Here is a 57,671-nt window from a genome sequence, read left to right as displayed (position 1 = left end):
GAGCGCGAATCTCCGTCTGTAATCAGTATAATAAACTACAGCGTTAACAAATACTATTTCGGAACAGTACTGAAGATATTCTCAATAAGCTTCCCTTTCTGTTCAGCCCTTATTCATCTGATCAATTCGGTGGTAAATTATTAGGGTCAATGCCCAGAGAGCGTAAATATTGAATTAGCTGTTCGTTCTTTTGACGCTCTTGGTCAGCACGCAAAGTTTCTTGCTCTCTCATTCGACGCTCTTCATTAGCGCGCAAAGTTTCTTGCTCCCTCATTCGACGTTCTTCGTCAGCACGTCGTTCTTCTCGATCCACGCGTTGTTTTTCTCGGTCAGCACGTTGACGTTCAATTATTGTAGTTTCGTCTCCTGTTAAATAACGTTCTCCTTGCTCGTCATACCAAAATAAAAACTCTTCTGAAATACCATTTACCGTCATTTGGTGTCTTCCAACACCTAACCCTACTTCTGGCATCCAATAAGGTTCGCCACTTTGTAATTTATATGATTTATTTACTAATTTATAAACCTCAAAGGGTTGATGTTTGTCGCGTTTCCAGTACTCTGGATTATAAATTAAGTAGTAAAGTACACCCAATTTCGCGTAAATCTTAAGTTTTTTATCGTATTCACTACCTGGTTGATGCGATACCATCTCAAGTACAAAAATAGGCGCCACTCCATTTTCTTCCCAAGTGGCATAACTTCTACGTGATTTCCCACCTTTTTTACGTTCCACCCCCAGCGATAAAAAACCATCTGGTACAACAGGTATATCTGAGTTAGTTCCTGTTGTATGGTATACTGCCATGTTTACACCAAAGAACCAATCTTCTCGTTCTTTCCAGATAGATTTCAGCAAAAATAACAAAACGTTAGGCAAATAATTTTGGTCTTCGTTGTCCACAGGTGTATCGTCGGAGCAAGGTAGATCTTCTGTGCTGGGTAACGCAAAGGCTTTGAGATGGTCTGACAACATAAGTCTTTATCTCGATTGGCGTTTAGTTATCTGATTATATACTACTCAATTACACCACTAGTACCTTTGTTGTTAAAACATCATACATGTAGAGACGCGATTAATCGCGTCTCTACAGTATCGCGTCTTTACATTTATTGCATGTCATATTCATTGGCGCCCATTACGCTATAAATTCAAAAATAGCTTGTTGTAATCTAATTTACTATTTGGGCATCATGACACAAACGCTTTCTATCAAAACGAGTCAAAAATTAAACCTTAGTCCTTTATCAATGCCCAACCGCTTGCTGTTGGGTCCTGGTCCTTCTAACTCTCATCCAGATGTGCTTAAGGCGATGAATACTTCACCTGTTGGGCACCTTGACCCTACGTTTTTACACTTAATGGATGAGATACAATCGCTACTTCGGTATGTATGGCAAACTGATAACGCCATGACTATTGCAGTTAGTGGTACCGGAACTGCGGCAATGGAAGCTACTATTGCAAACTCTGTAGAACCAGGTGATGTAGTTTTAATTGGTGTAATGGGTTACTTCGGTAATCGTCTTGTTGATATGGCAGGACGTTACGGCGCCGATGTTCGCAGTATAACAAAACCTTGGGGACAAGTTTTTAGTTTAGATGAAATTAAAGCAGCGATGGAAACCCATCGTCCGCGTATTTTAGCATTAGTTCATGCTGAAACTTCTACTGGCGCCCGTCAACCAATGGAAGGAGTCTCAGAACTGTGTGAAAAATATGGCACTTTGCTATTAATCGATACAGTTACAAGTTTGGGTGGAACTCCAATATATTTAGATGAGTGGGGTGTTGACTTAGCTTATAGCTGTAGCCAAAAAGGTCTAGGTTGCCCTCCTGGCGCCTCTCCTTTTACAATGAGCCGGAAGGCAATGGAGAAATTACTTAACCGTTCTACCAAGGTAAAAAACTGGTATCTCGATATGAACCTACTAGGTAAATATTGGGGAAGTGAGCGCGTTTACCATCATACGGCGCCTATTAATATGTATTATGCTCTGCGGGAAGCACTAAGATTAATAGCAGAAGAAGGTATTGAAAACTGCTGGCAGCGTCACCAAAAGAACGTCGAATACTTGTGGGAAAGCTTAGAAAGCATAGGTTTGAAGATGCACGTCGAAAAGCAATATCGTCTTCCTACACTTACAACAGTATGTATACCCGAAGGAGTTGACGGAAAAGCAGTCGCGCGTAAACTACTTGATGAGCATAACGTCGAAGTTGGTGGGGGACTAGGTGAACTTGCTGGTAAAGTTTGGCGAGTAGGTTTAATGGGTTACAATAGTCGTCCCGAAAGCGTTGACAGACTAGTTAGCGTACTCAAAGAAGTCTTGAAATAAACCTCTTTCTTGTGGAACAGGCATCCCTGCCTGTCCTACAAGATAACTTATTTTTACCACGGAGACACAGAGTACACAGAGAATAAAGATTAAGTTGCTAACATATATCAGACACCTTTCCCTTTCCGCTATGAGTCTTTGTATAAACCCTACCTGTCCAAAACCTAATCACCCAGAAAATGACGAGAACCGCTTTTGTCAAAGTTGTGGTTCCCAGTTAGAGTTACTTGGACGCTTTCGAGTAATGCGTCTACTTAGTGATAAAACAGGTTTCGGGAAAGTATACGATGCTTACGAGCGGGATAAACCTATAATTATCAAGGTATTAAAAGAAGACCTTAATTATGATGCCAAAGCTGTAGAACTCTTCAAACAAGAAGCATCAGTACTAGGAGAACTACACCATCCAGGTATTCCCGGAGTAGAAGGTTATTTTCTCTATCAAACTAGGGAAGGTTTAGGGTTGCACTGCTTAGGGATGGAGAAAATTGACGGGCCAAACTTAGAGCAATGGTTACAGCAACAGCAAAACCGTCCAATCTCTGAAGAACAAGCAGTTGCTTGGTTAAAACAATTAGCCAGTATTTTAGTATTAGTACACGGCAAGCAGTATTTACACCGTGACATTAAACCATCTAATATAATGATTCGCCCAAATGGGCAACTAGTATTAATAGACTTTGGCACAGCAAGAGCATTAACAAACAGTTATATCGCAAAAGTTAGTAGTGGTTCAGGTAGTCAAACATCTATCTCCTCTGGTGGTTACAGCGCACCCGAACAAATGTATGGAAAAGCTGTAACACAGTCTGACTTTTACGCATTAGGACGCACCTTTGTGTTCTTACTCACAGGTAAGCATCCTGACACTATGTACGATGCCTATAATAACGAATTACAATGGCGCCCACATACCAAGAATATCTCACCAGCATTACTCAATCTTATCGACTGGCTAATGGCACACGAAATCAACAACCGTGCTAAAACTGCTGAAGAAATTTTACAACGCTTAGGTCAATTCGACCAATACCCTAATGCTAGCAGTGCAGCAACCGTTAACGTTGTAGGCGCCGTAATTAATCCAAAAACAGAAATTTTATCATCACCTCATACTACCACCCTACCACCACAACCTGTATGCCCACCCGAAGAAGAAAAGCGTGTAACCGTCCCATTACTAGCATTAATTAGTGCATTGCTAGTTGTGTTAGGATTATTAGGATTTGTCGCACTAGCAACTCGTTCGGATAGATATGCTACTGGTGGCAGCTATGGACAGGCGCCGGAGCGTAAAAAAGGTGATAAAGTCACAGTAGACTACTTCCCCTATCAACCAGGTAAAGATAGTCAAGGAAGAGTAGCCGAATTTAACATTGCAGTTTTATCAGTAGAATATAAATGGTTATTAGGTAGTAGTTTTCAAATCAAACATAACGACCAAACTATAAATCTTGACACCTTAAAATCAAACCTTCAAGAAGAAGGAATACAACGCATCATGGAAAACCCCAGCGAAATAATCTCAGTGGGAACAGCATCATGCGAAGGTAATATAGCAACCGAAGAAGCACGAGCATTAGAAAGAGCCAAACAAATTCAATTATTATCTAAAAAACTCTTCAGTAATAACCGCAACCTACAAGGATATCGATTATTAAACCTAGGACAATTCAACCGCACCGACTGCAAAAGCAACCAAGACGCAACAGCTTATCAACGTAGCATCATAATTATCGGAGTACGCAAAAAATCAGATGGTGTAATTTTGGATGAAGCATTACGAAATCGTTTAGAAGAAAAGCCTTTTGCCGATTTTAAACTAGAAGACTACTCATTAGGACCCAAAGAAAAATTCAAAACTATACCAAGTAACCTAAACTAATCTGGCAACGGATGATAAACGGATGTAACGGATGAACTGTAGGTTGGGTGAAGGCTTTGCGTAACCCAACAAAAACAACTTATAATTAATTTACTCTGATAGCAGATAATTAATATATCTGTTATTGTGTGAGTGAATGATCCCTGAATTTGATGAAATTGGTAATTTACCAGCAGCAGGATGTAGAGTAATTTCAATACTGCTCGGTTAAGATTTTCTACCATAATCGATCCCCCCTAACCCCCCTTATTAAGGGGGGAAAAAGAGGATTTAAAGCCCCCTTATCAAGGGGGGTTGGGGGGATTAAATCCTTAACCGAGCAGTATTGAGAGTAATTTACATAAACGGCAGTTTTACGACAGCAAAATCAGACCCTGGTGACTTTGATGCTTGTTATGATAATGAAACAGCAGATGCTGATTATCTTAGAATAAATGCCCCCAGGCTATTTAACCATCATGACCGTGCCGCACTCAAAGCGAGATACAAAGGTGAAGTTTATCCATCTAACCAACCTGTTGGTAACTATGGAGAAAATTCATTTGAGTTTTTTCAGACAGATAGAGATAAAAACAAAAAAGGCATTATAGCTATAGATTTAATGAGGTGGGAACCATGATTAAAAATGAAAATCAATATCAATATAGTCAAGAATGGGTAACAAAGTTCCAAAAATCTATTGCTGCAATGGACAGCGATGAAGCAGCTATTCAGAAGGACTACACACGGTACTCGCAAAACCGGAGTGCTTTACAATGTCACATAGACAAGTTAGAAGCTGAAATAGCCGAATATGAAACACTAATAAATTGTACAAAAAATGAACCAATTAAAATTAAGGTAGAATCTTTTTGTAAATTACCAGACGCATTAATCAAAGCTCGAATTGCCGCAAAAATCAGCATTGAAGAACTTGCCACAATGTTAGGCATTGAAAGCGCGCGAGTCGTAGAATACGAAAGAACTGATTATCAATGTGCCAGCTTTGTAGAAATCCTCGAAGTCATCACAGTATTAGGTATCGAATTTGAAAATGCCACAGTACGTGTAGACTTTGAAGAAATAGAACACGTTAAAAAAGTTATTGAAGAATGGGATAAAAAGGATAAAAAGAAGGTAAGTGCAACAATTTAACGAAGCTGTAGGTTGGGTTCCGGCTTTGCGTAACCCAACATACAATCAAGTTAAAGATATAATATCCAAATGTCATCATTGACTTTTCCTAAAATGGTTAGCTAAAAAATTGTAACTGTTAAGACTGGTGCCCATTAAAACTACTTTCAGTAAAACCTAATTTTAGCGAACTTCCTTCAAGCTTTCAATTTGCTTTGTAAATAACTCTGTAAACATACTAATTACACTCCTTTCTTCGCGCACCTTAATGTTAGCAGTGACAGACATTCCTGATTGCAAGGATATTTTTCTACCTTTAACATTAAGTGATTGTTGATTTAATTTTATTTTTATAGGGAAACGATAATACCGATGAGTTTCATCTGGTGCTAATGCATCTGAAGCTATCCAAGTAATTTCTCCTTTAATATCGCCAAATTCGTTAAAAGGAAAGGAATCTATTCTGACATCTACTTTCATTCCTTCTCTCACAAAACCAATATCTTTATTGGTTATATATGCTTCAGCAATAAATTGGTCGTCGGGTACAATTGACAGGAGTTTTTCGCTTGGCCTAGTCACAAAACCACTACTGCCAGATTGTAAATCAAAAATCGTTCCAGCTATAGGCGCACGGAGTTTTTCATATTTTGCATTTAATTGTACTTGAGAAATTTTACTATTTATCTCAGCTAGTTTCTTTTCGTTATCTAACAAAATTTTGGTAAATTGGCTCTCTATTTCGGCAATTCTATTTTTATTATTAGTAATTTTTTCTAAAACATTTTTATGAGAAATAGTTACCGTATTTTTTACCTCTTGTTGCCCTTGTTGAATATCAAGTTGCAGACGCTGTTGTTCTTCTAATAATTGCGCTACTTGTGCCTTTAGATTTTGTACTTTTTTGTCTTGCTGTAGATATTGCAGTTGTGCGATTGCTCCTTCTTTTGCCAAAGGCGCCAATTTAGTAGTAATTTCTGTTTCAATAGCTAAACTAGCTTGAGTATCTGTAATTTTAATTGAATTTTGTGCCAATAATCTTCTGATTTGTTCGACCTCTAAACGCGATGCATTAGAGCGACCATCTAATTCTCTTCTAGCTGTTTGTAAGCGAAATTGTTCGTCACTGCCGAATTTAGAAATATTATCTGAGTTCGTCAGTTCTTTTCGCAATAGCTCGTTTTCTGTAAGCAAAGCAGTACGATTTTTAAGTAGAGAATTAGCCTCTGGAGATAAAGAAATACCTAAACCTTTCCCAGATACACTCACTGTCGAATTAGTTTGTATTAATTGTCGATAAATTTGATTCTCCTGCATCAAACCATTACGAATTTTTTGCATCGAATTTAATTCTGCATTCGTAGCAGTAGAATCAAAGACTAACAATAAATCTCCTGGTTTTACCTTCTGTCCATCTTTCACATAAACTTCTTTGACAACTCCACCCACTGGTGCTTGAACTTCTTTGACACTTCCTTCCGGTTTTAATTGACCAACTGCTGGAACAGCTTGCTCAATTTTAGCTATACATGCCCAAGCAATTCCAATACATGCAGTACCTACTAAAGTCCCCATAATTACGCGCGACCAAACTGGAGATTGACGTAGAACGACAGATTGCTCAAAGCTGCGTGTATCGGTTTGCTCTACAAGTTTTTTTGCAGGAGGTTTAGGAGCTTTGGGTTCAGTTATTGATTTATTTGATTCTAGTAGCTTAATACTATTTTTATGCTTTTTGTTAGCATTTCTACCATTAAGTTGGTAATTATCTAGCTTAGTCATAGCAATTTTAGATTTTATTTAGTACATGAATAGATTTTGGATTCCTGACTTATTTAAGAAGTCGGGAATCTTGTTGTTCAGACTGAATCGGTTAATTAAAAATTCACTTCCTGCTGATTATAGAGATAAAAATAATGACCTTCCATTGCCATTAATTCATGATGAGTTCCTTGCTCAACGACTCTACCGCCATCCATCACAACAATTGTATTTGCATGTTTGACGGTGTTCAAACGGTGAGTGATAAAAAAGACTGTACTATCCTGAAACGCTTGAGCTAAATTCAAACAAACTTGTCTTTCTGTAATATAATCTAAGGCGCTAGTTGCCTCATCCAACACTAATAACTTTGGACTTTGTAAAACAGACCGCGCGATAGCTATTCTTTGTCTTTGTCCTCCTGATAGTGATGCACCACGTTCGCCTACCTTGGTGTTGTAACCGTTGGGTAAGTCCATAATAAAATCGTGTGCTGCGGCAATTTTTGCTGCTTCAATGATTTCCTCTGTAGTCGCATCGGGATTAGTTAAAGCAATATTTTCTTGAATTGTTCCTTCAAACAATAGGGAATCTTGAGGGACAAACCCTACTTGGCGCCGCAGTGAATATAATTCAACTTTAGAAATATCGTAACCATCTATTAATATTCTACCTGATTCTGGTTCATACAGTCGAATTAATAATTTAGTTAAAGTACTTTTTCCGGCGCCGCTTCCCCCAACAATTCCGATAAATTGACCCGGAGCAAAATTAAGATTAATGTTGCAAAGTTGTAGCGGTCCATCTGTTCTAAATCTAAAGTAAAGATTCTCGTATTTGACGGCGCCAGTAACTGCTGGTAATGGAATGTTATTACGGTCGTTTTCAGCTTCTTGGGGAGTATCAATAATATCGCTTAAACGCTCTAAAGATAAAGCTGTTTCTTGAAAACTTTGCCACAGTTGGGCTAAACGTAATAAAGGGCTAGTAACGTAACTAGAAATAATTCTAAAAGCAATTAATTCACCTAACGTTAATTCTCCCTGAACTACTAAATAAGCTCCCATCCATAAAACAAGTAAACTGCTGAGTTTATTGAGAAAACTACTTGCAGAACCAGCAATTGTAGAAGTGACAACAGTTTTGAAACCGGAGGCAATATAATCGGCATAACGCTCTTGCCAAGAAAAGCGTGAGCGCAATTCGATATTTTGGGCTTTGACCGTCTGAATTCCAGATATGACTTCTACTAAATAAGATTGGGTGACAGCATTACGTTCGGCTTTTGCTCGTAGCTGTTTCCTCACTAAGGGAGAAAATATTAATGTCAGCAAAATGAATATCGGAATTGTCGCTAAACCGACTAAAGTTAATTGCCAACTGTAAAACAGCATGACAATAATGTAAATTACTGAAAATAGGGCATCTAAGCCCACAGTCAAAGCTGTACCTGTGAGAAATTGACGAATATTTTCTAACTCATTAATGCGGGTCGCTAGCTCTCCTACTGGTCGGCGTTGGTAATAGTTAAGAGGGAGACGAAATAAGTGGTCAATAATTTGTGACCCCAAACCCATATCAATTCGGTTAGTAGTATCAACAAATAAATAGGTTCTTAATGTTGTCAATAGTGATTCAAACAATGCAACAACTACTAGTAACCCTCCAAAAAGATGTAGAGTTTTGATGCTATTCTGAACAATTACTTGGTCGATTATTATTTGAACAACTAGGGGGTTTACTAATGCCGCTAACTGTATAAAGAAAGAAGCTATGAACACTTCTATTAGCACTCGTTTGTAACGCCATAAGTAGGGAACAAACCATTGTAAACCAAAGCGTTGTTTCGGTGTAGCTTTCGTCGCAGAAAGCAGCAATACCCGCAACTTTGGTGGAGAAACGCTTTCTGAGCTTTCCAAGTCATTCACCAACTCATTCACCAATTGTGCGGGTTGAAAGTACTGAATTCCTTGGGAAGGTACACCCAAAACCACGACTCTTTCACCCGTTTCATACAACACCGCAAAACTATCTTCATAGCGAATTAACGCTGGTGTCGGAATCCGTTCGATTTGGGAAACAGGTACATCTAGCAGTTGTGACTTTAATCCCACCAACTCTGCTAGATAAGCACACAGTTGGAATGACACCGTACCAGAACGCTTGCTATTTTCAGTTAATATACGATTCACAATCTCCCGACGAAACGGCATTTGCAAATGTTTGGATACCATTTGAAAACAGGCAATTGCCGAATTTAGTTGTCCTTTTCCCTGAATAAATGGATATTTTCTTTTATCTTTTTTAGATACGCTGCTAGCAACTGTCACCTTTTCATTTTCTGCGTAGGGAATATCGATTTCATCTAAATCATCGACTCCACTAACTTCTATAGAATCATGCTGCTGCTGATTTATGTCTAGTAGTAATAAATCTAACGCACGCAAACCAATCAAACGTGCTGGTTTTTTGCCAATAATCTCTAATTTACCTGTACTATTACCCAACTCCAAACTTGAACCCGGAGAAAAGCTCTTTACCCTTCCCCCACCACTGACAAACCAGATTCTTTCTGGGTCTAATTCTTTCTCTAACTCACGAATGTGGGTTGTTCTCGGTGAAAGATAATGTACTTGGGCTGATAATAAAGCATTTTGAGCCAATTCTTTAAGATTAATCGCTGCATTCGCTTGGATTTGCTTTTGCATCCCTAAGACATCAAATATTTCCAACAAGTGACAGCGATTTTTACGCACCTGAGCAAAAGCTGGATATTTGGAAAGTAAATGCAAGTACTCCCCAGCATCTAATGTTAAACATGTTACTTCGCTCGATGCGATTGCAATTTCACATCCAGACTCTCGCAAAATACCAATTTCACCTAAAACATCTCCAGGTTCGAGAAATTTTAAGGTAGTTGGTACTTGTGTACAAGGGTCATATGTTAATAAGCGCACTCTGCCTTTATGAATAATTACGATGCGCTCGGGTATTTTGTCTTTCCCTAAAATATTCTGTCCCACACGATAACGAGTAGGACGAATTTTTTCTAATAAATTAGCCAAGGCATCGCTTGGCAGCTTATCAAACCCTTCAAGCTTGACAATAAATTTAGCAATAGAATCCGTAGCAACAGACATACCAGTTTCCAAGTGGGATTTATCGAACTTAATTTTAAGTTTGGGGTCTGTATGCTCGAAGAGATTAATTTATCGAATTTGTATTTTGCTTAACTAAAATTACATTCAAGCATATTTATGACTTCATTGACCTATCTAAAGTATGATTTTTTTTAAACTTTTTATTATTGTTATCATCAATCATACTATATGATGCAATTATTTTTACACTTTGTTAAGTAATAATACTTAAGCATCAATTAAGTAGGTAGTAGAGTTTAGAGGTAGAATTCGATATTGGTAACTCGCAACTAACTTAAAATCATTGGTATAAAAAACAATATGTAATTGATTAAATCTTTTTAATTATGAGAATTTTCTCATGATTACAGCATTGACAAAGCTGAATCTGGCAACTATATTACTAATTGTGTCGAGCAATTTAAATCGTATTAAATGTTACTAAAGTCTTTTATGGCTTTTCTAGTACTGTATACGAATGAGCTATTTGTTTGCCTTGAAACTGGGATAAAATGCGTTAGCTCGAAAAATAAGTCTGTGCCCTATTTTTGTTTAGAGTTTTAATACAAGTTTCAAACAATAAATTAAGCAGATACATTAAAAGTATCATTTAATGCTATTATTTAAGAGATTCTGTCCTTTTAGTTATTTTTAACAAGAACATATGTTCGTTGATTTTAGTTTGTCAAGTTTTGCTTAACTTCTAACTTGCACATTCAAAAATCCCATATATACCAATGGTTTCAGAAAATGTGCTAGTTTGATATTTTACTGGTGCGCGAAGGACGCCAGTCAGACGCTTACATCTGAATCAACTACTGTTTCTAAGTTAGAAGTAAGAGCTTTTGCTCTTCTTTTGCCTTGAATCTAGTCTACCAGAACTTCTGCCAAAATGGCAACTATTTTTTTTACAGTGTGTTATGCGGAGTCTCAGATGACTAGTTCTCACGTAAACCTCAGCGACGGCGCCTTTTAAATATCATAACATGCTTTTTCCGTATCGAGGGGTTATAACCCTTATTGAGGATTTTGCTTCATTGCAGTAACTGTTTGAGTCTTTTACAAATTTAGTTCTTCCAGCAAACGATTAATAAAATGAACAGCATAATCAAAACTTTTGTTACTACTGGTTTTACCAACAGCATGTCACCTCTTCTCGCTATGTCTTTGACACCCCTCTCTCAAATTTGAGAGAGGGGAGGAGATAGTGAGAGTTCAAACAAACTTTGTAGTGTGCATCTGCACAATAACAAAATACTTTTCTAAAATACATAGGAGTTTTTGACTTATGGCAGTAAGAAATGGAACACCTGAGCCAGATTTCTTGATCGGAACTGATCCAGGCCCAAACAGAACTGGAGCCGACACAATTCGCGGCTTTGGTAAGGAAGACACGCTTAATGGCTTAGGCGGTAACGATACCATCTTCGGTGGAGACGACAAAGACTTAATTTACGGTGGTGATGGAGTTGATAGTCTCTTGGGCGAAGCCGGTGAGGATGAAATCTATGGGGAAGGTGGTAACGACATTCTCCGTGGTGGACTCGACAAAGACAACCTGCACGGTGGTGATGGAGCAGATCGCCTCTTTGGTCAGGAAGGGGAAGACTCTTTGTTTGGCGATGCCGGTAATGACACTATGTTTGGCGGTGCCAATGCCACTGATGCTCTTGATGGCATTGACTACCTTGATGGTGGTTTTGGAAATGACTGGGTTTATGCTGGTGAAGGCGATGTAGCGCTGGGCGGAAGTGGCAACGACAATCTTGTCGGCAGCTTTACTAATGATGTGCTATATGGTGATGACCAACTAGGCACAATTGCTCAAGGAGCAGACACCCTGAATGGTGGCGATGGTAATGACACCATGTATGGTGGTGGCGGTAATGATGTCTTTACAGATACTGTTGGTGCTAACTACTTCTATGGTGGTGCTGGTAATGAAAGCATCACAGCCGGAGCTGATGCTGACTTCATTGATGGTGGCGAAGGCGTTGATAACCTCTTAGGTGGCGGTGGTGATGACGTCATTTACGGGGATTTCGGTGTAGCAGATTCTTTGTCTGGTAATGATGTCCTTAATGGTCAAGCCGGAAATGACAGCCTTAATGGAGGCTTCGGTGCTGATCGCGTTATTGGTGGTGCAGGCTTTGATATTCTCTCTGGTGGCGAAACAGGAACAATTGAAACTGCTGCCGACACACTAACTGGCGGTGCAGATGCGGACTTATTCCAAATAGCAAGCAGTGGCTTTGTGCTAGATCCTAGCGAATTTCCACCTCTACCACAACCAGTCGGCGACATAATCACTGATTTCCAAGATGGTACCGACCGGATCGAATTTGATGGCGCCTTTACTGACCTGATCATCACTGGTAATGGTACTTCTAGCGTTACTCTCAGGGTTGTGAATCCAGGTGAACCAGCCAACGGAATCCCAGATTACTCAGAACTAGTGGCTACTATTAATGGTGCAAATGCATCTGTTATCACGATCGACGCGAACGACTTCATAGTCTAAAAAATGAACCAGGTGGTTTACTTAGCAAGTAGCCAAGTACTACCGACCTGACCCAACAAAATCATTTGTACCTCAATTCTAACCATGCTGTCCTGAGAGTGGGAATAAAAAATCAGCCCGAGTTGTGAATATTCAGACCTCCGACTTCTTAAAGAAGTTGGAGATCTATACAAAAACCCAGTTTCTTTGTAAGTCCGCGTCAGTAAAGCTATGTAAAAATTAGTACTAGTGATTGACGCTCTCTACAACTTCAGTTAGCATTACGTACCTTTCAAACTTCAACCAATTAATCCTTTTTAAGGTGTAACTATGACAGCTTTTAACTTTGAAGGACAAAACTTAGTCGGAAATAGCTTCCGGGGTCAAAATCTCAACGGTTCCAATTTTTTCAAAGCCAGACTGGAAAGCGTCCGCTTCGATCCCAACAATGCAGGTACTGCCACACAATTAAGAGGCACTAACTTTAGTGAATCCACCTGGATTAATGTTAATGCCCGTAATGCGATTTTTGCCCCCAATGCCAACTTTGGACCAGCTAATTTGTCTCTCGCAACATTAGAGAATGTCAATCTCAGTGGCGCCAACTTGAGACAGGCAAATCTAACGTTAGTTAATACATCAAATATTAACCTATCAAATGCTAACCTCACGGATGCCATTCTCCAGGGAGCTAATCTGAGTGGTGAACAATCTGAACGTCCCAACTTGACTGGTGCTAATTTTACCCGTGCGGACTTGACGGGTGCCAATTTGAAAGCTGCTGACTTTACAGGCGCCAATCTCACAGATGCCGACCTTCAAGGAGCGACTCTAGAAGCGACTCTTTTAGTCAACGTCAATGCCACAGGTGCAGACTTCCAGCAAACAAATTTCACAGATGTCACCCTGCAAAACTCTATTTTTGACCTCGCTAATTTGAGCGGTGTTTCTTTGAGTGATGCTCCCCTCGAACCGGGTCAAACTGCTAACCTGAGTTTTCGTGGTGCAAATTTAAGTGGTGCGCTGATCGATGATGCTGTTTTGACTGGTTCTGATTTTAGCGCCTCTGGTAGTACAGTTACCAACCTGACTGGAACCAGATTTGATCAGACTGATGTAAGTGGAGCAAACTTTACCCAAGCCAATGCAGAAGATGTCTTCATTAACGGTTCTGCAGTTGGTGCCAATTTTACCAATGCCAATTTGATTAGCGCTGACTTTACCACAGCTGACTTGACAAATGCGAACTTCACGGGAGCTAACCTGAGTGGAGTACTCACCACTGATGCAATCGCCACTGGTGCAAATTTCACAAATGCCAATTTAAGCAACGCTGACCTTTCCAAAGGTAATTTTACCAATGCGAACTTTTTCGGTGCTAACCTCACCGATGCGACCGCAGTTGATGCGATCGGTTTAATTGTTGGAGATGCTTCAGACAATACCCTCAACGGTACAACCGCAAACGATAACATCTTCGGTAATGCTGGTAATGACACCCTGACTGGTGATACTGGTAATGATTATCTCGATGGTGGTGTCGGTAATGATAACCTCAATGGTGGTGCTGGTGCTGACACCCTACTTGGTGGTTTTGGTAATGACACCCTGCTTGGTGCAGGTGGTAATGATACCTTGATTGGTGGCGCAGGTAACGATATCATGAACGGTGGCGCCGGAAACGATACCTTTATCTTTGCATCTGGTTTTGGAGTTGATCGTATCAACGCTTTCGGTGATGCGGCAGACAAAATAAACTTAACAGCATTTGCAACCAGTTTCGGAGCTTTAACAGTTACTCAAAATGGCACAAACACCCTGATTTCCAGTGGAGTGTTCGGTACAGATACCATTACCCTAGGAAACTTCACTGCCACTAATGTTGATGCTAGCGACTTTATCTTTTAACAAAAGCAGGTATTCATTTAGGAAAAAGGCTAGAGTTTAAAATTCCTACCTAATCCCCCCTAACCCCCCTTATTAAGGGGAAAAAGAGCATTTAAAGCCCCCCTTATTAAGGGGGGTTGGGGGGATTAAACTCTTAACCAACTTATGCAATTGAGAAATATTTAATTACAAAACTGTCATGCGAATATTATTTCTCCACCCCAATTTTCCCGCCCAATTTCGCCATATCGCCGCAGCTTTAGCCAAAGACAGTAGTAACCAGGTTTTTTTCGGTACTGCTCGTCATGAAGGAAGCATACCTGGTGTTAACAAAGTTCTTTATCAGGTGAAACGGGAAGCTCGACCGGAAACCCACCACTATGTTAAAACTCTGGAAAATGCTGTTCTTCAGGGTCAGGCTGTTTTTCGCATGGCAGAACAGCTAAAGGCTAAAGGATTTGTGCCTGATGTCGTTTACGGTCATTCTGGTTGGGGACCAACATTATTTATTAAAGATATTTTTCCTCAAGCTAAATTATTATGTTATTTTGAGTGGTTTTATCACGCTCATGGTTCCGATTGTGATTTTGACCCCAATGAACCACTAACCGTGGACGATGAAGCTCGGATTCGTATCAAAAATGCGCCGATTTTGCAGGATTTATATAGTTGTGATCGCGGTCTGTCTCCAACCTATTGGCAACGTCAACAGTTTCCATCCGAATATCAAAGTAAAATTAATGTTCTTCATGATGGCGTTGATACTGACTTTTTCCGCCCTAAACCAGGGGCAAAGTTAGTTCTACCAAGCAAAAACCTTGACCTTTCCCATGTTGATGAAATTGTCACTTATGCAACTAGAGGTATGGAACCTTACCGAGGTTTCCCGCAATTTATGGAAGCAGTTTCCTTACTCCAGCAACGGCGCCCGAATTGTCACATAGTAGTCGTGGGAGAAAACCGGGTAGCCTATGGTAAAAAGTTACCTAATGGTCAAACCTATAAAGATTTGACGCTGAATAAATTCCCTATTGACCAAAGTCGAATCCATTTTACAGGTTGGCTGCCTTACGAAGAATATTTGCAAGTTCTCCAAGCATCTTCGGCTCATGTTTATTTAACCCGTCCCTTTGTTTTATCCTGGTCGTTACTCGAATCTCTTAGTACAGGTTGTTTAGTCGTGGCTTCTCAAACTGCCCCTGTAATGGAAGTCATTCAAGATGGAGTTAATGGCTTATTAGCTGACTTTTTCTCACCCCAGGAAATTTGCGACCGCATCGAGGAAGCACTTAACCACCCCGATAAAATGGCACAAATTCGCGCCAAAGCTAGGGAAACAGTCAAAAAATACTATAATTTGTCAGTGTTATTACCTAAACACCTGCAATGGATACAGCAGCAGGAAGATAATACGAAATTGGTATTTCCAAGTAGCGAAATCAAAAATAATTCAAAAGTATTATTAATTACAGACAAGAAAGCAAACACTAAGTACCAAGAGCCAGAAAAACTTATACCTGCATCGCTTGAACTCTTACAGGTAAATAATCGCAAGGTGACAGCCCAAGAAATAGTGCCCTTGTTGAGTCAATATCAAATGTTACCAAAACTCAAACAAGAACTAGTAATTGAGTCGGCAATTGCACCCTTTTGCTGTACACTTGAAGAAGAAGCTAAGTGCCACCAACAATTTTGCCAACAACATCAATTAACATCAGAACTTGAACGTCAAGATTGGTTGCAACAACAGGGATTAACAGAAGCACAATTACTAGAATTAGCAACTCGAAAACTCAGAATAGAGAAGTTTCAACAAGCGACTTGGGGTAATCGTTTAGAATCTTACTTCCTGGGACGCAAACAACAACTTGACCAGGTTATCTACTCCCTTATTCGCGTTCGAGATGCAGATTTAGCGCGCGAACTTTACTTTCGCCTTTTAGAAGATGAACAACCTTTTGCAGAATTAGCAAGACAATATTCTGAAGGTACAGAAACTTCTACAGGCGGTTTAATCGGTCCAGTCCCTCTTTCATCACCCCATCCAACCTTAGCCCAAATCCTTACCATTAATCAACCAGGTCAGTTATCACCCCCAACGCGCGTTGGTGAATGGTGGATAATTGTCCGCTTAGAAAAACTATTACCAGCTAAATTAGACGAGCCAATGAAACAAAAATTATTGAATGAACTATTTAACACCTGGTTACAAGAGCAACTCCAACCTCCAGTTGCGAAACAACCAGTAGAAATCAAACAATCTGCCTAAATCGCGGGTAGCTTACCGGAATGCACCATTGTCAACAAGCTCAAAGAAACCGGGCTTCTGTACAAAAAATCAACGTTTTATAGCAAAGTCTTTGTCAAGAAGCCCGGTTTCTAGACAGGCGTGCAAGATGTGAGTTACCGGAATGCACCATTGTCAACAAGCTCAAAGAAACCGGGCTTCTGTACAAAAAATCAACGTTTTATAGCAAAGTCTTTGTCAAGAAGCCCGGTTTCTGGGCAGACGTGCAAGATGTGAGTTACCGGAATGCACCATTGTCAACAAGCTCAAAGAAACCGGGCTTCTGTACGAAAAATCAACGTTTTATAGCAAAGTCTTTGTCAAGAAGCCCGGTTTCTGGACCTGCTGCAAGATGTGGGGTAGCAACGTAGTTTGATTTCATTTCAACAAGAAGCTTCCCAATAGCAACCTATGGAAGTAAAAAGTAGCTTCAATTATTAATCTTTAAACCAATTTAGATTTTCTGAGGATATATACGATGGCAGCTCAAGACTTTAGCAATCAAATCTTGGTTGGAAACAACTTCAACGGTCAAAACCTGAACGGCTCAACTTTTTTCAAAGCCTCTCTCACAGATGTTCAATTCGTTGGTACAGGACTAAGAAGTACTAATTTTGAAGAATCTAAGTGGTTTAATGTTAATGCATCTAATGCAATTTTTGCTCCTAACAGTAACTTTCCATCACCAGCTAATTTATTCAAGGCAACATTAGAGAATGTTAATCTCAGTGGGGCAAACCTCAGACAAGCTAATCTATCATTAATCGATACAAAATTCATTAACTTGTCAAATGCCAATCTTACCAATGCTATCTTGCATGAAGCTAATCTCAGTGGTGAACAATCTGACCGACCAAATCTAGCAGGGGCAAATTTTACAGGCGCCGATTTATTTAAAGCAAAGTTGAAAGCTGCCGATTTGACAGGTGCAAATTTCACAAATGCTAAGTTTGAAGAAACTGACTTTGAGGCAACTCTTTTAGTCAATGTTAATGCAACAGGTGCTGATTTCCGACAAGCCAAACTCACAGATTTAACTCTGCAAAATTCTACCTTTGACCTGGCTAATTTCAGTGGTGTTTCTCTAAGTGATGCAGTAGCGTTTGACCCAACACAACCTGTTAACGTTAGCTTTCGTGGCGCCGATTTAAGCAACTTGATTTTAGATGATGCAGTGTTGACTGGATCTGATTTTAGTGCCTTCGTTGCTACTAATGGTACAGTTACAGCCACAAACCTGACTGGAGCTAAATTAGTTGACAGCGATTTTAGTGGTTCAAATTTCAGTGGCGCCAACCTAACAAGCACTGACCTATCTAAAACAAACGTCAGCAATGCCAACTTTACAGGAGCTGACATGAGTGGGGTACTAACCACTGATGCAATTGCTACTGGTGCAAATTTCACAAATGCCAATTTGACTAACGCGAACCTGTCGAAAGGCAATTTCACCGATGCTACCTTTATCGGAGCTGACCTCACGGGTGCGATAGCGGTTGATGCTATTGGTCTAACCCTTGGAGGTTCCGGTAATGATACAATCAACGGTACAAGCGGCAAAGATAATATTTTTGGCTTTGATGGCAATGACACTCTCACAGGTGCTGGTGATAATGATTACTTAGACGGTGGTGCTGGTGCTGATAACCTCAATGGCAATGATGGTGCTGACTATCTTAATGGTGGTAACGGTAATGACACCTTAATTGGGGAAGCTGGAAGTGATACCTTGATTGGTGGTGCTGGTGCTGATAACCTCAATGGTGGTGGTGGTGCTGACATCCTAACTGGTGGTGCTGGTAACGATATTATGAATAGTGGGGCTGGAAATGACGTTTTCACCTTTGCGTCCGGCTTTGGTGCCGATCGCATTAACGTTTTTGCAGATAATGCAGATAAAATTGACCTAACAGCATTTGCAACCAGTTTCGGAGCTTTGACGGTTGCACAAAATGCACAAAATCCTGCAAATATTGTGATTTCTAGTTCAGTATTTGGAACTGGCAATACAATTACCCTGACAAACTTCACTGCCAGCAATGTTGATGCTAGCGACTTTATCTTTTAACTTCTTCTGACTAGCTGCGAGATTCCCGATTTTTGTAAAGTCGGGAATCTAATTAACCCGTTGTCAAAATTTTGTAAGGTCAGTCAATGCGGATACTTTTTACCATCGCCCACTTTTTTCAACCTGATAGCAAGGGTAAACACGCTTCCCAAAGAAAAAATCCTCAATCGCGTATACAGGCTTTGCGTGAAAGCATTACTAACTTGCATCAGCTATTTGGCAAATCTCAAACTATTATTAACATCGGACAAAAATTGGCTTTTCCAGCTAACCAATTTCAACATAACAAACTCGATATTATTATTTGTACTACTCAAAATTGTCATCTACTCGAACAACTATCTTTACCATCCCATTTGTATCAACATTCTTCGACTCAAGCCGAGCCAATGCTATTAGGCTTTGAATGTCAAGCGTTGCTGAGAGACTATTTAGGTAAATATGATTATTACTGTTTTCTAGAAGATGATTTAATCATTCACGACCCTTGGTTTTTTGTAAAATTAGATTGGTTCACTCAACAAGCGGGTGATTTTAACCTGCTGCAACCCAATCGCTATGAACTTTCTATCAATAATGTTACCGATAAAGCCTATGTTGATGGCGATTTACTGCCACGAGTAACCGCACCATTTCAAAATGTGCAAGAGCAAGCGGAACTCAAAGGTAAAATTATGGGGATGCCAATTACTTTTCATCGCGCTTTAAATCCCCATTCTGGTTGTTATTTTTTGAATGCCAATCAAATGGCTCATTGGGCAAAGCAAGCGCATTTTCTTGACCGAGATACGAGTTTTGTTAGCCCTTTAGAAAGTGCTGCGACTTTGGGTGTTATGAAAACATTTAGAATTTACAAAACAGAACCCCAACAGGCAAATTTTTTAGAAATTCAGCATTTTGGTACAAGCTTTTTAAACCTAATTGGCCGTCAGGTTGCTTTAGCTAACTCCTACATTTAGGCCTTTTTTACAATTCCTGAACAGACTGCTATAGTGCTGTAAGGTGTTGATTAGGCAAAGGTTGGCTGTCACTCATCCGATGCCCTATGCTTGGCGCCAAAGTATTTAACCACTTACACTATTAGACATTCGAGAAGGAAGAAACGCAGGATAGCATTCTTGGCGCCTTTGATTTAATATTTCAATCCGTTTTTCTATTGATTCCAAACGGTTTTGGAAATATCTAAGAACTCTAATAGCTTGTGGGTCTTGAAAACTGTTTGTACCAAAATCTGTAAATGCTTTTGGGTCGCGCTTGGTGCCGACTAACGATATAAATTGGACTTGGGTGAGGGTTGGTTTTACTCCAGGTAAGAAACTAGTAAGGCTGTTTTCGTCGGTGAATTTCCCTTTGCTAGTAGGAATAGGTTGATAAATAGCTCCGGGCATATTAGGAATAAAAGCCATATATTGATATTGAATCCAAGCAATGGCTGAGTGTTGAGGACCAGCAGTAAAAATCATTTGTGTTAAAATATCTATCAATTGGTCGCGATTTGCTAACCTTGCTGGTAATGAAACTATGCCAACACCACCTTCGTTAACGGGTTTTCGTAAAGCTTGAAACCAATTTTGCAACTCAAAATCCTTGCGAATATCTCGGTTAGATTTGTAATAGATTTGAATATATTTACTCACATAGTCTTCTAAAGCATTCCATACAAGCAAACCGTCGTCTCGATAAGGAAAATCTGGTAAAGTATAAGAGTTATCAACACCGCGCTTACGTAAATCAGCAGGAAATGCAAAGTCGCTGAAATTATTAAAATACTCAGATACACCTTTAGAGCTAAGTTCTAGCGAGCTTTCCAGAGTACCCGGTAAAATAATATCCACTGCTCCCCCTGGATTAATTAGCACTTGGTCGGCAAGGTTATTGATTGCCATTGTAAATTCAAAGTGAGGCTTTAAAAGTACATTCACAGGATGCCGAGCAGCTAGTTCGCGCGCTGTTGCTAGGGCAATAGGTTCCATTACTAAATGAGTCTGTCCCAAATGACGATATAACTGATTGACGTAGAAATCAGCCATCTGGGTAATTAACTTAGCGATTTGCCAATCTACACCATCTAATGGTGTGCAAAGTAAACTTGAACCTGGCGCCTGTCCCAACTGAATAGCAATAGGAACTAACTTAAAGTCATCGCGACTTCTTTCAGCATAATAAAGTGCAATGGGGGCACAAAGAAATTGCTTTTCCTTGGCTTTAACGCTATCAAGTACCGCATAGTCGGTGACAAATAAACTACCTTCTCGAATCGCGCTGTTAAGACTTTTGTTTCCGCGCCTCGTGTATCTCCTAGCACTTAGTACAGCTTGAAAAATTTCATCTGTTATTGCTAGTTTGCTACGAAGATTATAATTAAGCGCTAGAACATTTTTTAGTTCCATCGGATTGCAACCAGAAAGCCTTTGTCGCGCAAATACATCGTCGTCGCGGAAAGTTTTAGCAATATCAGGTAACGGCAAAACAGGAAACAGCGCCGTATAATCATCTAAGCGTTGGAAAGGTTTAGGCTTTTGTAGAAACGCTTGTTGATTAGCTCCTATTTTTTCTGATAAAATTGCTCGATTATTGTTGTATCCTTCAGAAAATGCCTCTTTTTCAGGTAAAGTGTTCACGCGCGCCGAATTTGGTAGCCGCAACCCTATTTGATATTCTTCACGAGTCTTTCCTAACTGCACTTGCCGTTCTTGTTGAATTGCTTTCGGATCATTTTGAGGCAAGCTTGGAATGCTAGGATTACTAGTTGGCTTGGGTTTTGGGGGATTCTTATCACCAGATAGTAAAGTTTCTAAACCAGGATTACAAGCCTTGATATGTTCTGGCAGCTCTCGTAATGAAGATTTATCACTCTTTATTAAAGTTTCCAAACCGGGAGTAAAAGCGAAAGCTATTAGCGCCATCATAGTACGGCGCGATAACATATAATGCTCAATAAGCTCTTGTCGTCGTTGTTTTGGAGTTGACGATTTCATTTAATTTTCTCCCAAAAAAATTAATACTTTTTTAAAACGTTTAACTAATGGCGCCTTAAAATATTCCTATTTACATAACAGTCATCAGGATAATTTTTATACCATTAATTTTGAGGAGTTGTGGCTAACAGGCGCCTCTCTTCTCTGTGAACTCTGTGTCTCTGTGGTAAAATAATTAATTACTGCACAGGCAAGATGCCTGTGCTACAATTGTAAAGAAACTCACTCTCCCCAAACCCTGGTACCAAATCACTTAACCAAGTAGCATTCTCATCAAACTTAGCAAAAAACGGGCGCCTGCACCAATCAGCATTCCGACCCTGCAAAAACGACAACACAAACACCTTCTCCCCGCAAACATCCGCAACCCCATCAACCACAATCTTACCAGGATTTGCAGACATCACAGGCCCACGTGCAGTTCGTCCCAACCCAGATACTTTTTGTATCGCACCTTGATATATTTCCCACGCACGCACCAAAGGTATTTCAAAATGCCTACTCGCTCCCGTATCCCGTTCCACAAACATATAATAAGGAATACAACCCAACCTTACCTGAGAATTCCACATCCGGCACCATACTTCAGCATTATCATTAATAGTACGCAATAACGGCGCCTGCGTTCTAATTTCCGCTCCAGTATTACGTATTCTTCTTATTGCTCGCTGTGCAATCTCTGGTTCCATCTCTCTCCAATGGTCATAATGTGCCATGATAGCAAGATGCTTTCCCTTCTCTATCACCTTTTCAAATAACCGCAACACATCATCATCTTCTACAAAGCGGTTCGGATAATGTGCAACTGCTTTAGTACCGATACGAATTGTTTGTATATGCTCAAATTCTTCACTTAACAAAGGTTCTATATATAGAGCAAGATGACGTGTTTGCATTACCATCGGGTCACCTCCAGTAATTAAAACGTCAGTGACTTCTTTATGATTTTGTAAATATGCTTGGAATATCCCAGACTCACGGGTGGCAAATTTAAAGTTATCGTTACCGACAAACTGTGACCAGCGAAAGCAAAATGTACAGTAAGCATAGCAAGTTTGTCCAGCAGTCGGAAATATTAACACAGTTTCAGGGTACTTATGTTGAATACCTGGGACTGGTTGATTATTGAGCGTAGGGATATTATATTCAACTTGTCCCGCAGGATGAGGGTTAAGAGTCGAGCGTATATAAGATGCTGTTTCTTGAATTTCGATAATCGGATAATTATTCTCTAGTAACCATATTATTTTACTCAACGATTCCGGCGCCAACATTTCGGGTTGAGGAAAAGTCAAACGAAACATTGGGTCATCTGGAATATTGTCCCAGTCGATGAGATTTTCGATAATATAGCTGTTGCTACGGAATGGTAATACTTGTGCGACTGCTTTCATTGCTAAACGGTCACCACTAGAAAGCACTTGTAGTTGAGGAAGCTTTTCCAGGTCTTCAACTCCATAAAATCGTAAATTACGACTTGTCACGTTACCATTGCTCCCAATGCTTTTAAGTTTTGCATTTGTGCATCCGTCAATCCCCTCACATCTCGAATATCCATTGCTTCATATAAATTAGGCAATCTAATTATTTTCACAACATAACTTTCTAAATGCAATAACCTAATTGTTCCATCTTGACTCGCGCTAGCTAAGTAACCTGTTGTACTAAATGCCACCGAGCGAATCCAATCGTTTTGTTGTTGAGGTTGACAAATCTCGCTCCAAGTCTGAGTATCCCAAAGTCTTAACATTCGGTCTACTCCACCACTGGCAATAATTTTACCATCATGACTAAAGGCAACTGTACGCACAGATTTTGTGTGTCCATGCAAAATTTGACTATTTACCCAAATATTATTCGAGTTTTGGCGCCAAATTCTCACCGTTCCATCTCCACCCCCACTAGCGAGAATCCCATCAGGACTAAAACTTACCCACCAAACCCAATCGTTATGTCCTTCCAAAGTTTGAATGCAATTAAATTTAAAATTATTATCAAGGCGCCAAAGTTTAATCGTACCATCTCCACCAGCCGAAGCAAGTAAGTTACCCGATACATCAAAAGCTATCGAACGAACCCAACCAGAATGTCCCGTTAAAGTTTGAACGCACAAACCCGTTTCAATATTCCATATCTTTATAGTGCAGTCATCACTACAACTTGCTAAAAAACGATTATCAGGACTAAACCGAACTTGACGTATCCAACTTGTGTGACCTTGAAAAACCTGAGATTTCCCAGTTTCCACATTCCAAACTCGCACAGTACCATCAGCACTAGTACTTGCCAATGATTTTCCATCAACAGAAAAAATTACCGAACGTACCCAATCTTGATGTCCCCGTAAGGTTGTATAACGCAAAGTCTGTAAATTCCACAAACGAATCGTTCCATCTTCATATCCACTAGCGAGTATATTCCCATCCGCATTAAACGCTATCGAAAACAAACAATTTGTATATCCTTCAATCGTATTTAAACATCCTTGCTCAATATCCCATAATTTCACAGTCCGGTCAGCACTACCACTTGCAAATTTTTTTCCGTCGTTACTAAAGCGTACCGACTGTACCCAACTTGTATGTTCGCGAAAGGTTTTGATAGATTTACATAAACTTACATCCCACAGTTTTACAGTTTGGTCTTCACTACCGCTAAGTAGCAACTTTCCATCAGCGCTAAAGTCTACAGACCTAACCCAGTGTGAATGTTCTGTTAAAACTTTACACTCTCCAGTTTGTAAATTCCATATTCGCACAGTTTTATCACTTCCTGCACTTGCGACGAGTTTTCCATCAGGACTAAAACAAACGCTGCGAATACTACCACTGTGTCCCCGCAAGATTTGTAACGGTGTTTTTGTATTTATATCCCAAATTATAATTGTTTCATCATCGCTTGCAGATGCGAGTTGATTACCCACAGGATTAAAACTAACCGAACGAACGCTCGCTTTATGTTCTCTCAGTGTACAAATACATTCACCTGTATTAATATCCCATAGTTTTACAGTTTTATCATCGCTAGCGCTAGCCAAAATACCTTCACGACTGAAACTCAGAGAACGTATCCAATCTGTATGTCCCTGTAATAGTTTATCAACAGATTGCGTTTCCAGGCGCCACACCCTAATATTATATTCATCTCCAGCACTTGCCAAAAATTGCTCATCATTGCTAAACCGGACACTCCACACCCAACCGTCATGTCCTTGCAAAAGCGCATAAGGAATTAATTTATCTTGCACAACTTCCCAAATATGAACATTCCCACTTACATCACCTGCTGCCAGTAATTTACCGCTTTTACTAAATACAACCCAAATAACACCACCTAATTGTGTAGAAAACAAACAAGATTCTAAGTTAGAATTATTAAAGTTGACATTTTTCAGTTTTAAATTTCTGAAATCAGCTTGTTTAATATTCATCTGCGAAAAATCATACCCTGTTAAATCAGTTCCAAGGTAGCGTAACAAATTGAGTAAATTACCTGCGCTATATCCATTTTGTGCTTGTAAATTCGACCTTGCGGAAAATTCAGATTTTATTGACGTGCAAATTGACTGTAAATGTTGCTCTAAATTGCTTTGGTTCCCCAAATGTCGCAACAACCGTTGTAAAATCGGCTGTACGAACAAATTAACTTGAATATTACGAATATAATCGCAACCTGTTGCTTTGACTAAACTATGACTATCTAATAAATTAGTTTTTTGATTTTTAATTTCTTCAGTAACTTGATTAATAAAGCTTTCTCTTGCATACTTCAGTAAAACAGGTTGCAATGTAAAACCATTTGCGCTCTCTTCAATAAACGAACGGCGCCGTAATAATCGTATACTATCTATAAGGTTTTGCTTTGCTTCTAATTGAACAATATCTTGCTGCAATTGTTCACGAGTTACAGGTTCACTATGAATTGCCAGCCAATAAACTATTTCTTTCTCATACTCCGATAAACGTTTGAATTGAGCATTAAATAAATCACGAATTTGACTCAAATAGCCAAATTTTAAATATTCTTTAATAAATTGAGCAACATCACCTTGATATGTTTCTTGAATTTCAGTCGCAACAATTCGTAATTCCAGCGGATTTCCCCCATAATACTCCGTTAATTCGCTCCATTCGCTCAAAGACGCATTAAAGCTCCCTAACTTAGTATAAAGTTGCAGTACATCATTGACTTGCAAACCATCTAACTTTAAAATGCACGACTGTTTATTATTAGGATAATTACTAAAATCAAAATCGTTGAGACTTTCACGACTAGTTATAATTAAACAACTTTGATGCGTTGTTTCTCGAATACGTCGTAATAACTCCCCATATTCCTCATATTCTCGATAAAAGCTACCAACACGACCATCTTGCATGATAGACTCAACGTTATCAAGCACAAGTAAACATCGTCGAGTTTTTAAATACTCTATAACTTTTGAACTAATACTGATAATACTGTCAGATAAAATATCATAGTTAGACTCAGCATCGAAATATATCAACCATTGTTTTAATAAATCTATCAACTTAATTGGCATTTTCAAATCTTGCCAAATAATACATTCAAATGCAGCTTGATGTTCATGAATAAACTGTGCAACTAATGTAGTTTTGCCAATACCACCCATTCCAACAACAGCAACACATCGTAAATTATTCTCAATAACACTTGTTGTAAGTTGAGATAGTTCTTTAGTTCTACCATAAAAGCAATTAACATTTGGCATTTCACCGTATATTATAGTAATATTATCTGCTTTAGGTGCATCAACAGGCGGTATTGTTACTGATGTATCTAGGTATTGTAAACACAATAGCATCAATTCAATTCGTCTATTACGTTTTTTATCTCCAAAGAAAGTTTGGCAAGTATCGCTAATATGTTTTCTGACAGTATTAACTTCAATCGTCAGAACACTGCTGATTTCATTGTCGCTTTTACGTGCAACAAAAAGATTTAATATTTCCTTCTGCCTTGCTGTAAGATGCGAGTAGTTAGCATCAAAATCATCACGATTCATACCTTACCTTCTTATTAAAATACACAAATGTGAAAGAATTCACAAACCTTTAATCTAAAAGCTTCACTTTTGTTCCGTACACAATAATTACCCTCATGCCACAATGAATTGTAGGTTAGCTTGCAACGGATACAACGGATGTAGCGGATAAGTTACTGGTTTTAAACAAAATCTGGTTATCTAAAATTACCTATCCGTTACATCCTAGAATCATCCGTTGCTAATTTTACTTATTATTTCATTTACATCTAACATTTTTATGCATTTTTTATTTGACTATCGATTTTACTGAATTTATTGAATTTACTGAATTTGTTGAATTTGTTCAATTACTACAGTATTATTTTATGAGCGGTTCAAAAGAATTTACATTTAATGCAATTGGCGCCACAGTTGAATTGACAGGAATGGCGTTACGTGCATATCAAGAAAGACAGAAGCGTATACGCAATGCTAAAATCCAGACTGAGTTGGCAATACAAGCTAAAATTGCCCAAATCAACAACGACCACCAAAAAAGAACAGTTGTTGTTTTGCCATCTCAAACTCATCGGATATCAAACCCTGTAAATACCGACTCGTTAGAGAAAGTCAAAGCATTACAATTAAAAATTCCGCAAATTAAACGCGAGTACCAACAACTCGTCGAGAACCAACTGCTAGACTCTCAAACCGTCGCAACCGCACTCCAACAAGTCGAAACAGCATTATCAGTCAATGAATTAACACTTGCACAAACCCATCTACAACTCTTGGACGACGCGCGTATTGTCGCAGTACAATCACAACGTGACCAAATTAACGCGCATATAGAGTACCTACAAACACGTCTTCAGAGTTTACAACCACATATCCCCAAACAAATTGCTGAAGATTTACAAAACCGAATAACCAGTTACCGTAAACACGACACAATACAAGAAATCCAAGAAATCCATATATATATTAACGAATTAGAGGCACAAGTTGAACAAATTCAAATTGCCGCTGACAACTTAGTTGACTCTTGGTTAGAAGTTGGTTACGACGCTCAAATTACAGCAATTGACGATGGAGATATAGTCATCCAAGTTGCCACACACGACTGTGCAAATACGGAGATGCGAATACAATTCTCTGGAGAAAAAATCGATTTACTGGCGCCATCCGAAGAACATTCATTATGTACCGACAGGACATTTGCAGCGTTACGCATCTTTCATATGCAAGGTTATCAACTGCAATGGACACGTTGGGATGGTAACGTCATTCCCCCAGAATGGCAAAATTTATACTCTAATAATGACTCGGCGCCAGTCAAAAAGCAAACACCTCAAACTCGACGTCAAGCACAGGGATATTAAAAATGGAACAACAATCATTATTATTAAACATCGCATCATGGCTACCGCGTTCACATGCGAATGGACCCGGTACAAGAATGGTATTATGGGTGCAGGGATGTCCATTTCGCTGTCCGAGTTGTCAAAACCCCGATTATCTCAACTATCAACCCAAACACATTAAGACTGTAGATTGGGTTTGGCAAGTTTATCAACAAATACCCAATTTAACAGGAATATCCTTTTCAGGTGGTGAACCCTTTGCACAAGCAGTAGCACTTGCAGAACTCGCATCTCGCATTCGCGCCCAAGCTGGTACAGTAGTATGCTGGAGTGGATATAAACTTGAACAGCTACAACAAGACAATATACCAGGCGCCGTTGACTTACTCAACCAAATTGACTTGCTTGTAGATGGACTATTTATTAAAGAACAAGCAGCGAATTTACCATTACGTGGTTCATCTAACCAGCGTTTACATTTTTTAACTGGGAAAATCACATACGACGACTTGATCAACATTCCCCGTCAAGAATGGACATTAACATCATCCAAATATATCTACACAGGATTCCCTGGCAACGGATGATAAACGGATGTAACGGATGTAACGGATAGGCAGTTATAAATAACTATGCTTTTACTATATTTAACTTTTAAAAAATAACTCATTCGTTACATCCGCTCTTATCCGTTGCAAACCAACCCCCCAAAATAAATGAGTATAACAGTCATCGGTGACCGAGGTATAGGAAAAACGAGTATGGTTGTAGCACTAGCAAAACATGGAACCAAACATGTACATATAGTCAACAACCCTGAATATATAGTAACGCGGCGCCTCAACATCGAAGAAAACCGAATTGCCGGAACCGCACAAATGACCCAAGAAACCCTGCTAGTAAACATCGAACTAGCATCGGGAACACGTCAAATGCAAGTACTATGGATAGACACACCAGGAGAAGCATTTTCCAACCGTGACTGGAAAACAAACTATCCAAACGCATGGTCAGACATTCAAACCCAAATAAGCGAAAGTCGAGCCATAATACTACTTCTCCCACCCCATCGTGACATGATAGCGGCGCCGAACCTAGACCAAAGAACCATACCCAACGAACTACCAACAGCACGCGCATGGATAAACCGCTTTGAAAGCTGGCTAAACTTCTTCAAACAAAACTGCTCCCCAGTCGAACACATCTTAATATGTATCCACCGTGCCGACACATTCTGTGACATCAAACAAGAAGGAAAAAAATGGAGCTACCAACAATCAAAAACCTCACTATTCTACGAATACAACACCCACATCCGTAAAACCTACTTCACCAACGTCGAAAAACAAATCCGCGACCACAACAACTCAAACACCAACCTACAATTCTTCATCACCACCACCGACAACCCCCAACTCCTAGAACTCCCCTGGATATACATCGGAGCATACCTCACCAACACATAGAAACCCTAGAAACCCGGTTTCTTCATCACTGAACACAACAATCCTCAAAAGAAACCCAAAGAAACCGGGTTTCTCACGCTCACACGATATCCCACCAAAAACCCATGACCCTAGAAACCCAAAGAAACCGGGTTTCTCACGCTCACACGATATTCCACCAAAAACCCATGACCCCAAAAACCACATCCATCTCCCTAATTGGACCACGTGCATCAGGAAAAACCACCTACCTAGCCACCCTAGCCAACTTCCCCCACTGCACACACCTAAAAACTCAATACCCCCACCTCAAAATCAACTACCCCACCAACTCACCCACAGAAAAACTATCCCACCAAGCAGAAGACATCCTAAAAAAAGGCGCCAAACTAGCAGCAACAAGACGAGGAGACATCAACAACCAACCCACTTACCACTACCGCATCACCATCTCCAAAAAACATCCCAACCTAGAAATCATATTCCAAGACATAGCAGGAGAAATCTTTGAACAAATACCCCTAGACATCGAAACCCCATTAAACCAACTCTTCAAAACCCTAAGTTGGATGATAATGATAACCGACTGGCAAACCAAACAAGACCGCATACTATACAAACCAGTATTTGAAAAACTCTACCAACTAATCAACGAACAACAACAAATCAACCCCACCCTAAAAAAACTACGCATAGCAGTAGTAATGTCAAAATGTGAACGAGGAGAAATATGGGCAGGTCGCTTAGAACCAGACGAAGATTTATTCAAAGTCCGACTACCAGAAACCCACGACTACCTCACCACCAAATTCCCCACCAACAAACTAAAATTCTTTGCCTGTTCCTCCTTCGGAGTACTCAGCACCTCCCCCAACAACTTCGATCCACGACCCAATAGATACATACCCGACGACGGAAGCGAAAGTGAATACAGCGCATTCTTACGAGAACCCGAACAATGGCAACCATTTGGATTAATTTCCCCCATATATTGGTTAACCACAGGAAAAACATTAAATGACATACAACTTTAACCTAAATAACCTACCAGGTAATCCAGAAATAAGAATAATCGGCGCCCGCAGTGCAGGTAAAAGCACGTACTTATCCGCATTAGCAAAGTATCCAAACGCACGCCAAGACAGTCTTATCCAAACCATACATCCATTCAACGAAAACGCTGCTAAACTAATCTCAATGGCAAGTGATATTCTAGAAAACGGCTTATCATTGGCGCCAACACGTAAAGAAGAGGATATAAATAACGTCCCCACCTACACCTTTCTCATCGAACTAAAATCAAACATATTTACCCGTAAAAACATACGCTTCCAAATATCACTACGTGAATACTGCGGAGAAATCATCAAAGATTTATTGCACGACACAGCAAATCATACTCTCAGAACTTACCTAGATGACTGTGCAAACGCATCTGGTATATTATTACTCATCGATGGAACATCACGTGAAGACCAACTATATGCACAAGCATTCACACGTTTACAAATCGAACTCAACGAAAGATTAATCAGTCGAAACAGACGATTAAGAAACTATCGTATTGCAATAGCATTTACCAAAGCAGAACAAGCAGAAGTTTGGGTACATCGTCACAACATCAAAGACTTCATCAATCTGCACTTCCCGCAAATGCAAAGCACACTCAACGCATGGGCAAAAATATGGGGATGTCCAGTCAATCATTTTTTCTGTTCAGCATTTGGAATGAAAGGATATCCTCCCCAACCCAACATCAAAACACTATCACGTGACAGTAGTGGAATATCAGCAATTATAGCAAACCCATTACTTTGGCGCCCATTTGGGTTAGTGGCGCCAATTTATTGGTTACATACAGGCAAAGACAACCAAAAACTACGAGATATCGAGGAATAATTAGCCATGAATTCATTAAACCTACAAATCCATGAATTCTCCCGTGAATTTATTGATATCAGAGAAAAAGACGGTAAACTTGTTTCAGGAGGATTCGGCGCCTCAGAAATAGCACATGAAACTCACCCAGTTCCCGATAAAATTAAACAAGCAGTAAATCGTGGAGACCTACGCATCAACGATAGTTATCCACCATTACAACAAGAATTTGCCCTACTTGCCAAAGAAATTGACGAATACGCCATTTTAGCAGTTGCCACACGAGAACACGACGACAAAAATCGTCCCCTAATTGCATATCGATATTTCTGGTTAGAAAAACCCGAAAATAATAGTAACGATGATATCGACGGTATCGGAACCTTAATTTTATGGTGGCAGGACTCCAAGCAACCTAAATTCAACTTCAAAAATTCAAATAATCATCTACAATATAATGTAGACACTTGTAGCAAAACAGAAATATATACACTCTTTCAGCAAAATTTTGGTACTATCTTTACTGAATTGATAGCCGAACTTAAATTATCACCTTATGTTGTCGTAAAAGATGTTAATGAAACTAATTCTTATTTTAAACTACATTATCTAACATTACATCTAAATAGAGAATTTCAGGCGCCTTTATCTTGGGCTTGGAATGTGGATATAATTGAAAATCCCAAACAATTCACAAATATTTGGGTAGCAAATAAAAATACAAGCGTCAAAATTACGAGCGAAATAAAACATCAAAAATCACAAGAACCTAAAACTACTTCCATCAAAGATTTAGAAAAATTTTTAAATAAACAACCTAAACAAGAAAAAGCTAATCATGCTTCAGAAGAAAATCTCAAACAGTTAATACTAAATGCTATTAACATTGAGCAAACATCGCATCTTTCGCAAATTATATTCTTTTTAAATGAATATCTAATTCATAATTATGAAAAAGATAATGTTATAGATACAGTTAAATTTAATTTGGGAAATTACTCATATATGCCCGTAAAAGAAGCTGTTATCTATCGAGCTATACTTGTTTTACTTGGCTTTGATGATTTGTTTAAATGGACACAATGGTTAAATAATGAATTAGATTCTGATGAAAAAGAACTCAGTTTTAAAATTCAAAGCTTTCTTATAGAATTAAGCATAAATAATCAATCTCACAATGCATACAATCAGTTACAAAGTTTAATATTTCACAACTATTCAAATTTATTACTTCAGTTGTCAAATATCAGCACAGACTCCAAAGAATATAAGTTCGCAACGTGGCTTTTATTTGAGTCAAAGAGCATTTGGCGCTATTATTTTAAACGATATACTCAAAACATAGTCAAAACTTTGATTAATCAAGATGTAAATTTATTCTACCCAGACAATGAATTATATAATTTACTCATCACGAATATATCAGAATATGAAACATCTAGACCACAGCCCTTAAAAAATCTTCGCAAACAATACAAGACTTTATCACTTTTGCTTCAAAAGCTAGGAAATAATAGCTTATCAGCTTTATTCTACCAATTAAGTGAAGGCGCCGTTCCAAAAGATGTCTATCAGCGTGCGGATGTACAAATAATTCCATTAACCCGTAAACAAACCGTAACCTTAGCTATAAAACTTAGAACTTTTATAAGTGAATATAAACTTGTCATTATAGCTTTAACTTGTATATTTATTAGTATCACTGGCATAAGTTGGAAACTTGCAACCGAATACTTACCACAATGGCAACAAAATTCCTCCAAAAACTAAAGAAACCCGGTTTCTAAAATTTTATTAAACTATGCGAATACTCATATATACAATATTTGGCATATTCTCAGCATTAACTGGTTGGAGTATAAGCCAAATCGTTCTACTCAATTCACCTATAGCAACTTTAAATATTAATCCAGATTTCATCCTATTGCCGATTATTGCAATATCTATAACAGCAGCAATGATAGCAACAGAAATATTCTTGAGTAACCCAACTCGCTACAAAGCCAATAAACGTATATTACCGCGATATGGGAAAGGCGCCATTATTACAGGAAGCATTGGAGGATTAATTGCAGCAACTATTAGTTCTAAACTTTATCAAACAAATGTACCAAGTGTAATTGTAAGAGTTATTGCATGGGGTTTGATTGGATTATTTATTGGACTTGGTGAAGGAATAAGTTGGAAGTTCCGCAGTGTCGAACGTGGAACTCGTAAAGCGAAACGTCGTGTTGTGAAAGTTTCACTGTTTGGACTAGTAGCTGGTTTAACTGCTGCACTTTACATCGAAATTATTCGTCAGCTTTTGACCTTGGCAGGATACGAAGACCCAATAGGTTTTTTAATTTTAGGTGTTTTATTGGGTGTTTGGTTTAGCCAAGTAACTTCTCCAACATATCAAGTAGCGTTACGTGCAGGTCAAGGATTTGAAGCAGTGGACCCTATATATATAGATAAAGATAAAGAGCAACCTTGTTTGAACAGTACAAAAGTCAGGTTTGTCAGTATAGACAACTTCGACTATATAGAAGAAGGTTTATCTATACAGCTACCCACCAAAACAACACAACCAATAATCATCGGTTCATCACAACAAGCAGATATTTTAATTCCCGCACTTCCCGAACTAGCAGCAGCTATAGAAATTCATAAGCACCATGCAATCCTCAAATGCTTGACCCATCAAAGCGTTCAAGTCCAGGCAAAACTTTTAACCGAAGGTAAAAAAATAACTTTACGCCACAATCACATCTTAACTTTATTCCACGCGCACGATGAAGACAAATACTACCGCTTTGTATTTTATGACCAATTCCTCGACCCCGAAGCATAAACTCGCACTATTCATACTTAGCTTATTGCTGCTTCCATTTCCAGTTTCAGCAAATACCGTTCAAATATCCCGTTATACGACTCAAAATAATCGTGTTACCTTGCGAGCAAAAGTTCTCGACCAAGATAACATCCCTATTCAAGGACTAACTCGGCAAAACTTTCAAATCCAAACAACAAACGAACAAGGTAACGTAATAAACCCTGAAGATATTAAATTTGACTTACTACCACCCGAACGGCAACTCCATCCAGACCCTGTATATCTAACAATTTTACTCGATATGAGTGGCAGTATGAGGCGCCAAGACGCAGCCAAAAATCAGAAACTGAGCGGAGCAGTAAGCGCGATTAATAAATTTATCGATACAGCAAGTCAACAAAACATCCCTATCAAACTTGCACTCGTCCCATTTGGATATCGTGGTCAAGGTCAATGTAACTACTTATATGAAGTTGACGAAAAAACAATTGCGAGTCAATCACCCTTTTTAGACATTCGTGATAATGCATTAAAAAAACAACTTCAGGACTTATCAAACGTCCCTACTTGTGCATCAACAAATTTATATGACCCACTCAGAATAGCAACAAGCTATTTACGAAAAACATATACAGACAGCATTAGCCAAATAGATGAAAACCCAATTAAACCGAGACTATCATTAATATTACTATCAGATGGTTATGACGGCGCCAGTCAAGAAAAATTCAAATCATTACAAACCACATTAGGACAAACACTGCAAATAACAATACATACATACGCTTACGGAGAATCATTACAACAACTACGTGATAGAAGTTCGTGTGACAAAGTGATATCCAACGAAGAACTAAACACAGAACTACTAAGTAAACACTGTAAACTACCAAACGAAGACATTCGCGAATATATCATCGATGAACCAATACTTCAAAACCTCGCATCATCAACAGGTGGAATTTACAAACTCTCAGCAAACGCAGACGAAGTAAGCAAAAGTCTCACCAACTTTCTCACCACCCTACGCGAATACGAAATAGTATACCGCCAACCAGGCGCCGACCGAGCAACAAACCACACAACCAAACTAAAAGTAAACTCCCCAACCCTAGGATTAAATATCACATCACAACCCGTAAACATCCGCATGAGTAACTTTGCCTACGCATCATTAATACTAACCCAACGCTTACATATTCTTCTCTTTACAACCTTACTTGGAATAACAGGAGTAATTATATTTACACAATGGAGCAAACATTTAAAACACCAAATATAAAAACTCTTCATCTCTTACCTCTGTGTACTCTGCGTCTCTGTGGTAAAAAAAGTATGTCTGAATATACACTAACAATCATCATTAAAAATGCCGGGAACAAAGAAATCTCCCATTCCATAAACCTTACAGGAACCAATGAAACTTACCCCGAAGACTACTTTATTATACCAGACAATCAAAGTAACTTACAAAACTTAATCGAAACCAAAACAGCAAGAAAAATAGACGAAATCAAACTTAAACAAATCATAAACACATGGTTACAAGACATTCGCGAAGGATTACAACGAACAACTATCAGAATAGACCTACCCTTAGATGTACTACCGACTCTTATGAAGAATCAACCCTTACAACCCCAACCAAAACTACCAAACAAAAAACTTAACAAAAGCAATGAAGAAACCATAATTACAGAAGTTCGTTCAACCACAAATCAATATGACTTTTAACTCTTAATTATATTGTCATGACTTTCGTAGTAGTTAATGTCAGAAATTTTCAAAAGCTCTCTCTTCTCTCTTCTTTCTTTGCGTAATGCAGCGTACTTTGGGGTTCGTTTATCCAACACTCCAAAATTAATGATGCTCCCCTAGTGGTTCGTGTCATTAATTTTGACTGGTTGGTTTGCAACTCCTGAGAGCGGATGTAACGGATAAGTTATTGGTTACAAACGGTCATCTAATTATTAAAAATCAACCATCCGTTACATCCGTTTATCATCCGTTGCCAATTTTCTTACTCCCCAAAATTAATGACACAGACCAGTAGTGAAGCATCATAAAAAAGCTTGAAGACCTGAGATTATACCCTGCGGGAAAACTCCGTTTACGCTACGTGACTAATGACACATAACTTCTAACTCCTAACTCAAAGATGGAACTACCTTACAATAAATGCGCGCGTAAATTACAGGAATTATTATACGCGCAATATCCAATAATCTTCTTACGCTCATCGGAAGAAAGTCGTGCTATTAACTGTGTAATAGAAGCGCATCGAAATTTAGTTGCATCAGATATACAAGATGGTGAACTTGCACGTTGGAGTAGTATCGACGGTTTTCAAAAGCTGATTTCTGAAAATACCTGGCAAAGTATAGCTTCGATGAATGAACCCAATACAGACCCAATAGTAACTGCATTAAACTTTTTGCGAAGACGTGAACGTGAGTTAATAAGTAAGAACTTAGATAGTCAGTATACTTATATACTACCAGATTGGTCAGCTATTATTGAGCCAACTTGCCATATGAATGCACGGCAACTCAAAGAATTAGTTATTGCCATTGAAGAAAAACTACCGCGTCCACGTATTAGTTTAATAATAGTTGGCAAAGAATGGACAATTCCCACTATATTAAGGAATAATGTACATATATTAGATTTACCTTTACCAATAGGCGCCGAATTACATCAATCTATATTTAGCGTTGCTGTCCATAAATATCAACTCGATGAACAAGATGCTGTACGCTTATCTGAGCAAGCGCAAGGAATGCCATTACAAGCAGCGTTACAAACAGCCAAATTAATTACTACAAAAAACCTCTGGTCAAACTCCGATGCAGCAGGAGATTTACTATTAGAAGTTAAAAAACAAGAAATTCATAAAACAGGTGTTTTAGAATATTTTGCCCCTCAAGGTGAGGGACTAATGGAAGTTGGTGGACTTGAAAGAATTAAAAATTGGGTACAAAATAGACGCGAATGGTTTGAACAAGATACAAATCCTGAAATGCGTCCCCGTGCAATATTATTAGAAGGTTTTCCAGGTTGCGGAAAAACATTTATAGCGCGTGCAATAGCTCAAGAATGGCGAGTACCCCAAATAAACTTTGAAATTTCGCGCTTACAATCAAAATGGGTAGGAGAATCTGAGAGTAATACTTACCATGCACTGCGAGCAATAGAAGCTTCGGCGCCTAATATACTATTTATGGACGAAATCGAAAAAGCATTCTCAGGTGTAGGTGGAGATAGTACTGGAGTTAGTACAAGACAATTTGGAACATTTCTGTCATGGTTAAACGACCATCAATATCCTATATTCTTTATCGCCACATCCAACGACCGTACTGTGTTACCCCCCGAACTTTTCCGTGCAGGAAGATTCGACGAAATTTTTATAGTAATGCCACCAAACACCCGTGAAAGATATGAAATTATATCAAAACGTGCTGCTTATTTTAAAATACCATCAATTTCAAGCTCGACTTTAGATTATTTAATTAAAAATACACAAGGTTTTTCAGGCGCCGAATTAGATAAATTAGTAAAAGAAGTAATTTACCTCGCAGGATGGGCAAACACTCCGAATGAAACACATTGGCATGAAGCCTTATACAAAATTAAACCTCAATATCGCACACCCAAAATGCAAGCACTACTACAAAAATACTACATTCTCTTAGCCGAAGGAGGAGGGCAACAAGCATCCAACATAGAACAAGGATTCCTAGAAACCCTAATCACCACGACCTAATTGTACGGGCGGGTTAACCCAAAATACCCACTATATACCAGCATACAGTAAACCCGCCCACCTCTTACGCACCCATCCCCGAATAACGCTTCAAACCCCGGCGCCATAATATCCTATTTAAACCCAAAAACAACAGCGTCCACCCAATGGTCATAGAAAACCCTCTACCAATATCAGTAGGTAAACCGATTAAAAGACTTACAGGAAAATCAATTAAATAAGGGAAGGGAGTACATAAAACTGCCACACGTACAGGTTCAGGAAAAACTTCCAAAGGAGCTATCATTCCAGATAGAAACAAATAAAACAAAAACCAAAAGCTTTCTACAGAACTTGCGCGTTCCGTCCAAAACGCTAGCATTGCAAAAGTATATTGAATAATAAACCGTAACGCAAACGCTAGCAGTATAGACAGTGTAAATAATAAAAACTGTGACCAGCTAGGTATCCAAAAAGCCTGTGGATACAGTATAAAAAATAAACCCACTAAAAAAATAGAGAAAGGCATACGAGCTGCGCGCTCAGAAACATGCGAAGTTACATGATGCCATACAGGGTCAATAGGTTGTAATAACCGAGGTGAAAGTTTACCCTCCACAACCTCACGCTCAAATTCCCAAACAACCCAAACAACCGTAAACTGCCGAACAATAAACACTGTAATAAAATAACGAGCAAAATCAGCAGGTGACAAACCAAATTGACCACCTTGTGCAGCTTGCGTCCATACCCCCATCAATATAATAGGTAGTGAACCCGCCAAAACCCACAATATCAACTCCGCACGGTACTCCACCATATAAGCGTAATACACCCAAAGGAAAGTCCTTACTTTTTTCCAAATCAAATTCATAACTCCTAACTCCTAACCCCTAACTCTTGTACAGACGCGACATGTCGCGTCTCTACACGACTCCTGCTTGAAACACCCGACCTATAACTTCTTCCACAGGTGGCTCATTAACTTGTAAATCAACAACTTCTAAATCTGATAAAATGCGGGATACAGTGCGCGTCAGCTTTTCTTGCTCAACAATAAAACAAGCAGAACGTCCTTCTACTGTTTTTACATCGCCATAAAATTTGAGCTTTTCCTTTGATATTTCGTGTGCTAACTCTACATGAACCTCGCGGTATGGTGCAAATCGTTCGAGTAAACCATCCAAACTACCATCGTACATCAAGGCGCCTTGGTGAATCATAATAACTCGTTCGCACAAAGCAGTAATATCTGCCATATAATGACTAGTTAATAGTACAGTGGCTTGATAGCGTTGATTGTACTGACGCAAAAAGTCGCGCACTCCTACTTGTGCATTCACATCCAACCCTAACGTTGGTTCATCAAGAAATAATACTTGAGGACGATGTAATAATGCGGCAAGTAACTCAGCTTTCATTCGCTCACCCAGAGACAACTTCCGCACAGCTTGATTTAATTTACCTTCTAGTGAAAGCATTTCGGTTAATTCTCCCACCCGGAGCATAAACTCATGGTCAGAAATACCGTAAACAGCAGCATTAATTTTTAGCGAGTCCATAGCAGGTAAGTCCCACAATAATTGCTGTTTTTGCCCCATTACAAGTGTAACTTTTCGCAAAAACTCTTCTTGGCGCCGAAAAGGGACATATCCAGCAACTCTCACATTACCGCTAGTTGGGTGAACCAGTCCCGTAAGCATTTTCAGCGTCGTAGTTTTGCCAGCACCGTTAGGCCCCAAAAAACCGACAACTTCACCAGGGGTTATTTCAAACGAAACATCCCGAACAGCTTTAATTTGGCGGTAAGTGCGTCGAAAAAAGTGAGATAATGTGCCTTTAATACCTGGTTCTTTGACCGCGACGGGGTAAAATTTGCTCAAATTGTGAGCAAGAATGATAGACATATATATATTGATAAAGTGTGGTAATGCACTCTCTTCCGAAGTCATTTATAAAAAATACTAATATATTCTTGACGGTTATTGGTAAAATTTGCTGAAATTCTTTCAATTTACATATTCTCTCTTAATATTACTTCTACTTCTGGATAGAAGCGCACATTACACACAATATGCATTCGTTACAACTTAATAATTTTTAACATATACATATTATCCGACGGCGCCTGATTAAACAATGGTACCAAAAGCAAAAATGTTGGTACAAACACAATATTGCTCATTATTAATAGTTTAATAATATTACTCAAATTAAATATTGAACTAACTTAAACTCATCACCGTACCATAAAAACAAGCATTTCGTACCAAAAAATAGCCTAGTTTCGTACCAAAAACAGTATAATAAACGGTACGTTCAACACAGCATTTTTTATTTCAAGCAGCCTTGGTACATCAACTCCGTACCGTGGGACATTAGCAAAAACAACGAAAAAACGCACCTTTCTGCTTTCCCATGCCCAAAATGACACCATAATTTGACAACTTTTCTCTGTTTATTGGTACAATTTTTGTAGTTCGTACCCTAAAAATTAGTAAAAAAATGTCTAAAAAATGATACGGACTCGTTTTTTTGTACCATTATTGTACCATTGTAAGTATGAAGCTGTACCAATGATTTTTGAATTGTCAGTTTCTAAATTTATCTAACATAATCTTGAATTAAAGATTGCTACAAAGCGTAAACACTTCCCAATTTTTTATATAATATAATTTATATATTTCAACACAAACTTACAAAATATGACTGTTAGCAGTTACAGAACTATTGGTGAAGTCGTCAAAGAATATCAGGTTACTTATACCGAAGCAAATTTTGTTATTGAAACATCGTTTAACATTCCAGATTATTTCCGTGACGACTTAGAGTTGATGATGAATGAAGCTGTTGTCGATAACTCGGAATTTGCAATTTGTGAAAATTTTATTTACCCAGTTTTAAAAGAAGTTTGGAAAGTTTATCGCAATAATTTTCTACTATGGAGTCACCAATTACTGAATTGCGATGCAAAACTAACAGGATACCCCGAATATATTCTTGCAACGAGGTCACCTTTAGGTAAAGTTGTTTTCGACAAACCTTATTTTATCTTAGTTGAAGCCAAGCAAGATGACTTTGAAGGAGGTTGGGCACAATGTCTTGCTGAGATGATTGCTGCTCAAAGATTAAATGACGAATTAAAAATAACTATTTTTGGTATTGTTTCTAATGATGACCGCTGGCAATTTGGCAAATTAGAAGAAAATATTTTGACCCGCAATAAAAAGTATTATACTATTCAAGAGCTAGATCAACTATTTGCGGCTGTTAATTATACTTTTCAACAAAGTGAAGTACAATTACAAAATTTAGTCGCAGTGTAAGAAACCGGGTTTCTTTTTCAATATCTTGTAATAAAAACAAAGATTTTGTCTAGAAACCCGGTTTCTTTGGCTATCTTAAACAAGCACTAACACCACTTTTACCTTGCACAGAAGACTGCATACCCAAAACAACAGCTTTCACACGTTGTTGCGGTGTTCCGTGGTGCTGTGGGTTGTGCCAATTATAATCACCAATGCGGTATGCAAACGAAGCTATTTCTTGAATGTCTCTATTATCAAACTCAATATTTGGAATTAACCCAATATAAACACCTGCCAAACAATCTGCTTGTAATTCTGAAATAGGTGTAATACGAGGTTGAAACCCATACGCGGTTTGCATTGCATGGGCATATTCGTGTGCGACGATATAAGCTAAAGCAGCATCTTCATGTTGATAAGCCATACGTATATGCTGTCTAGTTATATACACAGTGTGATTACGAACACAATAATGGCTACCGTAAATTCTACCGCAACCTCCCCTGGCGCCGTTTGGGACATCCGAAATTAATTTAGGTGTAACTTGATAACCATGAATTTGTTGTATTCCTGAATATATACCTTGAACAACCGTGCCAGGTTTCCATTCTGCTTTCACTGGTAACGAAACGAATAAGTAGCCAATGCCAACAATAATATTTGTGAGTACTTTATTAATTTTCATACAAAGTTAAATCTAGGCGACTTTTTATAAAGCCAATTTGTACTATAAAACCTAAAGTTAGCCTGTTTGACTGGGTTCAGTTTATTTTCATGTTTGAAGAATGCAACTAAACATCACGCACAAAGACGTTATAAATATATACAATACGATAGAGGAATATTTCAGACGAAGTAGCCCTATTAAAGCCAAGACTGAGCAATATCAGGCAAAAATTTGCTCGCATATAGTTTAATTTTGCTAGAGGATAAGGACATGACAGATTTCTTAAAAAGTTTAGAGCAAGAGTTAGCTAGCTATCGCGTAAAATTTAAAGAATCATCGGAGGCTTTGAACGATTTAGCTAAAATTCAAACTGATTTTGAAGGATTATCACAAAAGTATAAAGAAATACAAATAGAACATAAAAAACTGAGTGAATTTGTTGAACAATCACGCGCGACTGCAATAGAATTACAAGACCAATCAAAAGATGCAATCAAACAAGTAAATTTAGCGAACGAGCATATTCACGAAGAATTTACTAATTTACAACATGAAATTGTAGAAAACTTTACTCAATTTCAGAAAGAATTAAACCAGCAGTTTAAAAAGTCTGAGTATGAATTACGTCAAGTGTCAGTAGACATAAAAAACGAATCGGAAATAGCAGTTAAACAAGTAACCCACAGTAACGAAGCAGTTCAACAAGAATTTATTGCTTTAAAGCATGAAATACTAGAGAACTTTACGCAATTCCAACAAGAATTAAACCAGCACGTTGAAAATTTAAGTAACCAATCGCATCAAAATATAATTAACATTCAAAACGATGTTAAAACCGAATCAAAACGTCATCAAGAAGAACTTGAAGCCAAACTTGAGCAGCGTATAGAAGATGTGACTAATAGCCAAAAACAAATACAGCAATCTTTAAACCGTCTCGAATCAGAACTTAATAATACAAAAGCTTCAATTAATGAAGTAAAACAAAATACAGTACTGCAACTAGAACACCTTCCAAACCGTCTTGCCACAATAGATGAGTATCAAGCGCAAACAAATCAAAAGTTACTTTTTATTGGTGTGGGAAGTTTACTCGCAATTTTATTAGCATTTGTGTCCTTATTTATGCCACAAAGAAATAACACAACATCTCCACAATCTCAATCTTTGCAACGGATAGAACGGATGTAACGGACTCTGTGTAGAGACGCGATTATTAAGAGCGGGACACTGCGCTCTGCGTCTCTACGTGCCTCTGTAGTAAAAAATAACTATTACCACGGAGACGTAGAGCGCACAAAGATAAGACTACAATCTATTGAAATATATAAGCTATAATCATTCATACACAAATAAACGTCTGTGTAGGGTAAAAAAATGACGACTCAGCTCATGATGCAGCCATCGTCCTTCATCCGTTCTGGAGTTCGGATGAATCAATTAGGAGATGTTTACATTTTCAAATTTACAGATGATTTGCAAGCACGGTTTGAGGAGCTTTTAAATCAAAATAAGAAAGATTTGCTAACTCCGCAAGAAAGAGCAGAGCTTGACGGCATATCTGAACTGTCGCGAATTTTTACCTTAATTAATGCTCAATTAGCAGCGCAAGCAAAATGGTGTCCACTGCAACTCGAAAGTTTGTCCGACGACGAGCCAGATGTCTCTGCGAATATTGCCACTCTCCCGAATATCTAAGCCCAGACCGTTTTACTATCGACCATATTCTGCCTCAATCTTTAGGTGGTTTAAACGACGAAGATAACTTGGCATTGGCTTGTCACCGTTGTAATGAGCGTCACTACAATTTTACGACTGGTATTGACCCAGAAACAAAGCAAAGTGTGCCATTATTCAATCCACGTCAATGTACCTGGGCAGAACATTTTATTTGGACAACTGATGGTTTGAGGATTATAGGTGTAACTGCGATTGGACGCGCAACATGTACCAAATTTGACTTTAATGATGACAATCATGATGATGGAGCAATTTTAGATGCGCGCTCGTTTTGGATACAAGGTGGCTGGCACCCACCAGATAATGACCCACGTCAACCTGTATAGATTTATTAGGAATTGCATCGGGGTACTACGTCTAAATACAATTATTCTCTGTGAACTCTGTGCCTCTGTGGTAAAGAAGAACTATTACCACGGAGACGCAGAGCGTACAGAGTAGAGACACGTAAACCGGAGGTTTTCCCGCAGGGATTAATCTTATTATTTCCTATTTCCAGCGCGCAATGTACTATAAACAAGCCATAAACCTAATAAACTAGCAACAGCGAATAAAATATTATTTAGTAGTGATAGTTGTACGGTTTGTGCTTTTGTGGAAATAATTGCGGCGCCCATTATCAGCGAACCTACGAGGATACTTAATGAGAGGCGATTGGCTGAATCGTCCATTGTGCGACGTAAGCCATCTAATCCACGTAAAGAGATATTCCACTGTAAGGTTTCTGATGTTACTCGGTCTAATAGTGATTCTATTTGACGCGGTGATTGGAGAGAGAGACTTTTCAGGTCAAGCGCTGTACGTAACAACGAACGGAATGGACTGTCTCCTAGTAATTGGCGCCTAAATAAGTCTGTAAGTAACGGTTTGATTTCATCGAAAAAGTTGAGTTCAGGGTTAAAGCCACGTGCAACACCTTCTAAGTTCGCGAGGGTTTTGGCGTATAAACCCATGTTTGTCGGTAAGCGAATTTTATTATTGCGCGCTACCTGAAGAATTTCGTAAATAATTTGTGAAAAGTTAATTTGGGCGACGTTCAGATTATGATACTTCCGTAACATCCGGTCATAATCGCTTTCTAATCGCGACAAAATTACTGGCTGAGTTGAGTCAGCTAGTTGTAATGTTAACTGCGCGCATCTTTGTGCATCTAAGTCAACTGTCGCAAGTAACATTTCTGTAAGAATTTGCTGAGTGCGGGGATCAAGGCGCCCAACCATGCCACAATCTAAAATGGCAACTCGACCATCTCGCAAATAAAACAAATTTCCAGGGTGGGGATCAGCGTGGAAAAAGCCATCTATATATAGCTGTTGAAAAAATGCCCGGAATAATAAAGTTGTTATTTCTTTACGTTCAACAGTAGGGTCTTTGCCGTTGTTATAGTCGGCGCCAATTTTTGCACTGAGTATAGGAACTCCATCGAGCCATTCCATCACCATTAACTTGGGTGATGTCACATCCCAGTGAATCTCGGCAATTACAAGTTTTGTAGGGTCGAACCACTTACTTTTTGACAAATTGCGACGTAGTTCGTCGGTAAAGCTAGCTTCGCGAGTAAAATCAAGTTCTGCTTCCAGAGCTTTACAAAATTCCTCTGCTATAGATTTAATTTCGTAGTTTTGTCCAAATTCAGTGCGTGCAACCAAATCGGCAATACCCTGTATTAAAGCAATATCTTGGGCGACAGTAATATCAATACCTGGGCGTTGAACTTTCATTGCCACTTCGCGACCGTCAATAAGAGTCGCACGGTGTGTTTGAGCAATTGAACCAGCAGCAACTGGAACGGGGTTTATATATTTAAATGTCTCTTCAAGAGGACGTTTTAATTGCTTACGGATAAGTATTTCAATTTCTGACCAGGCAACTGGTGGAACTTCGTCTTGTAGGGTTGAGAGTTCTTCAATGTAGGAAGCTCCCAAAATGTCAGGACGAGTTGACATTAGTTGACCGAGTTTTACGTAAACGGGTCCTAGGTCTACAAGAATTTTCTTCAATACGGCAGGTGTCGGAAGTTGCGGGTCTTCTGGTTTGCCTCCGGTTAGCAGGCGCCGCATGTAGTCCCAACCATTACGGAGGAGAACTTCGACTATTTCGCGTTGACGAGGAACGGTTTGCGTAATAAACATAAATAGAAGAGTTAGGAGTTAGGAGTTAGGAGTTAGGAGTGCTGAGTGCTGAGTGCTGAGTGCTGAGTGCTGAGTCTTACTCATAACTCATTACTTATGGCTCCGCGCATCTTAACTTTTAACTTCTCAAGATAGTTAAGTTATACTAAAAAAAGGTATATTCTGCCTCTGCCAACAGTTTTAAAAGTTCTAAATATTAAGTGCTAAGTATAAAGTGCTGAGTGCTGAGTTGTAACTCCAAACTCACTCAGCACTCAGCACTCAGCACTCATCACTCACAACTAAATTAGAGTAACTCTTTAAATTTAGAATCACTTTTCAAAGTTTTGAGGACTTCTTTGATTTCTTGAGTACGGTCTTTTTTGGCAATAAGGGTAGCATTTCCATCACGTACTATAACTACATCCTCAAGTCCGATTGTAACAATTACATCATCCGGATTCGATGCATAAACAACGGCGCCTTTTGTATCTAATCCTACATGAGTAGCCAGTTCGACATTCTTATTATCTTCTTTTTTAAGAAGTCGTTCGATAGCATTCCAGTCACCAAGGTCATCCCAACCAAATTCTACTGGTAATACATATGCTAGACCTGTCTTTTCCATTAAAGCGTAGTCTATACTCTTTTTAGGCAGTTTGGGGTAGACATCTGTCCCATTTTTTTCTAAAGGTTCGATAATTTCGGGAGCATACGCACGTAGTTCTTTAAGGACAACACCAGCCCTAAAAATAAACATGCCACTGTTCCAACTAAAACGACCCGTAGATAAAAATGTTTCAGCAGTTTCACGATTAGGCTTTTCAGTAAAGCGGTTAACATGATAAGCTGGCAAGTCATCAAAGATACCACTTTTTTCGCCTTGTTCAATGTATCCATAACCAGTTGAGGGGAACGTAGGCTTGATCCCCAACGTCACAATGGCATCTGTGGTTGCTGCTAGTTGGGAAGCTGCACTTATAGTGTCTACAAACACTGATTGGTCAGCAATCCAGTGGTCTGCTGGAAAAAAGCCAATTATCGCGTCCTGACCGTAGCGACGAGCTATTTCTAAACTAGTCCATGCAACTGCCGCTGCTGTGTCTCTTCCCTCTGGTTCAACAAGTAAATTATCGGATGGTAGTTCTGTTAACTGGTCGCGAACACCCTGCGCGATCAAACTAGAAGTAATAACCCACAAGTTTTCCCAACCAGAAGCTAAACCAAGCAGTCGGTCGGCAGTAGCTTGTAAAAGACTTCGGTCAGTACCATCGAGACACAAAAATTGCTTTGGTCGGTTGAGACGACTCAAAGGCCAAAAACGCTCACCTTTACCACCAGCAAGGATTACAGGAAAAAATGCGTTAGTCATATATTAGAAAACCTAAATTTAAAACATTACAAGTGTGTACTGGAAGCCCGGACACTGGCAAGTTTAAAAGCTTGCATTAACATAGCCTTAAGGGAGTGGCCACAGAAGTAAACTGGGGTTTTTCCCAGTTAAACGTAAATGGCGTTGGTTGAGTGGGGAGATATTTGTGGTTAAACAAGTAGAACGTAAAGATAATCAAGATACAGATTGGTCAGAGAATCAAGAGGCACCATCAAACTCAGAAGAATCCCTTAATTACGGGACTGTAAATTATTCAGATAATAGTACCGCAAATCCGGGTAGGACGCACGGTTCTATTCCTAGCCAGCTTTATCAACGGCTCGGTCTCTCAATGCCGCGCTGGTTATTCTGGATACTTTCTATTGCTGTCGGGATGACCTTATCTGGGTTAATGGTGTCAGCACTTGCGCTATGGACTCCATTATGGAGCAGTGTTGACCGTGCTGATGATGAGTTACAACTGTCTGGTAAAGAAGGGGAAAAAACGCAGTTACCAGCAGATTTGTGGAGCAATATTTCACAATATAAACTCATTCGTCCAATGAATATCCTGGTAATGGGAATTGAGCCAGTACCGGGTACCGTTGATGGTTCACCAGAAAGTTTTGCGGGTAAAAGCGACACAATGCTGCTAATTCGGTTAAACCCCGAAGATAAAAGTATGCGTGTACTGTCAATTCCCAGAGATACAATGATTTCAATTCCTGAAAAGGGTTTGAACAAAGTATCGCAAGCAAACGCTCAAGGTGGGCCTGTACTATCCAACCGGGTAATTAGCCGAACTCTAAATAATGCTCCTATCGACCGTTATATTCGGATTTCCACGAGCGGTTTGCGTCAGCTAGTAGATCAACTAGGGGGAGTCGAAGTATTTGTTCCCCAAGCAATGAACTACAAAGACACTTCCACCCGCTTCTCAATTAACTTGGTTAAAGGTTGGCAAAACCTTAACGGTGAACAAGCTGAACAGTTCGCGCGCTTCCGTGAAACCAATAGTGGAGATTTACCGCGTGTTCAACGTCAGCAAGCGCTATTAATGGCTATGCGCGAAAAACTATCGAGTCCGACAGTTGTAACTCGCTTACCGCAACTTATCCGCGTCATGCGAAAGTACTTCGACACCAACTTAAAGCTAGAAGAAATGATGGCACTCGTCAACTTCTCTTCTAACTTAGAGCGCGATAATTTTCAAATGACGATTTTGCCCGGTATTTTTAGCCGTCTCAGTGCTGACCCTAACAGCTACTGGATTGACTTAACCGGACAAGTTAAGCTGTTGAACGATTATGCAGGTGTTGGAATTGCAGGAATGCGTCCTTTGGTAAGACCTTTACCGAACCTAAAAGTTGCTATTCAAAATGCTTCAAATAAGCCTGGTGTAACCGAAAAAGTTATTAATACTCTCAAACAAAAAGGTTTTGCTAAAGCTTACGCATCCACAGACTGGTCAGACACCCAGCGCGAAACACAAATAATTGTCCAAAGAGGTGACCGCGAGCTTGGCGAACAAGTTCAAAAAGCTCTTGGTCTAGGTCATGTGGAAGTAGCTGCTACAGGTGACCTTGAATCTGATATTACAATTCGCGTCGGTAAGGATTGGAAATAAAAAATAGTTTCAGAATTTTGTACAGACGTTGCATGTAACGTCTGTACCATAAATAAAAAATATCTCCCTCCGAATAAAAATTGGAGGGATTTTTTTGACTATAAATTTCTGATTTAATCGAATACTTTATCTTCAAAAATATTGATAATTATCAAAATATAGCCATTTATAGCTAAATAACTTCAATATCAGTATATACCTTTATGGTGTTAGATATAGCAAAATCCTGGGCACAATATCTTTAAAAGAAATTTTAAATTTTATGTTATATGCCTAGTTACGATTTTGCATTGAAGAAAAAATCTACATATACTATCGGCGCCAAGCTATTTTTATATGTATTAAGCGGCGCCTTATTTGGGCTAGGTGGTATGTCTTATTTCTTCTACCGAACTTTAGAAAATAGAGCTAGAGATGAAATTCGAGGTAGTTTAAATACGCAAGTTAGAGCAATTGAAGCACAGCTATCGGAAGCTGAACGAGGTTTGCGAATGTCAAGTGCAGCAGTTGAAACTAAGGTTGACAGTGGAGTTCGCGATATTAATACATATAAACAACTCGCTTTCAATTTTTTCCAAAATCGCCCTTCCATTGCAATGGGTTATGGGTTAAGTCAAGAACCTTTCCAGTTTCTAGCAGACCGTAAATTATTTCTACCATACTATTTTGTTGACCAAAAAACCCCTGAACAAATTGGAGAAGCTTTATCGGCGCCTAATCTTGGTATTCGTTACGTAGACGTTGCCTCACTTGAAGATTACACTCAGCAAGATTATGTGAGACTGCCTGTAACTTTGAAAAAAGCAGTTTTAACAGAACCCTTTCCCTGGCATGGAATCACAATGTCCACCTTTGTAGTTCCAATTATCAATGACCGTAATCAAGTAATCGGCACAACAGCATTTGATATCAGTGTTACGGCTTTAAGCACAAAAGTCCAAACTTCTGTCATCAAAGATAATGGCTACTTCGTGATTTTAAGCGAAAAAGGAAAATTGCTCGCTTATCCCCCAAATCCTCAAAAAGCCACAAACTTAAAAAGTTATACCGATATTCCCAAACTCAAAACCCTATGGCAACAAATTCAGCACTCTCAAGCTGGATTAATACTTCGAGATGGTGATTATTGGGTGTACCAGCGTATTAAAGGTGCAAATTGGCTAATGCTCGCTGTCGTTCCTCAATCGGTTGTATTACTTCCTGTACTATTTATTACAGTTGGAGGCGCCGTCGGTGCTGGTATTGTACTAGCTTTTGTAGTTGCTTTATTTGTTCGACAACTTAATCGTCGTTTGCATCCAATTCTCGAAGAGTGCAAAAAATTAGCACAAGCTGATAGCGAGCGATTACAACGATTAAATCAAAGTACAGAAGCTATTGAAAATCAACATTACAAAGACTCAAGCTTTCAAACAGGAGATGAGATTTCTATTTTAGAGCAATCGTTTCGCCAAATGACAGCCCAGCTACAGCTATCTTTTGAAGAATAAGAAGCAGAAGTTTTTGCACGTATTAAAACTCATTTGCAGCTAAGATACTTAACCAAAAACTTAGAGCAACAAGTTACCCAAAGAACTAAAGAATTGCAATCTTCTCAAATGCAGCTTATACAAAGTGAGAAAATGTCAGCTTTAGGAAATTTAGTTGCTGGTGTTGCTCATGAAATTAATAATCCTATTGGCTTTGTACATGGAAATGTGAATCATATTGAAGGATATAGTAAAGATTTGTTAGGTTTAATTAAATTGTATCAACAATGTTTTCCCCAACCAGGAAAAGAGATTGAAGCAGAAACTGAAGCTATTGATTTAGAATATTTACAAGAAGATTTACCAAAATTAATAAACTCAACTCAAGAAGGAATTAAACGTATTCGCAATATTAGCACTAGTCTTCGTACTTTCTCGCGTGCGGATAGCGAGCATCCAACTGAGTTTAATATTCATGATGGCTTAGATAGTACAATTTTAATTCTCAAACATCGTTTGAAAGCAGACGAAAATCGCCCTGTTATTGAAGTGATTTGTAATTATGGTAGTATCCCACAAGTTGAGTGTTATGCAGGACAGCTTAACCAAGTTTTTATGAATTTGCTCGCAAATGCTATCGATGCTTTGGAGGAATCAAATCGAGGCAAGAGTTTTGAAGATATTCAAGCAAATCCAAATATAATTACAATTATAACCGAATTTAGTCAAGATAATTATTCAGCTATTATCCGAATTATAGATAATGGTATTGGAATGTCAGATGAAGTTAAAGGCAAGGTGTTTGACCATTTATTTACCACTAAAGCTGTTGGGAAAGGGACAGGGTTAGGTTTGGCTATCGCACGTCAAATTATTGTTGAGAAACATCATGGTAGTATCGATATAAATTCAACTGAAGGGGAAGGTACGGAGTTTGTTATTACAATCCCTGTGAGAAACCGGGTTTCTTTTGATATCTTATAATGAACATGATGATTTTTCTTAGAAACCCGGTTTCTTTCGAGCTTATGAAAAAAATATTGCGTAGTGTTGTCACTTTAATAACTATACTTACTTTGGCATGTTTACTAGTAATGTTTAATGCCAAGCCAGGATATGCTCAAATTAATACAATCAACTATAACAACGCCAGTTTAGAGAATCGTGATTTCTCTAATACTGATTTAGTAGGTGTAAATTTTGTAGCAGCAGAAATGCGTGGCACCAATTTCAAAGGCGCCAACTTAACCAATGCGATGTTCACCAAAGGCGTAATGCTCAAAGCCAACTTAGAAGGTGCTAACCTCACAGGCGCCTTAGTAGACCGCGTTACCCTTGATAATGCCAATCTTAGAAACGCCATATTCACTGATGCAACACTAACTCGCAGTCGCTTATTCGATGCCGATATTACAGGCGCCGACTTTAGCAATGCTCTTATCGACCGCTACCAAGTTAGCCTGATGTGTACACGCGCGGACGGTGTTAACCCAGTGACTGGTGTCGCAACAAGAGATAGTTTAGGTTGTAAATAATTGATTAAAATTTGCCTGACAGAATAGTCACTTTCATGTTAAATGTTCAACAGATAAGCGCCCTCACCTGAAGATTCGGGTATTATTTGTGTCACAAGAACAAAAAAAAGTAACTCGCTCCCTGGCTGGTATCGCTGGTATTGTAGCTGCTGCTACCATTATTAGCAAAGTTGTAGGTTTAGCGCGCCAAGTCGCTATTGGCGCCGCGTTTGGTACAGACGCAATTGCTGAAGCCTATAACTTCGCTTATATCGTCCCCGGATTTCTACTGATTTTACTGGGTGGTATCAACGGTCCGTTTTACAGCGCAATTGTTAGTGTTTTAGCGAAGCGGAAGAAAGAAGAAGCTGCACCCTTGGTGGAAACGATGACCACGCTTGTTGGTGTCGTGCTTTTAGCAGTCACAATTTTGCTGGTAGTTTTTGCTGGAAACCTGATTGATTTAACAACACCTGGTTTAGACCAACGTCCTGATGGAGAATTAATTAAAGCAATTGCCACCCGACAACTTCAAATTATGGCGCCGATGGCAGTGCTAGCGGGGTTAATTGGTATTGGTTTTGGTACTCTTAACGTTGCCAATCAATATTGGTTGCCTTCGATTAGTCCTTTACTATCGAGTATTACGGTCGTCATTGCCGTTGCATTTCTAGGATTGCAGTTAGGAAAAAATATTTACGCCGCAGAAAATGTTATATACAGTGGGGCAATTTTAGCGGTTGGTACAACTGCAGGCGCCATATTACAATGGGCAGTTCAACTTGTCGCACAAGCGCGCATTGGCATGGGTGGTTTGCGACTGCGGTTTGACTTTAACCAACCAGGTGTGAGGGAGATAATGAAAATTATGCTTCCGGCAACCTTTTCCTCTGGAATGCTTTATATTAATTGGCAGATTAATTCTATATTTGCTTCTTATATTCGTGGCGCCGCTTCAGGATTGAACTACGCCAATTTACTTGTTCAAACACCTCTAGGAGTAATTTCTAATATTGTATTAGTTCCATTGCTACCTATATTTTCTCGTCTGACTGATCCACAAGACTGGGGTGAATTAAAGCAGCGCATCCGTCAAGGACTAATTCTTTCGGCATTTACAATGTTGCCTTTGGGCGCCCTAATGATTGCTTTATCCCAACCAATAGTAACTTTAGTATATAAACGAGGAGCATTCGACCAAAAAGCTGCTGATTTAGTTGCTTCACTGCTGGTTGCTTATGGTGTCGGGATGTTCGTTTACCTTGGACGAGATGTTTTAGTACGAGTGTTTTATGCTTTGGGTGATGGAAATACGCCGTTTCGCATTAGCTTGTTTAATATTGTCCTAAATGTCGTTCTTGATTTGATTTTCATTCAATCATTTGGCGCCCCTGGTTTAGTACTAGCAACCGTAGGAGTAAACTTAAGTTCTACTTTAATGCTTTTATACTTACTCGACCGCAAAATTGGTGGTTTACCGTGGATCGAGTGGAGTTTGCCTATTTTAGGATTAACTGCTGCGAGTGTTGCAGGTGGAATTTCTAGCTTTGCCACATTACAGCTTGTGGAACGGTTTTTAGTTGGTAACGAAAATCTACTGCTTTTACTAATAAAACTTTCTGTTGCAGGACTTGCAGGGTTAATAGTGTTTGGCGCCATTACTGCTGTGATGCGAATACACGAAATCAACAGCTTTACTGTAAAAATGCGACAAAAAATATTAAAAAGGTAATTCAAATATTGATCCCCCCTAACCCCCTTAATAAAGGGGAGCTTAGTTTCTTGTGGAATGGGCATCCTTGCCCGTTCCTCTCATACTACGTTGTCTGTAGCTTTCGTTACATCTGCTGTTGTTTCGGCTGGAATTGCTTCTGCTGACAGTTAGGAAATCGCAATTCAGCTTTATTGACTTTAGGTGCGGAATCTGCTATGAGCAAAAATATTGTTTTGTTCGGAGATGTAAAATACGCAATTGATGCATACAAAAGAGGTTCTGGCGATGCATTAAGTATCCAGGCTGGCGTAGGATACCGCTTCTAAGTAGTCAATGATAATGCCTTGAATTAATATTTTTTTGCTTAGGGTAGATATTTAATTATCTGCCCTTTTTTTATTTCAACTTGTTAATTGTGAATGTGGGGGCGGGCAGGGATGCCCGCTCCACAAGATTAGCTGTTTTACAAGATTAATTTTAGATGGTGGAGGTTAGACCTACACGGAAGGTGAAACCGGGACTGTAGATACGATTTACTTTTTCGTATTGTTCTCCTAGTAAGTTTTCTAGGTAAAATGTTAAGCCTAAGTTTGATGTTACTGGTATGCGGGTGCTGAGGTCTAGGTTGAAGTAAGAAGGTACAAAATCTGTGTTTCTGTCTCCTGGCGCCGCGAATAATGCTCGACGGGCGCCGCTGTTGTAGGTAGCATATAAGTTAGCTTGCCAGCCATTTTTTTCGTATCCAACACCTGCTTGAAGTAATGAGTAGGGTATTAAGCCTAACTGTAAACCTCTATCTGCTCCTGTTTTAACTTGGGCATCTGTATAGGTGTAGTTTACAAAAGTTGACCAATCACGCGCGACTTTCATGCGTAGTGCAGCTTCAAAACCATTGGTGTCAACTAAGCCAATATTCTGCCATTGTCCTTGAATGACGCTAAGGGTATTGTCGATACTGCTGCCAAAATAAGTAAATTGCCCGATTATATCTTTGGTAATGTTAATATCTATGCCAGCAGTCCAAGATGTGCCTGTTTCTGGTTCTAAATTGGCGTTTGGCAACCAACCATGTACTGTGTCGTATGTGTATAGTTGGTCTAGACCTGGGTTACGCTGTCCATAAGCTAAACTACCACGTACAGCGAGATTTGGTGTGATGGCATATCGCAATCCTCCGCTTGGATTAAAGTAGCTCCCAAACTCTGAGTCAAAGCTTTGTCGTAATCCTAAATCGAATAAAAGATTATCACTAATATTAAAAGTGTTAACGGCAAATAGTGCTGTATTCAATAAACTTCTATCTTCGGTTTCGTTTAAAGCTATTCGACTTGGTAGTGTACTGTCGGCAAGACTATTTAAGTCGGTGTTTTTTATATCTAAACCCCAACGAAGTTGATTGTTTGAGGTGACTTGCCAATCATGTTCTATTCTACCTGTAAATTGTTGTGTGTCTAATGTTCCTGTGCGGTAAAATGTTCCTGTTGGTCCGTAGGTATTAAAATAATCTCGGTTGTATCCAAATGTAGTGGTTAGGTTAGAACCTTTTGCTAGTTCTGATTTCCATGATAAACCAATGTTTAATCCATCATGGTCTAATCTATCTCGCTGTAATGGAAAACCAAAATATACTAGACCGCGACGACTACTTAGTACTTTTACGTCTAAGTTAACGGTGTTTTTTTTATCTAAGTCTAGGGCAAGATTACCAAAGTAAGTACTTGTCGCTGTATCGGCGTTAAATAAATTACCGCTTGCGTCTCTATTTGCGGCGCCTACAGGTACTTTATAACGGTTGTCTATAAACAACCGTTCAAAGCTTAGATTATATCTAACGTTTTCGGTACCACCGCTATAACTTGTTTGTTGGTTGTTTAAATTCAATGAACCAAATTCTGTAGAAGCATTAAATCTGGGGGTGGTATTGCCTTGCTTTGTAATGATATTAACGACTCCACCAAAACCAGAAGAACCATATAATGATGTTGCTGTTCCGCTGTATAGTTCTACTCGGTCTATTGCTTCAACTGGAATGCTATTTAAATCTGTGGCGCCATGAGAAGTATTGACATTAGTATCAACTCTTCTACCGTTAATCAAAATCACTGTTTGATTTAGTGTAGCGCCTCGGTAATATGTTCCTGTATGAATGTCAGCGCCGTGTCCAACGTTGTTAATGACAAATCCAGGCATTCTCTTCAAGATATCCGCAACACTTGTGGCGCCTTGTTTCTGGATTTCTTCTTTTTCAATGACGTAAGTTGGTGTAGATTGAGGGAGTGTGTCTTTTTCTCCAATTGCTTCTATATCTATATCCGAATCGTCTTGTTGGGTGTTTTCAGACGATGGTTGTTCTGGTTTTGATTCTTCTTGGACTTGATTATTTGTAGGTTGTTGAGTTAAGAACTTCGCTTCTTGTGATGGTAACTTGATTTCATTTAGATTGAGAATATCTTGCTGATTAGTGTCAGCAGCAAATGCTGGTAATCCTATCAATAGACTTAATAAAGCGATTTTGTATAAATATAAATTTTGCACTCTAATCTCCTAATTTATAGGTTAATTTCTTTATTTGTTAACTTAGTGTACTAGGTACGGTTCATTTTTTATAAACCACAAAGGCACAAAGAACACAAAGAAGAATTTATTTTAATACTGTAATTTGTCAAATTTATCCCCCCAACCTCCCGCGAATTCGGGGGGCTAGAAATCTACTAAGTTCTATCCTTATTAAAGGAGCTATAAATTTAATTTATTTATTCCCCCTTCTTTATTAAGGGGGGGCTAGGGGGATTATATATGCAATACTGTTAAAAAACATTATCGTTATGAACACATAATGTCAAGCTTTTAGATGCAAAATAATATACTTTCTTGACATATCTAATATGACAATACGTCAAACTTTCTCTTTTTTTAGTATGACGCAATGTCATATTTAAGTTTATTAAGTAAATCAGAAATTATTCCTAAATAGCTTGATATATTAGTGCTAAAGTTATACAATAGCTAATCAAAAAACTAGCACCTAACACAACTCGTTCCTGTCGCCGCCTTCTCTAAAGTTTTCTCTGTGTCAAGAGCGTCTCTGTGGTAAAAAGCTCTTTATACTACCACAGAGACACAAAGAACACAGAGAGGAAATTATGGTGTCCTACTCAACTGCTATGACGACAAATAGTTTGATTTCTCCCAGTATTACCAGCATTTTACCTGGTGGCGCCTTTTGTAGACTGGGAATTTTAGCTTCGGGTAGCGGCAGTAACTTTGAAGCAGTTGCCCAGGCAATAAAAAATGGACAACTCAACGCCCAAATTCAGGTTTTAATTTACAATAACCCAGATGCATACGCAGCAGTGCGTGCTGAAAATTGGGATATTCCAGCAGTACTGTTAAATCACCGTGACTACAAAAGTCGCGAAGATTTTGATGCGGAAATTGTACGCACTCTACAAAAGTATAATGTTGAATGGGTTGTAATGGCTGGTTGGATGCGAATTGTTACTCAAGTACTAATTCAGGCGTACACTGACAAAATTATAAATATTCATCCCAGCTTACTACCCAGCTTTAAAGGTGCCAGTGCCATCGAACAAGCTTTAGCAAGCGGCGTTAAAATAGCTGGCTGTACAGTACACATAGTACGCTTACAAGTTGACGATGGACCCATTTTGATGCAGGCAGCAGTACCTATCTTGCCAGACGATACAACCGAAACGCTTCATCAACGAATTCAAATTGAAGAACATCGAATCCTCCCTGCTGCAATATCCCTTGCTATAAAAGCGGAGTAACTCCAAGCGCAAGTCTGTAAGGGCGGGTCTGTAAGGGCGGGTTAACCCAAAACTTCCGCGATCATTAACATATCTGTAAACCCGCCCCCTCGCCCCAACAAAAAACTTCCGCGATCATTAACATATCTGTAAACCCGCCCCCTCGCCCCAACAAAAAACTTCCGC

General features: G+C 39.0%; 41 protein-coding genes. 29 read left to right on the top strand and 12 right to left on the bottom strand.

The features are described from left to right. Nucleotides 1-121: 121 nt before the first annotated feature. On the bottom strand, nucleotides 122-976 hold the full coding sequence (locus DSM106972_RS36595) for a Uma2 family endonuclease (RefSeq protein WP_127085302.1): 855 nt from the start codon (nucleotides 974-976) through the stop codon (nucleotides 122-124). 218 nt (nucleotides 977-1,194) lie between these two features. On the opposite strand from DSM106972_RS36595, the gene DSM106972_RS36590 reads away from it, so the two are divergent. The 4 genes from DSM106972_RS36590 (at nucleotide 1,195) to DSM106972_RS36575 (ending at nucleotide 5,359) form a co-directional block, all read left to right on the top strand. Then, a complete protein-coding gene (locus DSM106972_RS36590; protein WP_127085301.1) occupies nucleotides 1,195-2,340 on the top strand; it encodes an alanine--glyoxylate aminotransferase family protein in 1,146 nt (381 codons plus the stop codon). 130 nt (nucleotides 2,341-2,470) lie between these two features. Then, a complete protein-coding gene (locus tag DSM106972_RS36585; protein WP_127085300.1) occupies nucleotides 2,471-4,225 on the top strand; it encodes a serine/threonine protein kinase in 1,755 nt (584 codons plus the stop codon). 325 nt (nucleotides 4,226-4,550) lie between these two features. Further along, entirely contained in the window at nucleotides 4,551-4,844 is a 294-nt protein-coding gene (locus tag DSM106972_RS36580; protein WP_233787359.1) for a DUF6932 family protein, read from the top strand. Then, entirely contained in the window at nucleotides 4,841-5,359 is a 519-nt protein-coding gene (locus DSM106972_RS36575) for a DNA-binding protein (protein ID WP_127085298.1), read from the top strand. Before DSM106972_RS36580 ends, DSM106972_RS36575 begins: the two co-directional genes overlap by 4 nt. A gap of 162 nt (nucleotides 5,360-5,521) precedes the next feature. On the opposite strand, the gene DSM106972_RS36570 is transcribed toward DSM106972_RS36575, so the two are convergent. Both DSM106972_RS36570 and DSM106972_RS36565 read right to left on the bottom strand, forming a co-directional pair. After that, nucleotides 5,522-7,120 carry a beta-barrel domain-containing protein gene (locus tag DSM106972_RS36570; protein WP_127085297.1) on the bottom strand — a complete coding sequence of 533 codons (1,599 nt, stop codon included), beginning with the start codon at nucleotides 7,118-7,120 and terminating at the stop codon, nucleotides 5,522-5,524. Between the two features lie 95 nt (nucleotides 7,121-7,215). Further along, nucleotides 7,216-10,239, bottom strand: a complete 3,024-nt coding sequence (locus tag DSM106972_RS36565) for a peptidase domain-containing ABC transporter (protein WP_127085296.1) — start codon at nucleotides 10,237-10,239, stop codon at nucleotides 7,216-7,218. A gap of 1,288 nt (nucleotides 10,240-11,527) precedes the next feature. Between DSM106972_RS36565 and DSM106972_RS36560 the strand changes: the two genes are divergently transcribed. The 5 genes from DSM106972_RS36560 (at nucleotide 11,528) to DSM106972_RS36540 (ending at nucleotide 19,940) form a co-directional block, all read left to right on the top strand. Beyond that, nucleotides 11,528-12,760, top strand: coding sequence for a calcium-binding protein (locus tag DSM106972_RS36560; RefSeq protein ID WP_127085295.1), 1,233 nt, complete (start codon nucleotides 11,528-11,530; stop codon nucleotides 12,758-12,760). Nucleotides 12,761-13,069: 309 nt separating this feature from the next. Next, nucleotides 13,070-14,647, top strand: coding sequence for a pentapeptide repeat-containing protein (locus DSM106972_RS36555; protein WP_127085294.1), 1,578 nt, complete (start codon nucleotides 13,070-13,072; stop codon nucleotides 14,645-14,647). Between the two features lie 178 nt (nucleotides 14,648-14,825). Next, the gene (locus DSM106972_RS36550) at nucleotides 14,826-16,895 is read left to right on the top strand and encodes a glycosyltransferase (protein WP_127085293.1); all 2,070 of its coding nucleotides are present in this window, start codon (nucleotides 14,826-14,828) and stop codon (nucleotides 16,893-16,895) included. A gap of 496 nt (nucleotides 16,896-17,391) precedes the next feature. Continuing rightward, nucleotides 17,392-18,981 carry a pentapeptide repeat-containing protein gene (locus DSM106972_RS36545; RefSeq protein WP_127085292.1) on the top strand — a complete coding sequence of 530 codons (1,590 nt, stop codon included), beginning with the start codon at nucleotides 17,392-17,394 and terminating at the stop codon, nucleotides 18,979-18,981. Nucleotides 18,982-19,067: 86 nt separating this feature from the next. Beyond that, nucleotides 19,068-19,940, top strand: coding sequence for a calcium-binding protein (locus DSM106972_RS36540; RefSeq protein ID WP_127085291.1), 873 nt, complete (start codon nucleotides 19,068-19,070; stop codon nucleotides 19,938-19,940). Nucleotides 19,941-20,045: 105 nt separating this feature from the next. On the opposite strand, the gene DSM106972_RS36535 is transcribed toward DSM106972_RS36540, so the two are convergent. The 3 genes from DSM106972_RS36535 to DSM106972_RS36525 form a co-directional block, all read right to left on the bottom strand. Continuing rightward, nucleotides 20,046-21,959, bottom strand: coding sequence for a lipoxygenase family protein (locus tag DSM106972_RS36535; RefSeq protein ID WP_127085290.1), 1,914 nt, complete (start codon nucleotides 21,957-21,959; stop codon nucleotides 20,046-20,048). A 179-nt stretch (nucleotides 21,960-22,138) separates the two neighbouring features. Then, nucleotides 22,139-23,443 carry a KamA family radical SAM protein gene (locus tag DSM106972_RS36530; RefSeq protein ID WP_127085289.1) on the bottom strand — a complete coding sequence of 435 codons (1,305 nt, stop codon included), beginning with the start codon at nucleotides 23,441-23,443 and terminating at the stop codon, nucleotides 22,139-22,141. Next, nucleotides 23,440-26,985 (bottom strand): WD40 domain-containing protein, encoded by a 3,546-nt coding sequence (locus tag DSM106972_RS36525; RefSeq protein ID WP_127085288.1) that lies wholly within the window; start codon nucleotides 26,983-26,985, stop codon nucleotides 23,440-23,442. The genes DSM106972_RS36530 and DSM106972_RS36525 overlap by 4 nt, the downstream gene beginning before the upstream one ends. Before the next feature lie 347 nt (nucleotides 26,986-27,332). Between DSM106972_RS36525 and DSM106972_RS36520 the strand changes: the two genes are divergently transcribed. The 10 genes from DSM106972_RS36520 (at nucleotide 27,333) to DSM106972_RS36475 (ending at nucleotide 38,214) form a co-directional block, all read left to right on the top strand. Next, complete coding sequence (locus DSM106972_RS36520; RefSeq protein WP_127085287.1) at nucleotides 27,333-28,328, top strand: hypothetical protein; 996 nt, start codon at nucleotides 27,333-27,335, stop codon at nucleotides 28,326-28,328. A gap of 2 nt (nucleotides 28,329-28,330) precedes the next feature. Beyond that, complete coding sequence (locus tag DSM106972_RS36515) at nucleotides 28,331-28,897, top strand: 4Fe-4S single cluster domain-containing protein (protein WP_127085286.1); 567 nt, start codon at nucleotides 28,331-28,333, stop codon at nucleotides 28,895-28,897. Nucleotides 28,898-29,026: 129 nt separating this feature from the next. Beyond that, entirely contained in the window at nucleotides 29,027-29,776 is a 750-nt protein-coding gene (locus DSM106972_RS36510; RefSeq protein WP_127085285.1) for a hypothetical protein, read from the top strand. A 104-nt stretch (nucleotides 29,777-29,880) separates the two neighbouring features. Next, on the top strand, nucleotides 29,881-30,789 hold the full coding sequence (locus DSM106972_RS36505) for a TRAFAC clade GTPase domain-containing protein (protein ID WP_201800833.1): 909 nt from the start codon (nucleotides 29,881-29,883) through the stop codon (nucleotides 30,787-30,789). Then, a complete protein-coding gene (locus tag DSM106972_RS36500) occupies nucleotides 30,773-31,654 on the top strand; it encodes a hypothetical protein (protein ID WP_127085284.1) in 882 nt (293 codons plus the stop codon). Before DSM106972_RS36505 ends, DSM106972_RS36500 begins: the two co-directional genes overlap by 17 nt. A 6-nt stretch (nucleotides 31,655-31,660) precedes the next feature. Further along, complete coding sequence (locus DSM106972_RS36495; protein WP_127085283.1) at nucleotides 31,661-33,403, top strand: hypothetical protein; 1,743 nt, start codon at nucleotides 31,661-31,663, stop codon at nucleotides 33,401-33,403. A gap of 31 nt (nucleotides 33,404-33,434) precedes the next feature. After that, nucleotides 33,435-34,466 carry a hypothetical protein gene (locus DSM106972_RS36490; protein WP_127085282.1) on the top strand — a complete coding sequence of 344 codons (1,032 nt, stop codon included), beginning with the start codon at nucleotides 33,435-33,437 and terminating at the stop codon, nucleotides 34,464-34,466. After that, entirely contained in the window at nucleotides 34,438-35,730 is a 1,293-nt protein-coding gene (locus DSM106972_RS36485) for a vWA domain-containing protein (protein ID WP_127085281.1), read from the top strand. The genes DSM106972_RS36490 and DSM106972_RS36485 overlap by 29 nt, the downstream gene beginning before the upstream one ends. 53 nt (nucleotides 35,731-35,783) lie before the next feature. Continuing rightward, nucleotides 35,784-36,182, top strand: coding sequence for a hypothetical protein (locus DSM106972_RS36480; protein ID WP_127085280.1), 399 nt, complete (start codon nucleotides 35,784-35,786; stop codon nucleotides 36,180-36,182). 424 nt (nucleotides 36,183-36,606) lie between these two features. After that, complete coding sequence (locus tag DSM106972_RS36475) at nucleotides 36,607-38,214, top strand: AAA family ATPase (protein WP_127085279.1); 1,608 nt, start codon at nucleotides 36,607-36,609, stop codon at nucleotides 38,212-38,214. A gap of 64 nt (nucleotides 38,215-38,278) precedes the next feature. On the opposite strand, the gene DSM106972_RS36470 is transcribed toward DSM106972_RS36475, so the two are convergent. Both DSM106972_RS36470 and DSM106972_RS36465 read right to left on the bottom strand, forming a co-directional pair. Beyond that, on the bottom strand, nucleotides 38,279-39,067 hold the full coding sequence (locus DSM106972_RS36470; RefSeq protein ID WP_127085278.1) for an ABC transporter permease: 789 nt from the start codon (nucleotides 39,065-39,067) through the stop codon (nucleotides 38,279-38,281). 52 nt (nucleotides 39,068-39,119) lie between these two features. After that, the gene (locus tag DSM106972_RS36465; protein ID WP_127085393.1) at nucleotides 39,120-40,100 is read right to left on the bottom strand and encodes an ABC transporter ATP-binding protein; all 981 of its coding nucleotides are present in this window, start codon (nucleotides 40,098-40,100) and stop codon (nucleotides 39,120-39,122) included. A 798-nt stretch (nucleotides 40,101-40,898) separates the two neighbouring features. Here DSM106972_RS36465 and DSM106972_RS36460 point away from each other — a divergent pair. Next, on the top strand, nucleotides 40,899-41,519 hold the full coding sequence (locus DSM106972_RS36460; protein WP_127085277.1) for a hypothetical protein: 621 nt from the start codon (nucleotides 40,899-40,901) through the stop codon (nucleotides 41,517-41,519). A gap of 70 nt (nucleotides 41,520-41,589) precedes the next feature. Here DSM106972_RS36460 and DSM106972_RS36455 read toward each other — a convergent pair whose 3' ends face one another. Further along, the gene (locus DSM106972_RS36455) at nucleotides 41,590-42,186 is read right to left on the bottom strand and encodes a neutral zinc metallopeptidase (RefSeq protein WP_127085276.1); all 597 of its coding nucleotides are present in this window, start codon (nucleotides 42,184-42,186) and stop codon (nucleotides 41,590-41,592) included. A 252-nt stretch (nucleotides 42,187-42,438) separates the two neighbouring features. On the opposite strand from DSM106972_RS36455, the gene DSM106972_RS36450 reads away from it, so the two are divergent. The 3 genes from DSM106972_RS36450 to DSM106972_RS36440 all read left to right on the top strand — a co-directional run bounded on the left by DSM106972_RS36450 (nucleotide 42,439) and on the right by DSM106972_RS36440 (nucleotide 44,234). Continuing rightward, entirely contained in the window at nucleotides 42,439-43,359 is a 921-nt protein-coding gene (locus tag DSM106972_RS36450) for a coiled-coil domain-containing protein (RefSeq protein WP_127085275.1), read from the top strand. A 186-nt stretch (nucleotides 43,360-43,545) separates the two neighbouring features. Continuing rightward, complete coding sequence (locus DSM106972_RS36445) at nucleotides 43,546-43,866, top strand: hypothetical protein (protein WP_127085274.1); 321 nt, start codon at nucleotides 43,546-43,548, stop codon at nucleotides 43,864-43,866. Further along, a complete protein-coding gene (locus tag DSM106972_RS36440) occupies nucleotides 43,785-44,234 on the top strand; it encodes an HNH endonuclease (protein ID WP_127085273.1) in 450 nt (149 codons plus the stop codon). The genes DSM106972_RS36445 and DSM106972_RS36440 overlap by 82 nt, the downstream gene beginning before the upstream one ends. A 156-nt stretch (nucleotides 44,235-44,390) precedes the next feature. Here the strand turns inward: DSM106972_RS36440 and DSM106972_RS36435 are convergent, their stop codons facing one another. Next, nucleotides 44,391-46,040, bottom strand: coding sequence for an ABC1 kinase family protein (locus DSM106972_RS36435; protein WP_127085272.1), 1,650 nt, complete (start codon nucleotides 46,038-46,040; stop codon nucleotides 44,391-44,393). 286 nt (nucleotides 46,041-46,326) lie between these two features. Then, nucleotides 46,327-47,391, bottom strand: coding sequence for a mannose-1-phosphate guanylyltransferase (locus DSM106972_RS36430; RefSeq protein WP_127085271.1), 1,065 nt, complete (start codon nucleotides 47,389-47,391; stop codon nucleotides 46,327-46,329). Nucleotides 47,392-47,557: 166 nt separating this feature from the next. Here DSM106972_RS36430 and DSM106972_RS36425 point away from each other — a divergent pair, with 166 nt between their 5' ends. The 5 genes from DSM106972_RS36425 (at nucleotide 47,558) to murJ (ending at nucleotide 53,733) form a co-directional block, all read left to right on the top strand. Further along, nucleotides 47,558-49,018, top strand: coding sequence for an LCP family protein (locus tag DSM106972_RS36425; RefSeq protein WP_127085270.1), 1,461 nt, complete (start codon nucleotides 47,558-47,560; stop codon nucleotides 49,016-49,018). Nucleotides 49,019-49,287: 269 nt separating this feature from the next. Then, nucleotides 49,288-50,508, top strand: coding sequence for a PDC sensor domain-containing protein (locus tag DSM106972_RS36420; RefSeq protein ID WP_127085269.1), 1,221 nt, complete (start codon nucleotides 49,288-49,290; stop codon nucleotides 50,506-50,508). Nucleotides 50,509-50,541: 33 nt separating this feature from the next. Then, entirely contained in the window at nucleotides 50,542-51,471 is a 930-nt protein-coding gene (locus DSM106972_RS36415; RefSeq protein ID WP_325052252.1) for a sensor histidine kinase, read from the top strand. Between the two features lie 44 nt (nucleotides 51,472-51,515). After that, nucleotides 51,516-52,022: a pentapeptide repeat-containing protein gene (locus DSM106972_RS36410; RefSeq protein ID WP_127085267.1), complete on the top strand. Its 507-nt coding sequence runs from the start codon at nucleotides 51,516-51,518 to the stop codon at nucleotides 52,020-52,022. 88 nt (nucleotides 52,023-52,110) lie between these two features. Further along, nucleotides 52,111-53,733 carry a murein biosynthesis integral membrane protein MurJ gene (gene murJ / locus DSM106972_RS36405; RefSeq protein ID WP_127085266.1) on the top strand — a complete coding sequence of 541 codons (1,623 nt, stop codon included), beginning with the start codon at nucleotides 52,111-52,113 and terminating at the stop codon, nucleotides 53,731-53,733. A 459-nt stretch (nucleotides 53,734-54,192) separates the two neighbouring features. On the opposite strand, the gene DSM106972_RS36400 is transcribed toward murJ, so the two are convergent. Next, entirely contained in the window at nucleotides 54,193-56,250 is a 2,058-nt protein-coding gene (locus DSM106972_RS36400; RefSeq protein WP_186538686.1) for a TonB-dependent receptor plug domain-containing protein, read from the bottom strand. 608 nt (nucleotides 56,251-56,858) lie between these two features. On the opposite strand from DSM106972_RS36400, the gene purN reads away from it, so the two are divergent. Next, nucleotides 56,859-57,506 (top strand): phosphoribosylglycinamide formyltransferase, encoded by a 648-nt coding sequence (purN, locus tag DSM106972_RS36395; protein ID WP_127085264.1) that lies wholly within the window; start codon nucleotides 56,859-56,861, stop codon nucleotides 57,504-57,506. The last annotated feature ends 165 nt before the right edge of the window (nucleotides 57,507-57,671 follow it).

This window comes from Dulcicalothrix desertica PCC 7102, from assembly GCF_003991905.1.
In the GTDB taxonomy this organism is placed as follows: domain Bacteria; phylum Cyanobacteriota; class Cyanobacteriia; order Cyanobacteriales; family Nostocaceae; genus Dulcicalothrix; species Dulcicalothrix desertica.
Note: the sequence above shows the minus strand (reverse complement) of the source record. Positions and strands in the feature narration are given on the sequence as shown.

Excerpts from the sequence above, each read along its gene's own strand:
- DSM106972_RS36595 (WP_127085302.1), bottom strand. The coding sequence starts at position 976 with ATGTTGTCAGACCATCTCAAAGCCTTTGCGTTACCCAGCACAGAAGAT.
- DSM106972_RS36590 (WP_127085301.1), top strand. The coding sequence starts at position 1,195 with ATGACACAAACGCTTTCTATCAAAACGAGTCAAAAATTAAACCTTAGT.
- DSM106972_RS36585 (WP_127085300.1), top strand. The coding sequence starts at position 2,471 with ATGAGTCTTTGTATAAACCCTACCTGTCCAAAACCTAATCACCCAGAA.
- DSM106972_RS36575 (WP_127085298.1), top strand. The coding sequence starts at position 4,841 with ATGATTAAAAATGAAAATCAATATCAATATAGTCAAGAATGGGTAACA.
- DSM106972_RS36570 (WP_127085297.1), bottom strand. The coding sequence starts at position 7,120 with ATGACTAAGCTAGATAATTACCAACTTAATGGTAGAAATGCTAACAAA.
- DSM106972_RS36565 (WP_127085296.1), bottom strand. The coding sequence starts at position 10,239 with ATGTCTGTTGCTACGGATTCTATTGCTAAATTTATTGTCAAGCTTGAA.
- DSM106972_RS36560 (WP_127085295.1), top strand. The coding sequence starts at position 11,528 with ATGGCAGTAAGAAATGGAACACCTGAGCCAGATTTCTTGATCGGAACT.
- DSM106972_RS36555 (WP_127085294.1), top strand. The coding sequence starts at position 13,070 with ATGACAGCTTTTAACTTTGAAGGACAAAACTTAGTCGGAAATAGCTTC.
- DSM106972_RS36550 (WP_127085293.1), top strand. The coding sequence starts at position 14,826 with ATGCGAATATTATTTCTCCACCCCAATTTTCCCGCCCAATTTCGCCAT.
- DSM106972_RS36545 (WP_127085292.1), top strand. The coding sequence starts at position 17,392 with ATGGCAGCTCAAGACTTTAGCAATCAAATCTTGGTTGGAAACAACTTC.
- DSM106972_RS36540 (WP_127085291.1), top strand. The coding sequence starts at position 19,068 with ATGCGGATACTTTTTACCATCGCCCACTTTTTTCAACCTGATAGCAAG.
- DSM106972_RS36535 (WP_127085290.1), bottom strand. The coding sequence starts at position 21,959 with ATGAAATCGTCAACTCCAAAACAACGACGACAAGAGCTTATTGAGCAT.
- DSM106972_RS36525 (WP_127085288.1), bottom strand. The coding sequence starts at position 26,985 with ATGAATCGTGATGATTTTGATGCTAACTACTCGCATCTTACAGCAAGG.
- DSM106972_RS36520 (WP_127085287.1), top strand. The coding sequence starts at position 27,333 with ATGAGCGGTTCAAAAGAATTTACATTTAATGCAATTGGCGCCACAGTT.
- DSM106972_RS36515 (WP_127085286.1), top strand. The coding sequence starts at position 28,331 with ATGGAACAACAATCATTATTATTAAACATCGCATCATGGCTACCGCGT.
- DSM106972_RS36510 (WP_127085285.1), top strand. The coding sequence starts at position 29,027 with ATGAGTATAACAGTCATCGGTGACCGAGGTATAGGAAAAACGAGTATG.
- DSM106972_RS36505 (WP_201800833.1), top strand. The coding sequence starts at position 29,881 with ATGACCCTAGAAACCCAAAGAAACCGGGTTTCTCACGCTCACACGATA.
- DSM106972_RS36500 (WP_127085284.1), top strand. The coding sequence starts at position 30,773 with ATGACATACAACTTTAACCTAAATAACCTACCAGGTAATCCAGAAATA.
- DSM106972_RS36495 (WP_127085283.1), top strand. The coding sequence starts at position 31,661 with ATGAATTCATTAAACCTACAAATCCATGAATTCTCCCGTGAATTTATT.
- DSM106972_RS36490 (WP_127085282.1), top strand. The coding sequence starts at position 33,435 with ATGCGAATACTCATATATACAATATTTGGCATATTCTCAGCATTAACT.
- DSM106972_RS36485 (WP_127085281.1), top strand. The coding sequence starts at position 34,438 with ATGACCAATTCCTCGACCCCGAAGCATAAACTCGCACTATTCATACTT.
- DSM106972_RS36480 (WP_127085280.1), top strand. The coding sequence starts at position 35,784 with ATGTCTGAATATACACTAACAATCATCATTAAAAATGCCGGGAACAAA.
- DSM106972_RS36475 (WP_127085279.1), top strand. The coding sequence starts at position 36,607 with ATGGAACTACCTTACAATAAATGCGCGCGTAAATTACAGGAATTATTA.
- DSM106972_RS36470 (WP_127085278.1), bottom strand. The coding sequence starts at position 39,067 with ATGAATTTGATTTGGAAAAAAGTAAGGACTTTCCTTTGGGTGTATTAC.
- DSM106972_RS36465 (WP_127085393.1), bottom strand. The coding sequence starts at position 40,100 with ATGTCTATCATTCTTGCTCACAATTTGAGCAAATTTTACCCCGTCGCG.
- DSM106972_RS36460 (WP_127085277.1), top strand. The coding sequence starts at position 40,899 with ATGACTGTTAGCAGTTACAGAACTATTGGTGAAGTCGTCAAAGAATAT.
- DSM106972_RS36455 (WP_127085276.1), bottom strand. The coding sequence starts at position 42,186 with ATGAAAATTAATAAAGTACTCACAAATATTATTGTTGGCATTGGCTAC.
- DSM106972_RS36450 (WP_127085275.1), top strand. The coding sequence starts at position 42,439 with ATGACAGATTTCTTAAAAAGTTTAGAGCAAGAGTTAGCTAGCTATCGC.
- DSM106972_RS36445 (WP_127085274.1), top strand. The coding sequence starts at position 43,546 with ATGACGACTCAGCTCATGATGCAGCCATCGTCCTTCATCCGTTCTGGA.
- DSM106972_RS36440 (WP_127085273.1), top strand. The coding sequence starts at position 43,785 with ATGGTGTCCACTGCAACTCGAAAGTTTGTCCGACGACGAGCCAGATGT.
- DSM106972_RS36435 (WP_127085272.1), bottom strand. The coding sequence starts at position 46,040 with ATGTTTATTACGCAAACCGTTCCTCGTCAACGCGAAATAGTCGAAGTT.
- DSM106972_RS36430 (WP_127085271.1), bottom strand. The coding sequence starts at position 47,391 with ATGACTAACGCATTTTTTCCTGTAATCCTTGCTGGTGGTAAAGGTGAG.
- DSM106972_RS36420 (WP_127085269.1), top strand. The coding sequence starts at position 49,288 with ATGCCTAGTTACGATTTTGCATTGAAGAAAAAATCTACATATACTATC.
- DSM106972_RS36410 (WP_127085267.1), top strand. The coding sequence starts at position 51,516 with ATGAAAAAAATATTGCGTAGTGTTGTCACTTTAATAACTATACTTACT.
- purN (WP_127085264.1), top strand. The coding sequence starts at position 56,859 with ATGGTGTCCTACTCAACTGCTATGACGACAAATAGTTTGATTTCTCCC.